The organism is Bacillus sp. MUM 116, from assembly GCF_001866655.1.
GTDB lineage: Bacteria > Bacillota > Bacilli > Bacillales > Cytobacillaceae > Neobacillus.
In genome coordinates this window covers 1-57,671 of record NZ_MLYR01000086.1, presented here as the reverse complement: position 1 = coordinate 57,671, position 57,671 = coordinate 1, and the positions used below count along the sequence as shown (strand labels likewise).

The 57,671-nt window shown below is 38.4% G+C and carries 58 protein-coding genes and 3 pseudogenes (1 of these 61 running past the window's edge); 46 read left to right on the top strand and 15 right to left on the bottom strand.

Annotated elements, in window-relative coordinates:
* The 3 genes from BIV60_RS19990 to BIV60_RS29245 all read left to right on the top strand — a co-directional run.
* Positions 1-714 carry the 3' portion of a beta-propeller fold lactonase family protein gene (locus BIV60_RS19990; protein ID WP_071357474.1) on the top strand. 252 nt of this gene lie to the left of the window's left edge, so 714 of the gene's 966 nt are visible here — the last part of the coding sequence; the start codon falls outside the window, past its left edge; it ends in the stop codon at positions 712-714.
* A 282-nt stretch (positions 715-996) separates the two neighbouring features.
* Entirely contained in the window at positions 997-1,410 is a 414-nt protein-coding gene (locus BIV60_RS19985; RefSeq protein WP_071357473.1) for a hypothetical protein, read from the top strand.
* A 309-nt stretch (positions 1,411-1,719) separates the two neighbouring features.
* On the top strand, positions 1,720-1,968 hold the full coding sequence (locus tag BIV60_RS29245) for a hypothetical protein (RefSeq protein ID WP_141770500.1): 249 nt from the start codon (positions 1,720-1,722) through the stop codon (positions 1,966-1,968).
* 181 nt (positions 1,969-2,149) lie between these two features.
* Here the strand turns inward: BIV60_RS29245 and arsC are convergent, their stop codons facing one another.
* From arsC to BIV60_RS28635, 5 genes and pseudogenes are all read right to left on the bottom strand, one after another.
* Positions 2,150-2,569: an arsenate reductase (thioredoxin) gene (arsC, locus tag BIV60_RS19975; protein WP_071357471.1), complete on the bottom strand. Its 420-nt coding sequence runs from the start codon at positions 2,567-2,569 to the stop codon at positions 2,150-2,152.
* A 12-nt stretch (positions 2,570-2,581) separates the two neighbouring features.
* On the bottom strand, positions 2,582-3,223 hold the full coding sequence (locus BIV60_RS19970) for an MIP/aquaporin family protein (protein ID WP_071357470.1): 642 nt from the start codon (positions 3,221-3,223) through the stop codon (positions 2,582-2,584).
* A 38-nt stretch (positions 3,224-3,261) separates the two neighbouring features.
* Positions 3,262-3,405 (bottom strand): annotated as a pseudogene (locus BIV60_RS28640) (VOC family protein); the annotation flags it as partial.
* Between the two features lie 61 nt (positions 3,406-3,466).
* Positions 3,467-3,772 carry an arsenical resistance operon transcriptional regulator ArsR gene (gene arsR, locus BIV60_RS19965; protein ID WP_071357469.1) on the bottom strand — a complete coding sequence of 102 codons (306 nt, stop codon included), beginning with the start codon at positions 3,770-3,772 and terminating at the stop codon, positions 3,467-3,469.
* Positions 3,773-4,041: 269 nt separating this feature from the next.
* Positions 4,042-4,149, bottom strand: a pseudogene (locus tag BIV60_RS28635) (TetR-like C-terminal domain-containing protein); the annotation flags it as partial.
* Positions 4,150-4,349: 200 nt separating this feature from the next.
* Here BIV60_RS28635 and BIV60_RS19960 point away from each other — a divergent pair.
* From BIV60_RS19960 to BIV60_RS19950, 3 genes are all read left to right on the top strand, one after another.
* Positions 4,350-5,096, top strand: coding sequence for an SDR family oxidoreductase (locus BIV60_RS19960; protein ID WP_071357468.1), 747 nt, complete (start codon positions 4,350-4,352; stop codon positions 5,094-5,096).
* A 333-nt stretch (positions 5,097-5,429) separates the two neighbouring features.
* Complete coding sequence (locus BIV60_RS19955; protein ID WP_071357467.1) at positions 5,430-6,599, top strand: MFS transporter; 1,170 nt, start codon at positions 5,430-5,432, stop codon at positions 6,597-6,599.
* A 231-nt stretch (positions 6,600-6,830) separates the two neighbouring features.
* Complete coding sequence (locus tag BIV60_RS19950; protein WP_071357466.1) at positions 6,831-7,298, top strand: DUF3291 domain-containing protein; 468 nt, start codon at positions 6,831-6,833, stop codon at positions 7,296-7,298.
* Positions 7,299-7,488: 190 nt separating this feature from the next.
* Here BIV60_RS19950 and BIV60_RS19945 read toward each other — a convergent pair whose 3' ends face one another.
* Both BIV60_RS19945 and BIV60_RS19940 read right to left on the bottom strand, forming a co-directional pair.
* Positions 7,489-8,445 carry a DMT family transporter gene (locus BIV60_RS19945; protein WP_071357465.1) on the bottom strand — a complete coding sequence of 319 codons (957 nt, stop codon included), beginning with the start codon at positions 8,443-8,445 and terminating at the stop codon, positions 7,489-7,491.
* Between the two features lie 216 nt (positions 8,446-8,661).
* Positions 8,662-9,174 carry a flavin reductase family protein gene (locus BIV60_RS19940; protein WP_071357464.1) on the bottom strand — a complete coding sequence of 171 codons (513 nt, stop codon included), beginning with the start codon at positions 9,172-9,174 and terminating at the stop codon, positions 8,662-8,664.
* 289 nt (positions 9,175-9,463) lie between these two features.
* On the opposite strand from BIV60_RS19940, the gene BIV60_RS19935 reads away from it, so the two are divergent.
* The 3 genes from BIV60_RS19935 (at position 9,464) to BIV60_RS19925 (ending at position 12,577) form a co-directional block, all read left to right on the top strand.
* Entirely contained in the window at positions 9,464-10,240 is a 777-nt protein-coding gene (locus tag BIV60_RS19935) for an IclR family transcriptional regulator (RefSeq protein WP_071357463.1), read from the top strand.
* 274 nt (positions 10,241-10,514) lie between these two features.
* Positions 10,515-12,011: a 4-hydroxyphenylacetate 3-hydroxylase family protein gene (locus tag BIV60_RS19930; RefSeq protein ID WP_071357462.1), complete on the top strand. Its 1,497-nt coding sequence runs from the start codon at positions 10,515-10,517 to the stop codon at positions 12,009-12,011.
* 38 nt (positions 12,012-12,049) lie between these two features.
* Positions 12,050-12,577 (top strand): FAD synthetase, encoded by a 528-nt coding sequence (locus tag BIV60_RS19925; protein WP_071357461.1) that lies wholly within the window; start codon positions 12,050-12,052, stop codon positions 12,575-12,577.
* A 144-nt stretch (positions 12,578-12,721) separates the two neighbouring features.
* Here the strand turns inward: BIV60_RS19925 and BIV60_RS19920 are convergent, their stop codons facing one another.
* Positions 12,722-12,907 carry a tautomerase family protein gene (locus BIV60_RS19920; protein WP_071357460.1) on the bottom strand — a complete coding sequence of 62 codons (186 nt, stop codon included), beginning with the start codon at positions 12,905-12,907 and terminating at the stop codon, positions 12,722-12,724.
* 470 nt (positions 12,908-13,377) lie between these two features.
* Between BIV60_RS19920 and BIV60_RS19915 the strand changes: the two genes are divergently transcribed.
* The 5 genes from BIV60_RS19915 (at position 13,378) to BIV60_RS19895 (ending at position 17,335) form a co-directional block, all read left to right on the top strand.
* Positions 13,378-14,157: a transporter substrate-binding domain-containing protein gene (locus BIV60_RS19915; RefSeq protein WP_071357459.1), complete on the top strand. Its 780-nt coding sequence runs from the start codon at positions 13,378-13,380 to the stop codon at positions 14,155-14,157.
* Positions 14,158-14,201: 44 nt separating this feature from the next.
* Positions 14,202-14,858, top strand: coding sequence for an amino acid ABC transporter permease (locus BIV60_RS19910; RefSeq protein WP_071357458.1), 657 nt, complete (start codon positions 14,202-14,204; stop codon positions 14,856-14,858).
* On the top strand, positions 14,855-15,577 hold the full coding sequence (locus tag BIV60_RS19905; protein WP_071357457.1) for an amino acid ABC transporter ATP-binding protein: 723 nt from the start codon (positions 14,855-14,857) through the stop codon (positions 15,575-15,577). The genes BIV60_RS19910 and BIV60_RS19905 overlap by 4 nt, the downstream gene beginning before the upstream one ends.
* Before the next feature lie 103 nt (positions 15,578-15,680).
* Positions 15,681-16,349, top strand: a complete 669-nt coding sequence (locus tag BIV60_RS19900) for a response regulator transcription factor (RefSeq protein ID WP_071357456.1) — start codon at positions 15,681-15,683, stop codon at positions 16,347-16,349.
* The gene (locus tag BIV60_RS19895) at positions 16,349-17,335 is read left to right on the top strand and encodes a sensor histidine kinase (RefSeq protein ID WP_071357455.1); all 987 of its coding nucleotides are present in this window, start codon (positions 16,349-16,351) and stop codon (positions 17,333-17,335) included. The genes BIV60_RS19900 and BIV60_RS19895 overlap by 1 nt, the downstream gene beginning before the upstream one ends.
* 93 nt (positions 17,336-17,428) lie before the next feature.
* On the opposite strand, the gene BIV60_RS19890 is transcribed toward BIV60_RS19895, so the two are convergent.
* A complete protein-coding gene (locus BIV60_RS19890) occupies positions 17,429-18,211 on the bottom strand; it encodes a gamma-glutamyl-gamma-aminobutyrate hydrolase family protein (RefSeq protein ID WP_071357454.1) in 783 nt (260 codons plus the stop codon).
* 107 nt (positions 18,212-18,318) lie between these two features.
* Positions 18,319-19,764 carry an alanine/glycine:cation symporter family protein gene (locus BIV60_RS19885; RefSeq protein WP_256218475.1) on the bottom strand — a complete coding sequence of 482 codons (1,446 nt, stop codon included), beginning with the start codon at positions 19,762-19,764 and terminating at the stop codon, positions 18,319-18,321.
* A gap of 399 nt (positions 19,765-20,163) precedes the next feature.
* On the opposite strand from BIV60_RS19885, the gene BIV60_RS19880 reads away from it, so the two are divergent.
* The 12 genes from BIV60_RS19880 to BIV60_RS19825 all read left to right on the top strand — a co-directional run bounded on the left by BIV60_RS19880 (position 20,164) and on the right by BIV60_RS19825 (position 30,446).
* Positions 20,164-20,910, top strand: a complete 747-nt coding sequence (locus BIV60_RS19880) for an IclR family transcriptional regulator (RefSeq protein ID WP_071357453.1) — start codon at positions 20,164-20,166, stop codon at positions 20,908-20,910.
* Between the two features lie 282 nt (positions 20,911-21,192).
* Positions 21,193-21,741 (top strand): 3-hydroxyanthranilate 3,4-dioxygenase, encoded by a 549-nt coding sequence (locus BIV60_RS19875; RefSeq protein ID WP_071357452.1) that lies wholly within the window; start codon positions 21,193-21,195, stop codon positions 21,739-21,741.
* On the top strand, positions 21,726-22,742 hold the full coding sequence (locus tag BIV60_RS19870) for an amidohydrolase family protein (RefSeq protein ID WP_071357451.1): 1,017 nt from the start codon (positions 21,726-21,728) through the stop codon (positions 22,740-22,742). The genes BIV60_RS19875 and BIV60_RS19870 overlap by 16 nt, the downstream gene beginning before the upstream one ends.
* Entirely contained in the window at positions 22,739-23,188 is a 450-nt protein-coding gene (locus BIV60_RS19865) for a RidA family protein (protein ID WP_071357450.1), read from the top strand. The genes BIV60_RS19870 and BIV60_RS19865 overlap by 4 nt, the downstream gene beginning before the upstream one ends.
* Positions 23,189-23,199: 11 nt before the next feature.
* Complete coding sequence (locus tag BIV60_RS19860) at positions 23,200-24,669, top strand: aldehyde dehydrogenase (protein WP_071357449.1); 1,470 nt, start codon at positions 23,200-23,202, stop codon at positions 24,667-24,669.
* A 66-nt stretch (positions 24,670-24,735) separates the two neighbouring features.
* Complete coding sequence (locus tag BIV60_RS19855; protein WP_071357448.1) at positions 24,736-25,515, top strand: 2-keto-4-pentenoate hydratase; 780 nt, start codon at positions 24,736-24,738, stop codon at positions 25,513-25,515.
* A gap of 110 nt (positions 25,516-25,625) precedes the next feature.
* Complete coding sequence (locus BIV60_RS19850; protein WP_071357447.1) at positions 25,626-26,417, top strand: 2-keto-4-pentenoate hydratase; 792 nt, start codon at positions 25,626-25,628, stop codon at positions 26,415-26,417.
* 89 nt (positions 26,418-26,506) lie between these two features.
* A complete protein-coding gene (locus tag BIV60_RS19845; protein ID WP_071357446.1) occupies positions 26,507-26,782 on the top strand; it encodes an iron-sulfur cluster biosynthesis in 276 nt (91 codons plus the stop codon).
* A gap of 79 nt (positions 26,783-26,861) precedes the next feature.
* Positions 26,862-27,749, top strand: coding sequence for an acetaldehyde dehydrogenase (acetylating) (locus tag BIV60_RS19840; RefSeq protein ID WP_071357445.1), 888 nt, complete (start codon positions 26,862-26,864; stop codon positions 27,747-27,749).
* 24 nt (positions 27,750-27,773) lie between these two features.
* On the top strand, positions 27,774-28,802 hold the full coding sequence (gene dmpG, locus BIV60_RS19835) for a 4-hydroxy-2-oxovalerate aldolase (protein WP_071357444.1): 1,029 nt from the start codon (positions 27,774-27,776) through the stop codon (positions 28,800-28,802).
* Between the two features lie 372 nt (positions 28,803-29,174).
* The gene (locus BIV60_RS19830; protein WP_071357443.1) at positions 29,175-29,804 is read left to right on the top strand and encodes a Crp/Fnr family transcriptional regulator; all 630 of its coding nucleotides are present in this window, start codon (positions 29,175-29,177) and stop codon (positions 29,802-29,804) included.
* A 36-nt stretch (positions 29,805-29,840) separates the two neighbouring features.
* Positions 29,841-30,446, top strand: coding sequence for a Crp/Fnr family transcriptional regulator (locus tag BIV60_RS19825; protein ID WP_256218474.1), 606 nt, complete (start codon positions 29,841-29,843; stop codon positions 30,444-30,446).
* Positions 30,447-30,556: 110 nt separating this feature from the next.
* On the opposite strand, the gene BIV60_RS19820 is transcribed toward BIV60_RS19825, so the two are convergent.
* Both BIV60_RS19820 and BIV60_RS19815 read right to left on the bottom strand, forming a co-directional pair.
* Positions 30,557-31,354: a cyclase family protein gene (locus BIV60_RS19820; protein WP_071357442.1), complete on the bottom strand. Its 798-nt coding sequence runs from the start codon at positions 31,352-31,354 to the stop codon at positions 30,557-30,559.
* Positions 31,354-33,108 carry a thiamine pyrophosphate-requiring protein gene (locus tag BIV60_RS19815; RefSeq protein WP_141770499.1) on the bottom strand — a complete coding sequence of 585 codons (1,755 nt, stop codon included), beginning with the start codon at positions 33,106-33,108 and terminating at the stop codon, positions 31,354-31,356. The genes BIV60_RS19820 and BIV60_RS19815 overlap by 1 nt, the downstream gene beginning before the upstream one ends.
* A 189-nt stretch (positions 33,109-33,297) precedes the next feature.
* Here BIV60_RS19815 and BIV60_RS19810 point away from each other — a divergent pair, with 189 nt between their 5' ends.
* From BIV60_RS19810 to BIV60_RS19780, 7 genes are all read left to right on the top strand, one after another.
* On the top strand, positions 33,298-33,579 hold the full coding sequence (locus BIV60_RS19810; protein WP_071357441.1) for a hypothetical protein: 282 nt from the start codon (positions 33,298-33,300) through the stop codon (positions 33,577-33,579).
* Between the two features lie 248 nt (positions 33,580-33,827).
* Positions 33,828-34,910, top strand: coding sequence for an LLM class flavin-dependent oxidoreductase (locus BIV60_RS19805; RefSeq protein ID WP_071357440.1), 1,083 nt, complete (start codon positions 33,828-33,830; stop codon positions 34,908-34,910).
* A gap of 119 nt (positions 34,911-35,029) precedes the next feature.
* Complete coding sequence (locus BIV60_RS19800; RefSeq protein WP_071357439.1) at positions 35,030-36,595, top strand: phytoene desaturase family protein; 1,566 nt, start codon at positions 35,030-35,032, stop codon at positions 36,593-36,595.
* Positions 36,596-36,614: 19 nt separating this feature from the next.
* On the top strand, positions 36,615-37,133 hold the full coding sequence (locus tag BIV60_RS19795) for a flavin reductase family protein (protein WP_071357438.1): 519 nt from the start codon (positions 36,615-36,617) through the stop codon (positions 37,131-37,133).
* Between the two features lie 271 nt (positions 37,134-37,404).
* The gene (locus BIV60_RS19790) at positions 37,405-38,901 is read left to right on the top strand and encodes an aldehyde dehydrogenase family protein (protein WP_071357437.1); all 1,497 of its coding nucleotides are present in this window, start codon (positions 37,405-37,407) and stop codon (positions 38,899-38,901) included.
* Between the two features lie 246 nt (positions 38,902-39,147).
* Complete coding sequence (locus BIV60_RS19785) at positions 39,148-40,560, top strand: purine-cytosine permease family protein (protein ID WP_071357436.1); 1,413 nt, start codon at positions 39,148-39,150, stop codon at positions 40,558-40,560.
* A gap of 314 nt (positions 40,561-40,874) precedes the next feature.
* Positions 40,875-41,300 carry a MaoC family dehydratase gene (locus BIV60_RS19780; RefSeq protein ID WP_071357435.1) on the top strand — a complete coding sequence of 142 codons (426 nt, stop codon included), beginning with the start codon at positions 40,875-40,877 and terminating at the stop codon, positions 41,298-41,300.
* 78 nt (positions 41,301-41,378) lie between these two features.
* Here BIV60_RS19780 and BIV60_RS19775 read toward each other — a convergent pair whose 3' ends face one another.
* Positions 41,379-42,119, bottom strand: coding sequence for an SDR family oxidoreductase (locus tag BIV60_RS19775; protein WP_071357434.1), 741 nt, complete (start codon positions 42,117-42,119; stop codon positions 41,379-41,381).
* A 968-nt stretch (positions 42,120-43,087) separates the two neighbouring features.
* On the opposite strand from BIV60_RS19775, the gene BIV60_RS19765 reads away from it, so the two are divergent.
* The 4 genes and pseudogenes from BIV60_RS19765 to BIV60_RS31035 form a co-directional block, all read left to right on the top strand.
* Positions 43,088-43,312, top strand: coding sequence for a hypothetical protein (locus BIV60_RS19765; RefSeq protein WP_071357432.1), 225 nt, complete (start codon positions 43,088-43,090; stop codon positions 43,310-43,312).
* 992 nt (positions 43,313-44,304) lie between these two features.
* On the top strand, positions 44,305-44,562 hold the full coding sequence (locus BIV60_RS19760; RefSeq protein ID WP_071357431.1) for a toxin-antitoxin system YwqK family antitoxin: 258 nt from the start codon (positions 44,305-44,307) through the stop codon (positions 44,560-44,562).
* A gap of 138 nt (positions 44,563-44,700) precedes the next feature.
* Positions 44,701-45,324 (top strand): TVP38/TMEM64 family protein, encoded by a 624-nt coding sequence (locus tag BIV60_RS19755; RefSeq protein WP_071357430.1) that lies wholly within the window; start codon positions 44,701-44,703, stop codon positions 45,322-45,324.
* Positions 45,325-45,949: 625 nt separating this feature from the next.
* Positions 45,950-46,108, top strand: a pseudogene (locus tag BIV60_RS31035) (CPBP family glutamic-type intramembrane protease); the annotation flags it as partial.
* Positions 46,109-46,470: 362 nt separating this feature from the next.
* On the opposite strand, the gene BIV60_RS29805 reads toward BIV60_RS31035, so the two are convergent.
* On the bottom strand, positions 46,471-46,638 hold the full coding sequence (locus BIV60_RS29805) for a hypothetical protein (protein WP_177177346.1): 168 nt from the start codon (positions 46,636-46,638) through the stop codon (positions 46,471-46,473).
* Between the two features lie 327 nt (positions 46,639-46,965).
* Between BIV60_RS29805 and BIV60_RS19750 the strand changes: the two genes are divergently transcribed.
* From BIV60_RS19750 to BIV60_RS19715, 8 genes are all read left to right on the top strand, one after another.
* Complete coding sequence (locus BIV60_RS19750; RefSeq protein ID WP_071357429.1) at positions 46,966-48,054, top strand: patatin-like phospholipase family protein; 1,089 nt, start codon at positions 46,966-46,968, stop codon at positions 48,052-48,054.
* Positions 48,055-48,404: 350 nt separating this feature from the next.
* Complete coding sequence (locus tag BIV60_RS19745) at positions 48,405-49,562, top strand: trans-sulfuration enzyme family protein (RefSeq protein WP_071357428.1); 1,158 nt, start codon at positions 48,405-48,407, stop codon at positions 49,560-49,562.
* Positions 49,563-49,643: 81 nt separating this feature from the next.
* On the top strand, positions 49,644-50,951 hold the full coding sequence (locus tag BIV60_RS19740; protein ID WP_071357427.1) for an aminotransferase class I/II-fold pyridoxal phosphate-dependent enzyme: 1,308 nt from the start codon (positions 49,644-49,646) through the stop codon (positions 50,949-50,951).
* Between the two features lie 82 nt (positions 50,952-51,033).
* Complete coding sequence (gene cuyA / locus BIV60_RS19735) at positions 51,034-52,029, top strand: D-cysteate sulfo-lyase (protein WP_071357426.1); 996 nt, start codon at positions 51,034-51,036, stop codon at positions 52,027-52,029.
* Positions 52,030-52,274: 245 nt separating this feature from the next.
* Positions 52,275-53,723, top strand: coding sequence for a sigma-54 interaction domain-containing protein (locus BIV60_RS19730; protein ID WP_071357425.1), 1,449 nt, complete (start codon positions 52,275-52,277; stop codon positions 53,721-53,723).
* Between the two features lie 383 nt (positions 53,724-54,106).
* Complete coding sequence (locus tag BIV60_RS19725) at positions 54,107-54,928, top strand: amino acid ABC transporter substrate-binding protein (protein ID WP_071357424.1); 822 nt, start codon at positions 54,107-54,109, stop codon at positions 54,926-54,928.
* A gap of 12 nt (positions 54,929-54,940) precedes the next feature.
* A complete protein-coding gene (locus tag BIV60_RS19720) occupies positions 54,941-55,624 on the top strand; it encodes an amino acid ABC transporter permease (RefSeq protein WP_071357423.1) in 684 nt (227 codons plus the stop codon).
* A 20-nt stretch (positions 55,625-55,644) separates the two neighbouring features.
* On the top strand, positions 55,645-56,388 hold the full coding sequence (locus tag BIV60_RS19715; RefSeq protein ID WP_071357422.1) for an amino acid ABC transporter ATP-binding protein: 744 nt from the start codon (positions 55,645-55,647) through the stop codon (positions 56,386-56,388).
* A 122-nt stretch (positions 56,389-56,510) separates the two neighbouring features.
* Here the strand turns inward: BIV60_RS19715 and BIV60_RS19710 are convergent, their stop codons facing one another.
* Entirely contained in the window at positions 56,511-57,224 is a 714-nt protein-coding gene (locus tag BIV60_RS19710) for a helix-turn-helix transcriptional regulator (RefSeq protein ID WP_071357421.1), read from the bottom strand.
* A gap of 336 nt (positions 57,225-57,560) precedes the next feature.
* On the opposite strand from BIV60_RS19710, the gene BIV60_RS19705 reads away from it, so the two are divergent.
* Positions 57,561-57,671: Rid family hydrolase (locus BIV60_RS19705; RefSeq protein ID WP_256218479.1), on the top strand; the 111-nt coding region annotated here is incomplete at its 3' end.

Sequence of the window (57,671 nt, the reverse complement as noted above, 5' to 3'; positions counted from 1 at the left end):
ACCAATACGGTCATCGGACCGCCAATCCATGTGGGAAACCAACCTTCTAGTATTGCGATTACACCAGATAGAACTCGTGCTTATGTTGTTAATTCTTTTGTTCCCTTTAGTGTATCGGTTATTAACACTTCAACCGACGAAGTCATCACAACGATACCTGTGAAAGACTTTCCTAGAGGTATAGCGATTACACCAGATGGAACTCGTGCTTATGTTACGATTAACGAAGACGATACTTTATCAGTCATTGACACCATAACCAACAAAGTCATCGGAGCACCTATCCCTGTGGGACACGGTCCTCAAGGTATAGCCATTACACCAAATGGAACTCGCGCATATGTTACCAATGCATTTGCCAATACGGTATCAGTGATTAACACCATAACCAACAAAGTCATCGGAGCGCCTATCCCTGTGGGAAACAACCCTTTTGGTATAACGATTACACCAGATGGAACTCGCGCATATGTTACCAATTCATTAGCCAATACTGTATCCGTCATTAACACCTCAACCAATAAAGTCATCGGAGCTCCTATCCGTGTGGGGAATTTTCCTCGAGGTATCGCCATTACCCCAGGTGGAACTCGTGCATATGTTGCCAATTCATATGACCACACTGTATCCGTCATTAACATTTCATCCAATACAATTTTCGGTACTATCCCTGTGGGGCGTTATCCCTATGGTATCGCGATTGTAACCCTCTAATACACTATTAATTCCACCGATCTCCTTAATATTTCCACCCAATATGGTGTGCTTTCAATTTATTAGTTATTGCGTTTATGTTTACTAATTGGAGAAAGTGAAGATATGTGCAAGCATAGAACCAGATGTTGAACCTATTAAGAGTGGCTGAAAAGCCGCTCTTTTTGTATGAAAAGAATAATTTATTAGTTTTAAAAAATAGATTGGACAAGTGTATAAACAATCTTAATTTTTCTTGAATAACAATATTACAAGCACAATAGAAAGGAGTGATTGATTCATTTGAGAACATACGAACAATACTTGCGTAATCGTGAAAATCGATTAAGAAACTTCAACCAAGAGAATTGTACCTGTAATGTCGCCGTTCCACCAAACGAAGGTTGCTGCTATTGGTCTGATCTAAGAGATCCAGGCATTAAAAGAATTAGAGATGGAGTTTATTATGCTGATGCAAATCTCCAGTGTGGCAGTGGTTGTAGAGGTTTTGACACTGACACTATTTATGAGTGGGATTTAATTGCGATTACAGGAAATCCAAGCATTGCAGGAGATCGAAGAAGAGTAGGTAACGACAGAGTAGAAGTGGCTGGATCTGGACGATTTCTTTTAAGTGTTAGAGTTACGTTTCGTTGCAGATCTGGAGACAGTTTTATTGATTGTCTTAGACAAACTGGAGAAGTATTCACTCAGTAAAGCACGTAAATAGAGTTAAGGAATTCAAAAAGTGGCAATTGTAAGGATAATTTAATCGTTTTAAAAAATAGATTGGATAAGCGTATAAGCAATCTTATTTATCCTGTATAACACTATTAAAAGCAAAATAGAAGGGAGTGAAATAATAATTTGCGCAATGGTCAAAATCGATTAAGAAATCATAATCAAGGAAATTGTAACTGTGACTTTCCTGGAGAAAATACACCTTGTTCGTGCTTCCTATCACGTTTTAGAGATGAAGGCATTAAAAGAATTAGAGATGGGTTATATTTTGCTGATGTAAATCTCGTGTGTGTTGGTCCTGGTGGGTGTCATGGTATTGATGCTTTAATTATTTATGAGTGGTCATTAATTCCGATTTCAGGAAATCCAAGCATTGTAGGAGATCGAACAAAAGTAGGTAACGACAGAGTAGAAGTGGCTGGATCTGGACGATTTGTTTTAAGTGTAGTAGTTACGTTTCGTTGTGTGCGTGAAGAAGAGTTTACGGATTGTCGTAAACGAACTGCAGTAGCATTCACCCAGTCAAACCCGTAAAATTAGTATAGATAAATTTTAATACTCAAATAATTAAGCCCTGCTTACACTATACTGCTTCTTAGTTCAGTAAAAAATAGCTGCCAATATGGCAGCTGGACCTTAAACTCTTGCACCCGTTAGCAATCCATGAATCGGGTAGTGTAAGTAGATTTTTTCACAATCTTCTTATTTAGAATCCTTATTTTCCAGTTTCACCAAAAAGCTTAATTCTTTCACCAATTTCATCCCGTACACGTTGGAAGAATGCCCATTTTTCTTCATCTGTTCCTTCTGCTTTTGCCGGGTCATCAAAGCCCCAGTGAACCCGTTTCACATGTGGAGGAGTTACAGGGCAGTGTTCTGCTGCGTGTCCGCATAGTGTAACAACTAAATCAGCATTATTAAGGATTTCCGGATCGATTACATCAGATGTTTGGTTTGAGATACCGATTCCTACTTCATTCATTGCTTTTACAGCATTAGGATTTAAACCATGAGCTTCAAGCCCAGCACTTTTTACTTCCCACTCATCACCTAAATGCTTTTTCGCCCAGCCTTCTGCCATTTGGCTACGACAAGAGTTACCCGTACATAAAAAATAGATTGTTTTTCTAGCCATGATGTTTTCTCCTTATTTTTCGTGTAGTATTTTATAAATGATTGCTGCACAACTTGCACCCAATATGGTTGCTAGGATGTACACCCATAAATATTGAGTTGTTCCTGATACAATTGCCGGTCCAATTGACCTAGCTGGATTCATTGATGCACCACAAATTGGACCTGCAAACATGGCTTCTAAGCCGACAGTTGCACCTATTGCAATTCCTGCAAAGGATTTAACGGCTTTTCCATGTATCGCAGAACCGAAAATAACCATCATCAAGAAAAACGTAAGAATAAACTCCAAAATAAAAGATTGCCCCCATGAACCTCTTGGTAGGGTAGCCCCTAATGAAGCAACGTTATCGAATAAACATAATAACGTGGTACTGGCAGCAACTCCTGCAATTAGTTGTGTAATAATGTAATTTGTTGCTTCCCTCTGGCTTATATCCCCATGGATTAAAAAACCTATGGTAACAGCTGGATTAAAATGTGCACCAGATATATGCCCGAAAGTGTATATTAAAGCCATAACCACAAGCCCAAATGTTAAGGCAATCCCGACATGCGTCAGACTTTTTGTAACATTATCAATTACAACAGCACCTGTACCAGCAAAGACTAAGAAGTATGTTCCTAAAAATTCTGCAATTAGTTTCTTTTTCATTTGTACCAACCTATTCGATTTTTACCTTAGCAACATTTAGTGAAGTTAAGCCCAGGGGTTTCCAATAAAAATTTAGCATAATCATCTTTTACTTTTACTGGTGATACACCAAAAACTTTTTCATAAAAGGTAATTGATTTCTTTAAATTTGTTACATTGATTCCCACATGAGCGTATTGGATATACGTTCCCTCCTTAAATGATTTATTAAATCAAAAAAATTTGATGTATAATCCAAAAAAATTAGCAACAACTTCCCTTACCGGTTTTTCTGAAAATACAACATAGTTCTTCTGACAGTAAATTGTTTACTGTTACATCATTCAAATCATAATAATTCCATGTACCCTTTGTTTCTTTGACAATAAGACCTGCATCCAACAAAATTTTTAAATGGTAGGATAACTTAGATTGTGGCATTTCGAATATCTCCGTTAAGTCGCATACACATGTTTGACCTCTTTGGCAAAGTTCGTACATGATTTCCAGGCGCTTTTGATCAGCTAATGCTTTAAATTTCTTTTCATATTCATGAAACTGTTGTGTCATTGTGTTTAGCTGTTTTCCTTTCATCAATTTTTTTTGATGTTTTAATTATATGGTTGATTTTATATTCAATGCAATATTTAAATCAAAAAAATTGATATAGTCATGAGAGTTCTTGTTCAACTCAAGTGGTAGTCGAAGAAGAAAAGAACTCAAAAAAGGCTAACCTAGAGTTTAACCATTTTCTTTTGAATTTTTGGAACATAAATGTTAGGCTTTTCAGGAAAATAGGATGTTACTCTTCATTCGCTAACTTATTTCTTTCAACTGATTTATACAATCCTCTCTAACAAATCCCCGACTTGTTTTGCCATGACTCGAGATGGATAAGGCATTCCATTCTTTAACCACCATTCCACAACACCAACGTATGCATGTGCATCTACTTTGGACATAGTAGGTCACCAAACTTTCTTAAAGATATTCAACAATTTTAATTAATTTGTTGGATAAACAACGAATTGCGTTTATTTAACCATTGTGTGCATGCTGTTTCTCTTTATAATAATAAACAGATGTTGTATAAGCAATCGATGATGTTTTTTATTTTCAAACAATATTTAGAAAGGGCGTTTTAATTATGTCTAATATTCAAGATAAAGTTGTCATTATTATGGGTGCATCAAGTGGGATTGGTGAAGCAACTACCAAGAAACTTGCACAAGAAGGAGCAAAATTAGTGATTGCTGCTCGTCGAGAGGATCGCTTAAAATCTCTTGTTGAATCATTACCAAACACTGAAATCTCATACGCGGTTGCCGACGTATCGAATAAAGCGGAAGTTCAAGCAGTTGTAGATTTGGCGATTGAAAAATATGGTCGGGTAGATGTGCTCTACAACAACGCTGGAGTGATGCCAACTGCGCCACTTTCAGATACTCGCTTTGATGAATGGCGTCAAATGTTAGATATTAACATTATGGGTGTTTTAAATGGAATTGCCGCTGTATTGCCTATTATGAAGCAACAACAGTCCGGTCACATTATTTCAACTGATTCCGTAGCTGGACATGTTGTTTATCCAGGGTCTGCTGTATACTGTGGGACTAAGTTTGCAGTTAGAGCGATTATGGAGGGATTGCGCCAGGAAGAAAGAGAAAATAATATTCGTTCAACTATTGTTTCACCAGGTGCTGTCAGTACTGAACTTTATACAACCATTAATACTCCTGAAGATCGAGAATGGGTAAAAAATCTTATGGATTCAGGAGAGGGTTTTTCTTTGAAACCAAGCGATATCGCAGATGCAGTAGCTTATGCGATTAGCACGCCTGAAACTGTTGCGGTAAGCGAAATCTTGATTCGTCCAACAAAACAAGTTATCTAATGGAAGTTGCCATTAACGCAAGGATTAAAAAGTTACCTCCTGGCTTGTTGGAGGCAATTTTTTTAAGGAATAAGAAAGAAAATTTTCGACTTCGAGAATGGTCTAGCTCTAGGCGCCATCGGCTCTAGGTCACAAGTCAATCCGTCCAAAAGGTTAAAAAGCAACCTTTCGGCCGGCTTGTGCTTGTCGCCGATAGGCGGGCGCCTTGCGCTTTTCTTACTAATGTCGGTTTCGTGATAATCCCCATTCATTGATATTATGCTTCAAGCAATTATGAGTTAAATCAGTTAGTAATCTCGACTCGGTGTAAAGATCATTTTAAGGAGGCAGGGTATGGCTAAAGGAAATAATTTGCTTATATTTATTTTAACCTTAGGAGTCTTCGGCATCTTGAATACCGAAATGGGGGTTATTGGGATACTGCCTTCCATTGGTGAACACTTTCATGTCAGTGTATCAAAAGCAGGATGGCTGGTAAGTTTTTTTGCCCTTGTTGTTGCAGTATCTGGTCCAACGATGCCTTTATTGTTTTCAGGGATAAATCGCAAGAAGGTCATGTTACTTGTACTAGGTGTTTTCGTTTTGGGGAACTTTGTCTCCATATTTACATCTAACTTTACCATTGCATTAGTTGCCCGTGTAATTCCAGCCTTTTTTCATCCAATTTATTGTTCATTGGCTTTTACAGTAGCTGCTGCCTCAGTAAGTAAAGAAGAAGCTCCAAAAGCTGTCTCTAAAGTGTTTATAGGAGTATCTGCCGGTATGGTAGTCGGTGTACCAATCGCAAGTTTTATTGCTAGTGCAACTTCTTTACAATTGGCGATGGTATTCTTTGTTATTGTAAATACTATGGCATTCATTGCTACATTACTATTTGTACCATCTATGCCTGTTAAAGAAAGACTTTCTTACGGAGCACAATTATCTGTATTAAAAAAATCACTTACATGGCTTTCCATTGTGACTGTCATTTTATTAAATTCAGCCGTATTTGGGGTTTATAGTTATCTTGCTGAGTATCTGAAAACTGTTACGAATATGTCTACGAACACAATTAGCTTAATTTTATTCGTTTATGGTGGAGCCAATATTATTGGAAATATTGTAGCAGGGAAATTATTAACTAAAAATGCGGCGCAATTTGTCGCATCCTTTCCTTTTGTATTAGGGATGGTTTATATCCTATTATTCTTATTTGGACAGTTTACCCTACCTATGGCGTTCATTACTTTAATTTGGGGAATCTTAGGTGGAGTTGGAGGTAATATTAACCAATATTGGATTGCGTCTTCAGCTCCCGAAGCGCCTGATTTTGCCAATGGATTATTTATATCATCCTGTAACGTAGGAACAACATTTGGTGCAGCTGTTGGCGGGTTATTTATATCAGAAATGGGTACACAATACGTCGTATTGGTGGGAATACTATCATTGATACTAAGTTTGGTAACTATTTTTCTAAGAATCTACATGTTTACCCCTACACAACAACTTTCTAGATAAGGTATTCATTCAACAATCTATAACAGTTTCCTAATCATTATTGATTTATCATCCCTGTCTAATTATGACTTAATTCTTTAATATGTCCTTCTCTTGTTATAAAAGCTGGAGCAGATTCTAGCGGGAATTATACTATATTCAGTTTTAATCAAGTAGCAATTTTATTCAAAAGGAATTAGTCTGGTCCTTCTTGAATATATGTAGGTAAAACATGGAAAAGGGGGAGATATTATGGCTTTTGTTGCGATCTATACGGTTGGCAGGCTAAAGCATCCGTATGAACATCCTGCCTCTCAGGAGTTTTTTGAAGTGGGATATAAAATCATGCGACAGGCATCTTTATCAGGGCAGCTTATAGAGGAGTTTTCACCCTATGGAGTGCCATTCCCTGAAGAAGCTATCAAAGGGGAGGGGGCGCCTATTCTTACTTTAACGGTATGGAATAGTCTTCAATCTTTATATAGCTTTACTTATTCAGGCCGACATAAGCAAGCCCTGCAAGACAGGAACAAGTGGATTGAACCTCATCAAGAGAAACAGCCTACATATGTGGTGTGGTGGACGGAGGCGGTGATGGATGTATCCTGGGAGGAGGCTTTCAAGAGATACAACTATTTTATTCAGCATGGCTCAACTCCTTACGCGTTTGACTATAAGCATGCATTTGATGAATCAGGGGAGACGTTCTCGTTTAAATAGCAGTGGGCTGTTCTCTTTGTATATGGGCACATTATTTCAGATCAAGGATTTTACATAAATCCTGTATTAAATCTGAAATAATGTGCTATTTTTTTTTACCATATTTTAGATTAGCCAATCAAACGTTTGATTGGATTGTCTATTGTAAGAGCCGGTCAAAAGTTTGTTATTTTTTTATCTTACTCAGGAATTAAAGATTTTTCACATTGCCACTATAAAATGTTTTCTTCTTCTGCCTGGACTGGTGACGGAATTCTTCCAGAGCCCCTGACCCAAATAAAACCCCGAATAAGATAAAGAGAAAACCGAAGATTTGTGGGGCTGATATTTTTTCACCAAGGAACAGCACGGCACCGACCAGGGAGAAGAAGGGATTCAAATTGATAAAAATAGCCGATTCCGTCACGCCCACTTTTCCAATCGCGCTGTTGTATATCATATGTCCAATCGCGGTGGCAATTACAGCTGAAGCAAGGAAGATCATCCACACCCCCAAGGAACCGTGTGAAATTTCCCTTAAGCCGCCGGGTTCCGCAAATAAACTGATGAAAAATAAGACAATGGAGCCAACTAAAAGCATATACCCCGTCATTAGGCGTGGATCCAAGGTATCGGAGATTTTTTTGATCAGAACGAAACTATACGATTGGGTTAAAATCGATAAAAAGACGAACAAATCTCCATTTGAAATCCCATTTAGGGACAAGCCGCCGTTTCCTGATACCACGATAAAGGCAACACCCGAAAAGCCCAAAACGATGCCCAAAACCTTAGGAACCGTCACCCTATTTTTTAAAAACAGAAATGCAACAATGGTTGATAGCAGCGGTCCAAGTCCTAAAATAAGCCCTCCGTTAGAAGCCGTGGTTTTCACAAGTCCCATCGATAAAAAGAAATGGTGGCATACGACATTAAAAAAGCCGGCGGCAAGAATATAACGTAACTCCTTTTTGTTCGGTAGTCTGAGCATTTTAAAAAAAGAAAGGATTAGAAAGACGCTAATAGCAGCGGTGAAAACTCTTAGGGAAGTAATGGTCAATGTAGGAAAGGTTGTGACAATGATCTTTGTTGCGATGACATTAAACCCCCAAGCGGCCATAACAAAAACTAAAAGCAAGTAAATTATATATTTTTGCGCATTAGGCATAATACCACTTCTTTCCTTTTCACTTTAACGAACATTATACAACAATCGCAGGCAGTTTTGGGGGTGTGTTTTTCGATTCGCGAAACAAATTATTATAGGGATGTATATTCCCGTGCTTCAAGAGCACGCAGGGGAGATTGCACGAATAGATTTGGACTAATGGGCGAAAACAGTCTTATGAAAAAACTGCTCCTAGGAGCAGTTTTTTACTTCAATCTACACAGTTTGCTTTGGTTGATAAAACTCTTTAGGAATAGGGCCAAAATTTCTACGGTGATACAGCATTGGATCTTTCCCTTTATTGATCTGAAGATCTGTCACTTCCCCAATGAATACTGTATGATCTCCCGCTTCAATGTCTTTAAATGTTTTACATTCAAATACTCCAAGAGCTCCATCAATAATAGGCAATCCATTGCTCGATAGCTTCCAATCACAAGTACTGAAACGGTCATCATGTTTCGTCGCAAACGTTTTACAAAGTTCAACCTGTTCTTCTGCTAATACATGAACAGCAAATTTCCCGCCTTCTTTAAAATCCTTAAGTAAGGACGATCTGTGATCAATAGACCAAAGAACCATTAGTGGCTCGAGCGATACAGAAGCAAATGAATTGACTGTCAGCCCCACTGGTGTTCCATCCTCCTTTGTTGTGGTAACGATTGTTACACCGGTCGGGTAGTCTCCCATAATTTGTTTGAATAAATCCTGATTCGTTTCTTTTTGCATATCTCTTTCTCCTTTAAAAATAAGTGAATTCCATTTTGACTTTATATTATTATAATCTGAATATTATGAAGTATAGATCCTTACGTTTAACATAGTGAAATGTAATGAAATTCTTTTATGAACGTTTTATGCGGTAGTGAAAAGCAATTTATAAGTTGCTAATAGAAGTTAACCTATTTTATATTAATATTATGCGTGTATTTTGAATTTTCCGAGATATGGATTTGATTTTCACTTATTTATTTTTATTTGAAAGAAGGTTTAAATTAAAATGGGAGAGTGAGTCATTTTGATTAATTCAGTAAGCAGGGCATGCCAAATTTTAAGTTGTTTTACTCAAGACGATCCTGTGTTGGGAAATGCGGAGATTGCAGAAAAGCTGGGATTAAGCATAAGTACTACACATCACCTTATCAAAACCCTTTGCAAGGAGGGGGTTTTAATGAGAGATGAAGACAAAAAGTATAGACTTGGTTGGAAAATTTTTGAATGGAATAATCAGGTGATGTTTCAGCAGGATTTTTATGATAAAGCGATGCCTTTAGTGAAGGAATTAATAGAAAGATTTAAAGGGACAGCACACGTCTCCATGTTTGATCAGGGTGATGTAATCCATGTTTTAAGACTTTCTTCAAAAGATTTAGATTCAGTTCCAACTTATCTCGGGGCAAGAAATCCCGCCTATTGTACTAGTGCAGGAAAAACATTGCTTGCATACAATAAATCTTACCTTCAAAAGACAATCGAAAAAGGATTAACAAGACAAGGTCTGAATACCATTACGGATGTCAAGATGCTTGAAACGGATTTGAAATCTATTCGAGAACAAGGTTATGCCATAAGCGATAATGAAAATGATACGAGCACCTATGCCATAGCTGCTCCCATTTTTTCCTATTCGGGGGAAACAATTGCTTCCGTTAATTTAGTGGGTCCAATAAGCTATATGAAGGGGCTTCATCGCGCCCACATTATTCAAAGCGTTGTTCATACTGCTAAAGCCATTTCCCGCGAGTTAGGCTATATTGAGTTGAAAAGGGATAATAGGAAATATATCAAAGGATGAAATTCCTTTAAAAGTTTTAACGAGTAAAAAAAATTCCCCGAATTTTCATAATGTTTCACTATTTTAAATCACTCAATCGAAGTGTATTGAACTTTTTTGTATAGTGATAAACAAGTGATAGAGATTGGTGGATTGAAAGATTAATAAATGGCAGTTTTGTAAACGTTGCCATTTATTTTAATCGTTATGAATGTGCTGTTTCCCCTGTAATAGAGGGAGCAGGCCAATCTGTCAATTTATAGCTGAAACTTATAAAATTTGGAGGGAATTAAGAATGGGTATTAGAACAGGAGAACAATATATTAAAGCATTGGAATCTCGCACTCCGGAGGTATGGCTTCGTGGTGAAAGGGTCACAGATTTGGTCAACCATCCAGTATTCAAACAGCCAATCCAGGAGATTGCCAAGTTGTACGATATGCAGCATGACCCTGAATATCAAGATAAAATCACACATATTTGTGAGGAGACTGGTGAACGTGTGAATAACGGTTTCCTCATTCCAAGAAATGGTGATGATCTTAAGGCACGCAGACAGCTTTTTGAAGTATGGGCTGAGGCTACTTTTGGATTGATGGGAAGAACACCAGATTTTTTAAATATTGTCGTGACATCGATGGCAACAAACGATTGGTTTTTCCGGCAGTATGGTGAACAATATGGCGATAACATTGTTAACTATTACCGATATATAAGGGATCATGATTTATTTCTTACTCATGCCATCGTAAATCCTCAGAATGATCGCAGCAAGGCTTCATTTGAGCAAAATGATGAGTTTACTCACCTGGGTGTCGTAAAAGAGACGGAAGATGGATTAATTGTACGCGGTGCTAAAATGTTAGCAACACTTTCACCTATTACAGATGAGGTAATTGTTTACTCTTATCCAGGCTTTAAGCCAGGAGATGATAAATATGCCATCTCATTTGCCCTTCCACTTGATACTCCAGGACTTAGGATCTATTGCCGAGAGGAAACTCAGGATGGGAAACGGTCGACTTGGGATCATCCATTGGCGTCACGATTTGAAGAAATGGATGCCATTTTAGTATTTCATGATGTTCTCGTACCATGGGAACGGGTATTTATTAACCAAAATGTAGAGGCAGGAAATTTACTCTATCCTAAAACGGGTGCAAACCTTCAGCCTGCCCATCAGTCTGCCGTGAGAGGATTATGCAAGCTTTCATTTGTAACGGATGTGGCATGTTCTGTAGCTGATGCGATTGGTGTAGACGGATTTTTAAATGTTCAAAATCAATTATCCGAGCTGATTCAAGGCGTTGAGACCATCAGGGCGTTGGCGCTAATTGCTGAGTATGAATATACGATTACAGACCAAGGAGAAGCATTGCCAAACATTGTGCCGTTTGAAACCATCAGAGGATTGCTTCCAAAAATGTACCCTAAGGCCATTGAAGTATTACAGACAATTGGTGCAGGCGGCCTCTTAATGTCACCAACTGGTGCAGACTTTGTAAATCCGGAACTAGCTCTAGACATGGAGAAATATTATGTCGGCCGTCAGGGTGTTTCTTCGGAAAAACGAGTCCGTTTATTCAAGTTAGCCTGGGATTTATGCGGAGAGGCATTTGGTCAAAGACTGCTGCAATATGAGCGTTATTATTCCGGTGACCCAGTACGTAAAGCGGGAATGTTCTACAATGTCCATAAGAGAAACAATCCTTCCTATCCGCGTGTGGAACGGGCATTGGAAGAATCTCTGCTTTTGTCGGAGGAATATAAGGCGAAAATGCAAAATGTGTAAGTGACACTATAATCATTCGAGCGTGAGGAGGTTTTTGAATGAAAATCCATCAGACTGAAGGGCTAAAGTTAAATGGCTCGGTCATTGCGATAGGTGCATTCGATGGAGTACATCGCGGCCATCAGTCCGTCCTCCGGGAGATGGTAAAAGCCAGCCAAGTGGAAGGGTTGCCAAGTGTCGTTTATACATTTTATCCGCCCCCGCGTTCTTATTTTCAAGGTGCGAAAGTATTGACTCACCCGGAGAAAAAGATGCAACTAATAAAAAGTTTAGGGGTAGAGCATACCGTGCTTGCACAGTTTAATGAAAAATACCTTCAGCGGACAGCCGATGATTTTCTTGAAGAGTTATCGTTACTGAACCCTGTAAAAATTTTCGTTGGGGATGATTTTCGATTCGGCCATAAACGTGCGGGAGATGTTCAATTATTAAAAGAACATTTCCCGGTCCAACCTATCAACCCAATTTGCAGCACAGATGGGGAAAGGATATCTTCTACTAGAATTAGAGAACTTATTTTACAGGGAAAACAGGAGCAGGCGGTCCCGCTTCTTGGATGGACGTAAGGGGAGAGTTCATCCTTTGCATGGGGAAAAGCAGGCAATTGGAAATTTGAATGCTAAAAGGCACAGCTAGCGAAAATATAAGCTAAGCTGTGCCTTTTTAGCATTTCAAGGTTGGTTTAAAGGTCATTGGAGAAAAAAAGGAGTTTACTTCTCACTTTTTAGCTTGGTGCCGACTGCAAAATAGTTTGCAGGAACTTCATTTACTATTACTCGAACCGAATCGATAGGGGCATTCAGGCTCTCTGAAACTGTCAGGGCAACATTTTTGATACAGGTTTCAATCATTTCACTTTCACGGCCCTTTACTAGTGTAATTTGAACAACTGGCATTTTTTCACCTTCAATCCTTCTCTGTCATACCGAATGCTATTTTAGTAAATTTAATTCATTATAAAATGAAAACAACAGGTAAAGTCAAATGATTTTTAGTCAACTTTAAAGATTAACAGGATCATAAAAGGGGCAGAGGTAAGGAGAAAATTGTGGAAGCCAAGCCGGTTTTCTTTTTTACCTTTTTTCTTTTCATCTAATCTCAATGTTTTAAAATATGGTTATATTCCCCATGCTGATTAGATGTATCCAAAAATTCACAAGAACTTTAAAGAAAATTGGTTTCCCGATACGCTTAATCCCATATCCACGGACTAGTTAAAATTACCCTAAATTTATCAAAAGTTGGGATGGGGAAGGAAACATAATATTCACAAAATTTCACATCTTTCTTTGATATTGTTCTTAAATTATTTTTTTAATATTTATATTAATCGGAAAAATACTTTGATAGGAAAGGAGTTTTTATAATGATTCTAAAAAAATTGGTATTTTTGCTTATTACGAGTTTGGTGGTTATTGGTTCTGCGGGCTGTGCCTCAAAGGAGACGAATGGCTCCAAAGGGGGGAGTAACAATAAAACCGTAGTGTTTGCAACTGCTCCGGACGGTGGTGCTTTTAGTGCTAAAGATAATGGAAAATTAACAGGGTTTGATGTTGAAATTGTGGAAGCGCTTGCGAAAAAGGAACATTTAAAGGTTGAGTGGAAAGAGATGAAGTTTAGCGGTATTATTCCTGCGCTTCAATCTAAACAAATTGATGGTGCTGCTGCTGCAATTACGATCCGGGATGACCGCAAAGCAGTCACGGATTTTACGGATCCTTATTTTAAATCCGGACTGGTGCTTGTTGTAAAAAAGGACAGCCCCATCAAGGGATTACAGGATTTGAAAGGTAAAACCATTGTTGCGAAGCAAGGGACATCTGGTCTTGAAAAGGCAAATCAATTGGCTAAAGAGTATGGAGCAAAAGTGAAAATTTTGGAGGATGAACCGACCCTTTATATGGATGTAGAAACAGGTGGGTCTGATGCCCTCATCAATGATTTCCCATTTGTATTAGAGAAAATTAATTCGGGTACTGCCGGGAACTTGAAGATTATCGGCGATAAATTAACCGGTGAAGACTATGGAATCGCTATCACCAAAGGCAATGATGAACTACTTAAGGGATTCAATAAGAGCTTGAAAGAAATGAAAAAAGACGGTGAATATCAAACCATTTATGATAAATATTTTGGTAAAAAGTAAAAACAACTTCCTGACCCCATTTTACTAGAAAAGGAACTATAAAAATGGAAACTTTAAAATTAATTGAGGAATCGATGCCAATCCTTCTGCGTGGAGCTCTGGAAACCATCGAACTAGCTTTTTTATCCCTATTGTTAGCGACCATCCTTGGTCTTATATTTGGAATCATGCGTGTATCACGAATAAAATACTTGCAAGTTTTGGCTAAAGTTTATGTCAGTATTATAAGAGGTACTCCTCTTTATGTGCAAATCATTTTCTTCTATTTTGGCTTGTTCCCGATTCTCTTTGGTCGGGCAACAAGTCCCATCACGGCTGGGGTTTTTGTGCTCAGTCTTCATGCGGGTGCCTATCTGGTTGAAATATTCCGTGCCGGAATTGAATCGATTGACAGAGGACAATCAGAGGCTGGGAGGGCTCTTGGTTTTACGCATGGACAAACAATGAGTTATATCATTTTGCCACAAGCGGTCAAACGGATGATCCCTACTTTTGTCAATCAGTTTATCATAAGTATTAAAGATACCTCACTTCTAGCTACTATTGGTATAGCAGAGCTTACGTATTCGGCTCAAACAATCTATGCAGTTAATTTCAAGGCATTTGAATTTTTAGCTGTTGTCGGAGTAATGTATTGGATTGTCATCAATTTGCTTACCTGGTTTTCACATTGGCTGGAAGGGCGGTTGTCTACAGGATGATTAAAGTGAACCGTTTATCGAAATCGTTTGGAAGTTTAGAAGTTCTTAAAAGTATTAATATCGAGATTAACAAACAAGAGGTTGTCTGCATTATTGGGCCTTCTGGTTCTGGGAAATCTACTTTTTTACGTTGTTTAAATAGGCTAGAAGAACCGACTGCAGGGGAAATATGGATTGACAGTAAAAACATCATGGATAAGCAAACAGACATAAACAAGATTCGGCAAAACGTCGGGATGGTATTTCAGCACTTTAACTTATTCCCCCATAAAACAGCACTTGAAAATATTACGATGGCCCTTTTAAAAATAAAAAAATATAGCAAAGGGAAAGCAGAAGAACATGGAATGAAACTGCTGGGAAAAGTAGGCTTATCCGAAAAAGCCCACCAATATCCCCGCAGTCTTTCCGGAGGACAGCAGCAAAGAGTCGCCATCGCAAGATCCTTGGCTATGGAACCCAAGGTCATACTTTTCGATGAACCCACATCCGCTCTCGATCCGGAAATGGTGGGAGAGGTTTTACAAGTCATGAAGGATTTAGCCAGGGAAGGAATGACAATGATTATCGTAACACATGAAATGGGTTTTGCCAGGGAAGTTGCAGACCGTATTTTATTTATGGATCACGGGACCATTTTGGAAGAAGGCAGGCCCGATGAATTGTTTTTGCACGCAAAACAAAAAAGAACACAAGAGTTTTTGAAGATGGTTTTGTAAATAGCTTCTCTACTCATTCCCTCTGAATTCTGAGAATTCAGAGGATTTTTTACATCATTTTCTTGTATAATAAAAAATCATGTAGTACGAAGGAGCGGTAAACATGCCTTATACGATTAATTTAGTTGAGGATAATGAGGATTTAAACTCAATTTTGAAGAAATATTTAGAAAATGAAGGCTATCTCGTAGAAGGATTTCTTGATGGACAATCCGCCCAGCACAAACTCCTTTCTACTCCTGACTTATGGATCCTAGATATTATGCTGCCAGATACGAATGGTTATACGCTGTTTAAAGAGATTAAAAATGTACATCCGCATATTCCAATCATATTCATTTCTGCCAAAAATCAAGAGATTGATCGGGTGGTAGGCCTTGAGCTGGGATGTGACGACTATATTTCAAAACCGTTTCTCCCTAGAGAATTGGTCATTAAAACAAATAAATTAATCGAACTAACTTACGGTGCGAAGCACACGTATCATAAGATCATTAAAATTAATAACTACATCATAAACCGTGAAAATCATACGATTTCCAATGATGATGTTTCTTTATCATTATCTAGTAAGGAATTTGAATTATTGTTGTTTTTTATAGACAATTCAAATCAGATTTTTACAAGAGAACAAATTCTTAATCGACTCTGGGACAAGAATTATTTCGGCTCAGACCGTGTCGTTGATGACACCATACGCCGCTTACGGAAAAAAGCACCGAATCTTCCCATTGAAACCGTTTACGGTTATGGATATCGGTTGGTGAAATAATGAAAGATAAACCCTTTGGATTGCAAATTTGGGTAATAATGACAGCCTTTCTTGTCACTATTACCATCATCATCACTCTTGTGCTCGTTAACTATTTATCTATTGATTTGGTGAAAAATTTAATTCGATTTCTTATTATTTTATCAATCCTAAATATTTGCATTGCTAAAGTCATCTCGAATAAAATCACGGAGCCTTTACGTTATTTAGAAAAAAGGGTAAAGAAAATCGCAAACAAAGAATGGGGTGAACCGATCCATTTAGATCGGGGAGATGAATTTGGTAGATTAGCATCATCCATTAATATGATGCAAGAATCGCTAAAAAAAATGGAAATGGAAGAAGAAATCTTTTTACAGAGTGTTTCGCATGATCTTAAAACACCAATCATGGTTATTAGAAGCTATGCACAGGCTTTGCAGGATAAAGTTTATCTCCATAATTCATTTGAAGATACGGTTTCCGTAATCATAAAAGAAGCTGCAAATCTAGAAAATAAAGTGGAAAAACTATTGTACCTAAATAGTCTTGACTATATTTTGCCAAGAAAAAACGACTTCAAACAAATCAACCTCAGTTCTACATTAAAAGATATTATCCTGAGGTTCTCGCTTAATCAAAATCGTATAAAGTTCAGTACTACATTACGGGATGTAGAGATTTTTGGGGATGAAGAGGAATTGATCGTTGCTTTTGAAAACATCCTTGAAAACAATGTTCGATATGCTTCATCAACCATTTGGCTATCAACAAACATCGTTAAACATAAAGATAAGGAATTTGTAGAAATCTCATTTCAAAATGATGGTCCTCCAATTGAGAGTGAAACTTTGAAGCAATTATTTAATCATTTTCACAAAGGGAAAAATGGTAAATTTGGCCTTGGATTATTCATTACGAAGAAAATTATTCAGTTTCATAACGGAGATGTACATGTTGAAAATGCAGGTTCGGTGGTCGTTTTTAATGTACTTCTCCCCATATAAATAAAGGGGTTCCCAAAATAATGGTGAGCCTCTTTTTCTTACAAGCCAAAAAAAGAGGCCCTTTTCTATTGAAATTAGGGCCTCTTCCGTTATTTACACGATCAAATTTTCTTTCTGTTTGTTGGGTTTTTCATGATCTTTAATGTGGTTTACAAACATTTCAAAGACTTTTAACTGCTCCAAATGTACTTCAAACATCATCTCGGGATGCCACTGTACAGCAGCGATAAAAGGATAATCTTTATGAACGATTCCTTCAATCATACCGTCTTCAGATATCGCCGCAATTTCAAGTCCATCGCCAAGAACGTCAACCACTTGGTGATGGATACTGTTTACCTCCAGTTGATCCTTTCCGAAACAACGATAAAAAATGGAATCTTTGGGGAAGCTCACCTTGTGTGCAATGCTTGATTTTGGTGACGTATAGCCTGATCCCGAATGGTTGATGTCTGTTTGGCAGTACAGATCCATATCTTGGATTAACGTTCCTCCAAAATAGACGTTAAGGAGTTGAAGCCCACGGCAAATTCCCAAAATCGGCAGCTGCTTGCGTATGGCTTTGTCAATCAACTTCATTTCGAATTGATCCCTGATCAGAACAATTCTTCCAAGCCCTTTTTTAAATGGTTGTCCAAAGAAGTGCGGACTCAAGTCACTTCCCCCCGTGAGCAAAAGACCGTCTACAGTATCTAGGATCGAATCGATATACTCCTCATCATCGATAACAGGAATGGCAATCGGAATACCACCTGATTTTTGGATACTAAGAGGATCATCAAGGGCTGACATGAAATGATCTTGAGGGACATCAAACTTTATTTGCTTATCTTCCGTACTGACATAATAAGTTGTAAATCCAATGAGAGGTTTCATTGTTTTATTCCTCCTTCATCACCCAATCTTTTACCGGCTATTGTAGGTGAAAAATTCGGGAGAAAAATCAAAGAAATATGTGAAATTAACCGTAATTTAAATGATTGTCACATGGGTTCCCTTTTCTTTTCGTAAAAAAGATCCTCTTCATCGGTTTTCCCAATTTTCAAATATCTCATTTTGTAGTCTGACAATAACTTTTTAAACTTATTACTCAAAATTAACAGTGCAAAGATATTTATAATGGTAGGAATGGCAACGGTTATTTCTGTCATGAACCAAACATATTTATCAGGCAAATGAAAGGTTGTTACATAAACGACAAAAAGGAATTCGGGAAACGCGTAAAAAACTTTTAGGTATTTTAATATAGTATTTTTTAAATTAGGTTTCTTTTTCAATAAATTTCTTATGATAATTTCGCTATAAGAATACCAACCAGTTGATGTAGTGAGAGCGAAGAAAAAAAGTATAATGGTAATGATGTATTTACCTGAAATCCCAAGTATGGATTCAAAGGACTGCAAGGCTAAATCTATCCCTGAGCCTACAGAAGTCCATTTCCCAGATAAAAGGATTACAAATGCAGTAATACTGCAAATGACGATGGTTGTTAAAAAGACTTCTACTCCTCCCCATAGTCCCTGTTTAACGGGATGATTTACCTTTGCTGTAGAGTGGATCATTGGCGAAGTCCCCCAACCAAATTCGCTGCTGTAAACAGCTTGAGAAACACCCGCTGTAATGGCGTGAGATATGGTTGCTCCCGCAAATCCGCCTAGAGCTGAAGTCCCTAAAAAGGCATTTTTTACAATATATTCGAACAAAGGTATAATTTGATCAATATTAATGGATAGAATGATGAGTCCTAAAACGATATAAGATAGTGTCATAATAGGGACGATTATTTTTGATATCTTACCTAAAAAGGTAATGCCATACCTGGTCATGAAAAATACCAATATTGCATAGGTCAATGAAACAGCGAATATGTTTTGCTTAAACGTTATACTAATCGCGTTGGAAGCAATATAGTTCTGGATGGAAATGAAGATCGTTGATATAAGGCATATCCCAAATAAAACTGCGGGAAAAGCCCACCACTTGAAGTTCATCTCTTCACCGATTCCTTTTTCAATATACTGGATGGGCCCTCCATACACATTCCCTTCCTCATCCGAATCTCGATAATAAATTGCTAGCGTAATTTCCGCTGTCTTAATGATCATCCCAACAAACGCTGCGATCCACATCCAAAAAACAGCTCCTGGGCCGCCGATGGCTATAGCTGTGGCGACCCCTCCTATGCTTCCAATTCCAACCGTACTTCCAATGGCTATATTCGCAGCTTCGAAGGAAAAAAGTGATCCTTTCGAGTCTTTATCCTTTTTAACCATTATGCTTTCTAAGATTTTACGGAAAAGGTGTCTAGGATATCTTATCTGAAAAAATCTGTTTTCAATTGTAAAGTAAAATCCTGTTAAGAGAATGGCAAAAATTAAGGGTGCATCCCATAAAACCTGCATGATCGATTCTATTATTTTCTCTTGCAAGAGTGCCTCTCCTTTCTACTTATTCTGCTCTAACCAAGGAAAATTGGAAAAATAATCACTAAATGTTGGTTTAAGTTATTATTATTATCACATATGACTTAAATTTAGAAAAAGGGTTTTTTAAGAGCTGGTATAAGATTGTTTATAACTTGTCAATTTGTAAGAAACAGAAGTTTTTCTGAGTATTTCCATATTAGACGGTGGCGAAGTAAAGCGTTAACAAACCTTGGTTAGTAGTTTTTTATACTCATATCGTCGCCGGGAGTGCAGCGTTTGTTCTCTTTTCGAGGGACCACAGACCGTCCCCTTGCTTCCTCTATAAGACTCAACTATAATAAATCCGAAGATAATTTTCGAATTATTTCGTTAATTATTCTCTTATTGAGGGAGGTTTCTTCTATGATTGAGTCTGTAAGAAAGGCTTGTCAAATTATTAGTTGTTTTTCCAATGAGGAGCCTGCCCAAGGGATTGGCATGATTGCTGACAAACTGGGGATCAATGTTAGTACCACCCATCACATTGTCACCACATTATGTAATGAAGGTGTACTTATGAAGGATAGTAGTAAAAAATATCGGCTAGGCTGGAGAGTGCTAGAATGGAATAATCACGTGATGTTTCAGCAGGATGTTTACGAAAAGGCGATGCCCTTAGTGAAGGAATTGATTCAAAAATTCAGAGGAACCGTCCATATTGCGATGTTTGATAAAGGGACTGTAGTATTTGTATTAAGGGTGTCTTCTGAGGAATCAACACCGATTCAAACGTATGTCGGATCAAGGAAACCAGCCTATGCTACCAGCTCGGGAAAAGTGCTGCTGGCTTATAATTTAGCTTATTTGCAAGAGACAATCGATAGAGGATTGTCATATGAGGCTCCTAATACGATTACCGATATAAATCGATTGAAAGAAGAGTTAGCGGAGATTCGCAAAAATGGCTATTCGATCAGCAATCATGAAAATTCTGATGGAATGTACGGGATTGCGGCACCGATTTTTTCCTATTCAGGTGAAATTATCGCAGCGGTAAATATAGTCGGATATCCATCCTATATGCAAAGCGGTAATCGTGACATGATGATTCGAAGTGTAAAGAGCACAGCCCAATCTATTTCAAAGGAATTAGGTTATATTGAGATTTAATCAATCTTAATTAAAGATAAAGCGAAAGTTTCAATCTTACAAATGAGTCCTTTTACTGGTCTGAAAAGGAATTGTCCTTACAGTCCGTTAAAAGGGCTTTTTATTTTAGCTGGATTTTAAAATCAAAATAAAAATAATTTTTAAAAAATTAAACCAATTTCACATTATGAAAAAACTCGATTTCACCAAAAGCGGCTTTTTACTATATTGGTAGTACAAATCAAGTAAGCCCCTAGAGTTATAGCTATCCAAAATAAATGAAAAATTGGAGGAAATGTAAAAATGACAAAATCTACTATGACAAATTTGAAAGCGTTTAACCTATTGAAATGGATTGGGGAAAATAAGGATCAGCTTAAGCCGCCGGTAAACAATAAGGTGCTTTGGGAAGACTCCGAATTTATTTGTATGATTCTTGGCGGACCGAACAAACGCCGCGATTTCCATGTTGATCCTTCAGATGAGTTCTTTTATCAGATCAAAGGCGATTGCTTTGTAGAAGTCATTAACAATGGAAAACGTGAAGTGGTAACAGTGAAAGAAGGGGAAGTTTTCATGCTGCCTGCGAATGTTCCGCATTCCCCACACCGTGTTGCGGATACCTATGGCCTAGTTATCGAACGGAAGCGTGATCTAGGAGAACTGGAGGATTTTGTTTGGTTCTGTGACAGCTGTGACAATGAAATGCACCGGAAGACCGTGCAATTATCAGATATTGAAACGCAGGTGAAAGGAGCAATTGAAGAATTCAATGACAGCCTTGATCTTCGTACATGTGAAAAATGCGGGCACATCATGTCTGAGGAAGTAGGGTTATGGAAATGCGAGTAGATTTTCATACACACATCATTCCAGAACATATTCCCAACTTCGCAGAAAAATTTGGCGGCGAACGCTGGCCGACCCTCGAGAAAACATGTTCCTGCGGGGCAAATATTATGGTGGCCGGAAAGGTGTTCCGCGAAGTAACGGATCAGGTATGGGATCCTGAAAAGAGAATCAAGGATATGGATGAAGAAGGTGTCGATATCCAGGTATTGTCACCGATTCCGGTTACATTCTCTTACTGGGCCGACCCGAAGGCTGCAGAAGAAATGTCAAAAATCCAGAATGATTTTATCGCGGAAACTGTAAAACAGTATCCTGACCGTTTTGTCGGTTTGGGTACGGTTCCAATGCAGGATGTGGAAGCTTCTATTCGCGAAATGGATCGATGCATTCATGAGCTTGGCTTAAAGGGAATCGAAATTGGGACAAATGTGAATGGGAAAAACTTAGATGATCCAGACTTTACGAAGTTCTTCGAAATGGCGGAAAAATGGGAAGTTCCGTTGTTTGTACACCCATGGGAAACATTAGGCAGAGAGCGGATGCCGCGCCATAATTTCATGTACACCGTCGGCATGCCGAGTGAAACAGCTCTTGCTGCTGCTAGTTTAATCTGCGGCGGTGTGATTGAGAAGTATCCTAGACTAAAAGTTTGTTTCGCCCATGGAGGCGGGTCATTCCCTTATATCTTACCGCGCCTTGATCAAGGATGGAAGGTATGGCCGCATTTAAGAGTCATAAGCAAGCCGCCAAGCCACTATGCGAAAAACTTTTATTTTGATTCGTTGAATTATGATCCATTGAACATTAAATATTTGGCCGACCGTTTTGGCCATGAAAAAATTGTCATGGGATCTGATTATCCGTTTTTATTAAGGGAGATCCCGCCTGGAGAAGTTGTTGATCAAACTGTGGAGCTTACAGAAGAGCAAAAACAGGATATTTTAGGCAGAAATGCACTTGCCTTTCTAAATATTGAAATAAAGGAAGAGGTTAAAGCATGAGTACACCAGAAGAAAAGCTGGCAGAATTAGGGTTGGAATTGCCGCCATTACGACCTGCACATGGGGATTATGTGGGTTGTGTCAGAACGGGGAATCTGCTGTTTACCGCAGGGCAAGGTGTGGATCAATACCACGGCAAACTGGGAAGAGATTTAACAATAGAAGAAGGCTATTTAGCTGCACAACAATCGATGCTGAACCTTTTAAGTGTTGTGAAAAACGAAATTGGTGAATTAAGCAAGGTAAAGCAGTTCGTTAAAGTACTCGGGATGGTCAATAGTACGGAAGAGTTTACAGACCAGCCGAAAGTCATGAACGGTGCATCAGATCTGATCATGAAGGTTTTTGGAGAAAAAGGGAAGCATGGGCGCTCAGCGGTGGGAATGGCCCAATTGCCGAATAATACAGCAATAGAAATTGAAATGATTCTTGAGATTCAGGAGTAGGGGGAATAGATGTGGCAAAGGGGTTAGTTGTTGAGAATACCATCATTCAAGATGCGAAACTGTTTATCAATGGAGAGTATCGGGATGCTCTCTCGGGGGAAACGTTTGATTCCCTTAACCCAGCGACAAATCAGAAGCATGCTTCCGTCGCAAATGGCGGGCAAGAGGATGCAAAGCTTGCCATCGAGACAGCCCATCGTACATTTGCAAGCGGCGTTTGGAGTAATATGCCTGTAGAAGAAAGATCAAAGATCCTCTGCAGGATGGCAGATTTAATCATGGAAAATGTCGATCGGCTGGCAATGATCGAAACATTGGACGTAGGGAAACCGATTAAGGAAAGCCGCGGGTTTGATATTCCTCGCGCCGCTCAGAACTTCCGCTTCTTCGCTGAAATGGCGAAATACATGGTACACGAGCATTTTGATATGAGTGGCCATATGTCATATGTTCAGTATGCGCCTGCAGGAGTCACTAGCTTAATCATCCCGTGGAACCTGCCGTTTATGCAAATGACTTGGAAAGCATCTGCCGCTTTGGCGGCGGGAAACACTGTTGTGGTTAAACCGGCTTCTTATACACCATTAAGTGCAGTTTTACTTGGTGAGATTGCGAATGAAGCTGGATTACCGCCTGGTGTCCTGAATATCATTACTGGTCCAGGGGGATCAGTTGGTAATGTGATGGCGTCCCATCCATTCGTTCGGAGAATTTCTTTTGTCGGTGAGTCGAATACAGGGAAAACCGTCATGCGTAATGCAGCTGAAAACCTAATTCCTGTTTCACTTGAACTTGGAGGCAAATCGGCAAATATTGTCTTTGAAGATGCTGATTTAGACGAAGCAGTTGCCGGTTCGATGGAAGCAATTTTCCGTAACCAAGGAGAAATTTGTTTAGCCGGCTCCCGAATCCTTGTTCAAGAAAGTGTTTACGATCAGTTCTTAGATAAGTTCGTTGCAGCAGTTAAGAAAATAAAAGTTGGGGATCCAACTGATGAGTCGACAGATATGGGAGCGCTCGTGTCTGAGGGTCATTTACAATCAGTTGATGAATACGTGCAAATTGGGTTATCTGAGGGTGCAAAACTTGCAACCGGCGGTAAGAGAGTCTCGAATCTTTTGGAAGGAAACTTCTATGAACCGACTGTTCTTTATGATGTGAATAATAAAATGCGGGTTGCGCAGGAAGAAATCTTTGGTCCTGTCCCAGTGATCATTCCATTTAAGACAGAAGAAGAAGCAATCCAAATTGCCAATGATTCCATCTACGGTTTGGCCGGGGTTGTTTGGACAAATGATTTAAGGCGCGCTCATCGCGTGACATCTCAAGTCTTCTCCGGATTATTATGGGTGAATTGCTGGTATGTCCGTGACTTGCGCACACCATTTGGCGGTGCAAAAGCGAGCGGCATCGGCCGAGAAGGCGGCCGTCACAGTTTCGACTTCTATACGGAAGCGAAAACAATCACAATGAAAAAATAAAGAAGATAAACGAAAGGTGGCACCTTGTTCGCCTTTTGTTCATTGCTTCTTAAGGAGGTTTTTCGAGTGGCAGTACGAACGATTGATTTTGCCCATGAACTGTTAAAAGCGGAGGAAACAAGGGTAGCGGTCCCTGCCTTGACTGAACGCGATGAGCATTTAACGGTGGAGGATGCCTATCAGATTCAGCTGGAGGCCGTAAATGTAAAGCTTGCACAAGGGAAAAAGATTATTGGGAAAAAGGTAGGATTAACAAGTACGGCGATGCAAAAAATGCTGAATGTGAATGAACCGGATTACGGTCATTTGCTGGATGATATGCGTGTGGAGAATGGGGAAGCCGTAAAGGTTGATTCGTTGATTTCGCCAAAGATTGAAGCCGAGATCGGTTTTGTGCTGGCGGAGGATTTAGTAGGACCCAATATTACTTTTTTAGACGTGATCATGGCGACAAAATATGTTGTCCCGACGATTGAAATCATTGACAGCCGTGTGAAGGATTGGAAGATTAAATTAATCGATACAGTAGCAGATAATGGCTCATCCGCAAAAGTTGTGGTGGGTGACAAATTCACCGAACTTGATGGTGTGGACCTGCGTGCAGCCGGCATGTCGCTATTTAAGAATGAGGAGCTTGTGGCAACAGGCGCGGGTGCGGCCGCACTTGGACATCCGGCACATGCGATTGCCTGGCTTGCCAACAAATTACATGAATTCGGAATTTCCTTGAAAAAAGATGAAATCATTTTGCCAGGAGCTTTATCCGGAGCTGTACCAGTTGAAGCTGGAGACACCATTAAGGCCGATTTTGGTGGGCTGGGATCCGTAATGGTTCATTTTGAATAATGGGGTTAAACGGGGTTCTTTGTTTGAAAATGCAGGCTGCTGCAGACTAAAGAGATGAGCCATAGGCAGGGGCCGAATGGGTGAAAATAAATAAAGTGAGGGCATAAATTATGACTCTACTAGTGGATAAACATAAAGAAATTATTGAGTATTTATATACTGCAGAGCGTGATGCACGGGAAGTTATTAAAGTGACAGACGACTATCCTGAGTTGACGGTAAAGGAAGCATATGAACTGCAAGATGGCTTGCTTGTCCGCAGACTAGCGGAAACCGGAAAGAAAACAGTTGGTCTGAAGTTAGGCTTAACAAGTAAAGCCAAACAAGTCATGATGGGTGTGAATGAAGCAATTTACGGTTACCTGCATCATGATATGCTCGGCTTTGAGTGGGAGGGGATTTCCTATTCGGGTCTGATCCATCCAAAGGTAGAACCGGAAATTGCCTTTATGCTAGATAAGGATTTACAAGGTGAAAACATAACGGAGGAAGACGTGTTAGCGGCAACCAAATATGTGGCACCTGCTCTTGAAGTGATTGACAGCCGGTATAAGGATTTTCGCTTTACATTAGTTGATGTCATTGCGGACAATTGTTCTTCGGCTAAATTTGTAGTCGGAAGTAAATGGGTAGCGCCTGGGGCGATTGATTTAGGAAACATCGGCATGGTGATGTCCAAAAACGGTGAAGTGGCGCAAACAGGTTCGAGCGCTGCGGTATTAGGGCATCCGGCAACAGCCATCGCCTGGGCGGTAAATGAACTAGGGGCCCGCGGGAGAGGACTTAAAAAAGGAGATATCATCCTCAGCGGAGCCATGTCGGAAGCCATCGCATTTAAACCAGGAGACTCAGTCATTGCCAATTTCGAAGGTTTAGGCAGTGTTTCAATGTATTGCAAGTAATGAAGCATGGGGACTGTTCTTTTTAAGGAAGCAGAAAGAACCGTCCCTTTGCTTTATGATTCCGGAGTTGTTTCTATAAGGGTGATTACATGTTTAGGGTAACGAATGCAGCAAAAACAGAACTGCAAAATAGATTGAATTCTTCTGATAAAAACTCATTGATGATCCGCTTACAGATGCGGAAAAGTTGTTTCTTGAAAGTAAAATTAACGCTGGAAGATTTGATTCAGCCTAATGATACAGAAGTGATTTTGGATGGTCTGCATTTTATCATTGATCAAGGTGAATGCCATTATTTTAATCATAAAACATTAGATTTTTTACCAGACACAACTGGTTATAAACAATTTGAGGTATTAAATTAGTTCGGATTTATTTTTTTATCTGTTTAGGCTATAAAGTTATCAATCTCTAGAAGATTTTTTATATAGGAGGAAAAATAGCATGGAAAAAGTAAAAGTTGCGATCCTTGGCTCAGGGAACATCGGAACAGATTTAATGATCAAATTAGCACGCTCTGAATTTTTAGAGCTGACTGCTGTAATCGGAATTGATCCGCAATCAGACGGTTTACGCCGTGCAAGAGAATTAGGGTATGCAGGGGTTGATACAGGGATTGATGGATTTTTGGCAGACCCGGAATTAAAAGCAGACATCGTCTTTGATGCCACTTCCGCAAAAGCACATCTCTATAATGCAAAAGTGTTAAAAGAAGCGGGAATAAAGGTTATTGATATGACTCCAGCAGCCGTAGGACCTTTAGTCTGCGCCGCCGTAAACATTGAAGAGCATTTAGATAAGGATAATATCAACCTTATTACTTGTGGAGGTCAGGCAACGATCCCAATGGTCCATGCCGTAAACCGAGTAGCCCCTGTCGAATATGCTGAAATCGTTGCGACGATTGCAAGTAAGAGTGCGGGGCCAGGAACTCGTGCCAATATCGATGAATTTACAGAAACAACTTCAAATGCGATTGAAGTAGTTGGTGGTGCTAAAAAAGGGAAAGCGATTATTATCCTAAACCCTGCCGAACCGCCAATCCTCATGCGTGATACCGTTTACACGCTAGTAGAGGAAGGGAAAATGGATGAAGAAGCGATTCGGAAATCCATCAGCGATATGGAAAAAGTGGTTCAATCATATGTCCCGGGTTATCGCGTGCGCACCGAACCAATTTTTGACGGAAATAAAGTAACTATCTTTCTTGAGGTAGAAGGAGCTGGTGACTACCTGCCTGTATATGCAGGTAACCTTGATATCATGACATCAGCTGGTGTGAAAATTGCAGAGGCGTTTGCGAAAAAGTTATTAACGAAGGAAACAGTTTAAGCTGTAGAAAGGGGCAAATAAACCATGACAATTGAAAGAGATATTCTCATTACCGAAGTAGCGCTGCGAGACGGAAGCCACGCCATTAATCATCAATATACGGTTGATCAAGTACTTAAGATAACAAAAGCATTGAATGATGCAAATGTTCCTTTTATCGAGGTCTCTCATGGTGACGGTTTAGCTGGATCTTCGTTACAATATGGTTTTTCGCGGACAAATGAAATGGAATTAATAGAAGCGGCGGTTTCTGTTGCGGACAAGTCAAAAATTGCTGTTCTTCTATTACCAGGCATCGGTACACTGCATGAATTAAAAGAAGCCGCCAATTTAGGTGCAAAAATGGCCCGTATTGCTACACATGTAACTGAAGCAGACGTGGCACCGCAGCATATTGCCTATGCAAAAGAATTAGGAATGGAAACAGTCGGTTTCTTAATGATGAACCACATGGCCCCAGTAGACAAACTTGTTGAACAGGCAAAATTAATGGAAAGCTATGGAGCTGACACCGTATATGTTGTCGATTCAGCAGGCTATCTGCTTCCAGACCAGGTTCGTGAACGTATTCGCGCTCTTAAGCAATCTGTAGGGATTCATGTCGGCTTCCATGGCCATAACAACCTGTCGCTTGCCATGGCCAACACACTTGTGGCAATTGAAGAGGGTGCGACTCGCATTGATGGCAGTGTACGCTGTTTAGGAGCAGGTGCCGGGAATACTCAAACAGAAGTATTGGTTGCCGTTTGTGAACGAATGGGAATTAAAACAGGAGTAGACTTATATAAAATGATGGATTTGGCGGAAGAGATTGTTGCACCCATTTTGCAAGTGCCGCAAGAAATTACGAGAGATAGCTTAACTCTTGGATTTGCGGGTGTGTACTCGAGTTTTGCCCTTCATGCAAAACGGGCAGCTGCTAAATTTGGCGTTGATTCCCGTGATGTTTTAGTAGAATTAGGCAAGCGTAAAGTAGTGGGCGGTCAAGAAGATATGATTGTCGATGTAGCTACAGAGATTGCCAAAGAAAAGAATAAGGTTGTTTTAGGTTAAAAGGGCAAATTAAATTGCTAATAATTCAATAAAGCAACCATTTATATTGATTAAAATGTCGTTTTTTCAAGGGCTTGCTTTAGTTTTAATGAAATGGGAATTTAATTGAAAAAGGCGGCCAATGCTCTTTTAACATTGGCCGTTTTGCTTTAGTTTAATATGACAATATTAGTAACTATTTTTTGAATATGTTAATTAGTTAACGTAATTTTGTTCTTTATTCGTTTAGAATCCATTTTAACTGATGGTACCCAATGCTAATATAGATAGAGAAAATAGAAAATTTACAGTACAATTTGGTATAGACTTATCGCTCATCAATGAATTTCTTCTTAATTTCAAGAATTTTTTAAATATTCAGGAGGAGAAAATGTGAGATATCTATGGGAACCTTATACGATCTATAGTAATAAAAAGGCTTTAGCTAAAGGTGATGTTTTATTTTCACAAGGTAGGGAAAGTTCAGGCTTTTACTACTTAGCAGAAGGAAGGCTGAATATTCAACTGCTTTCTAAAGATGGTAAAGAACGAATAGTTGACTACTTAGCAGATGGTTTTTTACTGGGAGAACAAGGGGTATTGGGACAGCCTTATTCGAGTACAGCGGTGTGTGATACAGATACTATTGTTTATTACTTTTCAACCGAAACATTTAAAAAAATATGTAAAGAGCACCCAGAAGCAAACAAAATTTTTATGAATTCACTTATTAGTAAAATCAGATTACTTGTTGATACCATTGGAATGATCAATAAGCCTTATGAGCAGCAAATGGCACACTACTTTCTTCAACTCTATCAAAAGAATAATAAAAATCCCTTTTCGATTTCACAAATCTCCCTTGCAAAATATATTGGAACCTCAAGAGTAACAGTCTATAAGATTATGCAGAAATGGTTAGTAGAGGGGATAATTTCAAGAAGGGGCCACAAGATTCACATATTAGACCCCAACAAATTGAAAACGCTTTACGGCTGCTATAAAGCAGAAATTGCACTCTAAGATCTATTTAATGTGATAAGGAAAGGGGACATACAGTTGATTACTTTAAAACAATCTTGGACAGATTATTTAAAATACGGCAGGAGACTCTTTTTCAAAAAAAAATCATACATTTTCCAACAAGGTCACATAGGAACTGGATTTTATTATATTTATAAAGGAATAGTAAAAATTATCTCTGACACTCCCGGGGGAGGGAAAAGGATTTTAGATTTTGTTGGTCCAGGAGTTTTAGCGGGTGAAATTGATCATCTGCCATACTTTTGTTCAGCCGTTTGTCATGAAGATTGTGTTGTATACTATTTCTCGGAACAAGATTATCATAACCTCATTCAAATACACCCAGAAGTAACGATTTTATTTGCTGAATCCCTTATTCTTAAAGAAAAGCTCCTTTTAAATAATATCAATGTAACAAGTACCAGCACGGAATCCCAAATCGCCCAATCGCTCCTATATTTGATGAATTCTCTTGAAAGCAAAGAAATCAATTTAACCCAGCAGGAGCTATCGTTCTATACTGGTTTAACAAGAATCACAATCTATAAATTTCTAAAAATATGGGCCTCCGAAGGTATTGTTTTAATTAGTAATAGAAGGATTTACATAGTAGACCCTAAAGCACTTAAGGAGATAAAATAAATTTATCTTAGCCCTTAAATCCTTTTTTTCAATTATGCATTTTCATGAATCATGCTAAAAAAATGAAAGGTGAAGAAGTCCACCTTTCATTTTTTTATTTCCATTTTCTTTTAATCCTGGTCCTTTTCTACCAAGGCAATAACCCTAACAGGACTTCCACTGCCTTTTTCTATTTTTAACGGAGTAGCGATGAGAACAGCTCCTTTTGCAGGAAGTTTTTCTAAAGCGGTCAATTGGGCGAGGCCATATTTATTCGCGCCATGCATGAAATGATGATTAGGGAATGGAGGGTCAAATGAACCGGCAATCCCTGCATCTGTTCCAACGGTTTCTACACCAACTCCCAATATATCTCGTTCCTCTGCAAGAAAAATAGAAGCCTCTTTACTAATCCCAGGTGTATGGGGCTGTCCATCGTCACCAATATTATAAAATAGTTCGTGATCATGTGCATATTGCGCCCATCCGGATTGAATCAATACCCAAGAATGTTTCTTAATTCTTCCATATTGCTCTTCAAATTCAAGAATATCCTCCACTGTTACACAATAATCCGGATTCAGCTCTGCTTTTTCTCTAATATCAATCACATATGCTTCTCCCACCATGTTCATCGTTGGAATTGTGTCAACACTATCATGCTCTCTACCACTAATCCAGTGAATAGGTGCATCAAAGTGCGTACCACAATGTTCGCCTGCAGTAAAATCATTCCAGTAAGAAGTTGGCCCTTTCTCATCATACATTGACAACTGTTTTAATTTAAATCCCCCTGTTCTTGCTAAAGGCTCTGGCAATTGAATAACTGGGGTGTTTTCATTCAGGGTTTGTGACAGATCGATAACTTCTATTTTTCCAGTTGCAATCTTATTGATAAGGGACTCTAAGATATTTACTTTTACAATCATTAGACTGTCTCCTTTGCGTAGGTAGTGGTATTTTCCGCGGTATAAACATGTGGGATATAAACGTCAATAACAGCGGATCTCCCTTGTTTCACGAACTGCAATCCTTCTTTAAGCGCATTTTTCAGATCTGAACGGTTTTTCACCATAATTGGGTGCGCTTCTCCAGCTGCTGCAGCAATTTTCGATAAATCTGCCGGCGGGTCAAAATGGACAAAGAATTCTTCCGTTTGTTTGGCGATACCGTGCGGGTGGACACCAAGCGTTGACTGTTTTGGTGCCTTCCAACCAGAGTTGTTATAAATAACTGTTAAGAATGGGGTATTGTATCTTTTTGCCATCCAATGAACAGTGGAGGGAATACTGAATAGGAAGGATCCATCTCCGGTGAGACTGATGACCGTCTTATCCGGATTAGCTAATTTCATACCTATTGCGGCTCCGCCGTTCCATCCAAGTGAACCTGCAGGACTTCCATAATAAGACCCTGGAATAGTTGCCCCTATATGGTTGGATATTACCTCATGACTAGTAATTCCTTCATTCAATACGATTGTATTTTCGTCTGTTATTTCCCTTATACAGGCGGTAAGAAATTCAGGGGTAATAACATCGCTTTCTGCTTTTTCGATCATATATTTTTCTTCTGCCTGAAGATTATGGTATTCGGAGTGTTTTTCCCAGCGCTGGGAAACCGCCCCTTGATCGATATCACTATTTTTATCCAGGTAATCATTAATTTGCTGAAGTGCTGTGTATGCATCAGCTTTAAAAAATCGTTTTGATGGGATATACCATAAAGGCATTTGTTCTTTCAACGGATCAACATCAATGTAATAAATAGTTGCATTGTTAGACGGTTTGTTTCTTACAGGAATCCATGGAACATCGCTGTCTAATACAAGTATAAAATCGGCCTCATCAAGAACTTTAATCTGCTTTTCAGTATTCCAATAGGAACCGCAGTGCATTGGATTATTACTTGGAAAATTCATATAACTTGGTATGGATTCAATGACAGGAATGGCCAATCGTTCACATAAACGCACTAGTTCTTCAACCGCTTCTTTTTTCCTTCCTAAATAAGAGGTAACAACAAGCGGATTTTTAGCTGACAGCAAATCATTCGTTAATTCTTTAATCTTTTGTGGAGAAATTGCTCCCGGGGAAATCGGCTCCCATAGCTCCTTTTGAATCTCTACAGGCATGGCCGGCTCTTCCATCACTTCTCTTGGTCCCATTAGATAAACTGGACCCTTAGGATCACTTTTAGCAATTTGTAATGCACGATGTACAAGCTGCTTGACATTCGCTCCGGTTCGAATTTCATTATCATATTTCGTATATCCGCGCATAATGCCGCGTTGGTCAAAAACATCCTGAATCCAATGAATAAACTCATTTCGGCTTCCAGCTAATTCATTTTCTTGGGTATAAGGTGACGCGCCGGCAAAAACTAATACAGGAACCCTGCTTTTGTATGCATTATGAATGGCACCGCCTAAATTTTGTGTTCCGCATTCTACATGAACGATTACTGCCTGCGGCTCACCTGTTGCCTGTGCATACCCTTGCGCAGCAGTCAATGCCACAAATTCATGGGGGCAGGTAATGATTTCTGGTAATTCCTTATTTTCCTTTTTGGCTATCGCCAAATTTTCAATAATCGCCGGGTGATCACTTCCTAAATTAGCAAAAATATAGGAAACACCCGCTTCTTGCAAAGCTTCTAAAAATGCTGATCCTGTGTTATACAATGAAATTCCTCCTTGCATGTTATTTGATAAACTTTTACTAACTTTATAATACTGCACTGGTATTTTCCTTCCGTTAATCCATTAACAATTATCTCGGAATTTTTAAAAGATTCATAAAAAAGTATTAATAGTTTAACAACGATTAATGCTTTTATTTTGTAAAGTAATAAATAGAAAGGGGGGGATTCGATGACATTTGCTGAACAAAAAACGGTTATAAATCTTCCTGACCTGCTGTTCTCTAGGTATTGTAAAGAAACATTTGGTTTAAACAGGGGAGTATATAACACAATCGATGAATGGTTCTATAATAATTCTGCTGAAAGTATAGAGGTTCGCCGGAAAAAAATATTAGACTTCCTTCTTTTTTATATTAGTTCATTAAAAGATATAGAAAAATGCAAAATCAAGTTTGGAAAAGGAAATCTTGTCAACCTATTGACCGAATATATGAAAATTGCTGCAAAGTAAAAACTCCCAAGTAGAAACTTGTTTACTAAGTGAACAAAACTTCTACAATAGGAGTTTTCTTATTTTCAGTTATCAACATTATTTTAATGTTAATTGGTTAACATCTTGGTTATTTTTGATTGTTATTCGAAATTTTTGACTTTTTAGAAAATGATTTATCAATAATGTTAATGAGTTAGCAGAAGGGAAGGGAGCTTTAAATATACAATTCGATTAGGCAAAAAAATAATATTAGGGAGATGAATTAAATGAAATTTGGACTTTATTCTGAAATGCAATTACCTCCAGGGAAAACGGAAAAGCAAGTATATGATGAAGTAATAGAACAAATTATTCATGCTGACAAAGCCGGTTTTGATGTTTATTCTCTTATTGATCATCATCATTTTTCGAAATTTTCTATTTCAGCAAACCCATTAGCGGTGTATTCAGCTGTAGCGAGCCAGACAAATAATATTCGCTTTAGAACGGCACTTCATATCCTGCCAGTTCAAAATCCGCTGCGTTTGGCGGGTGAAATTGCTGCCGCTGATCTTATAACGAATGGACGTATAGAAGCAGGTGTCGGTCGCGGTCACGCATGGGTTTATCCAAACGAAGGAATTATCCCAATTGAGGAAGCCAAACCTCGTTTTGAGGAGGCACTTGCCATACTTGAGCAGGCACTTCGAGGAGAGAAAGTATCCTACTTTGGTAAATACTATACAGTTGATAATGTAGAAGTTGTTCCTCATCCTCTTCAGAAAAAGATCCCATTTACTACCGGAGGAACAAGTGAACATACCTACCGACAAGCCGGGGAAAAGGGCTGGGGAATTTTTGTTCCTCCTTTACTGCCCCTTGCAACTTTGCTAGATAAATTTGATATATATCGAAAGGCTTGTTGGGAAAATGGGCACGAGCCTAACATTATCTGGCTGCGTTCCGTCTATATGAGCGATGGGGATGAAAAACAGATTAGACAGGAAGCAGAAGAACATTTCTATAATTTTCTTTTAGGAAATGCTGCTCCTACAGCTGGGTTACCCGATGTTGAAAGAATGAAGGACGCTGGATTCCATTTCTATACAAAGGGTATCTTACAAGGTCTCCCAAAAATGAGCTACGAAGAACTAATAGAGAAAAATGTTGTTTGGGCCGGAACACCTGAAGAAATTTGTGAAAAGATTGATAAAATCAAGCAAGAAGTTGAAGGATTGGTTGAAATTGACTTCTTAGCAAATTATGGCGGTATGGATCAGTGGAAAGTGTTAAAACAGCAGGAACTTTTAAGTAAACGGGTTATGCCAAACTTTAAAAATACAAAAGAATCACAATTAAATCGCGTCTAATCCTTTTAATGGGGAATGTTCTTCGTTCTACATTCCCCTTCACATTGATATTAGCCTAAATGGCGAAATGTATTTACGGCTTTAGCGATTATAAAAATTAGCTTATTGGAGGAGCGGTAATGAAATATTTTGATACCGTAATTATTGGAAGTGGTATTAATTCATTAACTGCGGCAGCCTATTTATCTAAAAAAGGGCATAAAGTATTGGTATTGGAAAAGAATGATTGGATTGGCGGTTGTATTAAGACAAGCGAAATTACAGCCCCGGGCTTTAAGACAGATGTCTTTTCGGGCTGGCATCCTAATTTTGTTACGGGTCCAGCCTATGCGGGGCTGAAGAAGGACCTGGAGGAAAATGGGCTTGAATACCTCAATACGGAAGTTCCAGCCGGGGTTATTTTGCCTAATAATGAAAGTGCAGTTTTATATGCAAACCGTGAAAAAAATATTCATTCTTTTAATCAGATTACACACGGCGATGGTGATCGCTATCGAGAATTAATGAAGCAATTCGAAGATAATTCTGAATTAGTATTTCATTTATTATCAAATGAGCCTCTTACATGGTCTTCTGTTCGAAAATTGCTAAAACTTGTAAGGGAAAAGGGGGTTCAAGAATTAAAGAGGGAAGCGGGAACTATGCTGAAATCTGCAGCACAGTTACTAGACCAAACTTTTGAAAGCAATGTAATTAAAGCGCTTCTTGCTCCTTGGATTTTGCATACAGGTCTTGGTCCAAATGATGCAGCAGGCAATATTATGCTCCAGGTTCTCGTATTTTCTCTTGAGGCTGCCGGCATGCCCATTCCTAAAGGGGGCGGTGATCAACTGGTAAAAGCGTTAATGAAAATAGTTGAAAGAAACGGCGGCGAATTTATCATCAATGAGAACGTTTATAAAATTCTAGTTGAAAATAGAAAAGTAAAAGGGGTCCAGACCCAAAACGAGAATTATTTTGCTAATTATGTTCTTGCTAATGTTACTCCCCACCAATTATATGAGAATTTATTGACAGAAATACCTATTCCTGAGTCCGTTCAAAAAGATGTCAGGAACTATAAATACGGTAACGCCTCCATGCAAATCCATTATGCTTTGGATGCACCTTTAGATTGGGAAAATCCAGAACTAAGAAAAGCAGCGATGATCAATATAACAAACGGGGTTGAAGCGGTAAGTCAATCGGTCAATGAAGTTTCGAATGGACTGCTGCCAAAACAAGCCACCATCGCCGTAGGGCAGCATACGGCTTTCGATCCAAGCCGTGCCCCGGAAGGAAAACATACACTTTGGGTCCAGCTGCTAGAGATGCCTAGAGTTTTGAAAGGGGATGCCTTGGGGGAAATTGATACCTCTGAAGGTTATAGCCAAAAGGTTATAGAAGCCTACGTAGAACGGATTGAAAATCGTATTTGCAGACATGCCCCAAATTTCAAAGATAATATAATAAGCAGGAAAATTCTTTCTCCGAAAGATTTAGAATCATCTAACGTAAATTTAGTTGGCGGTGACCCCTATTCTGGTGTTGCATCGATTGATCAATTAATGTTATGGAGACCAACCTCCAAATACAAAAAACATGATACACCAGTTAAAAATTTGTTTCATATCGGGGCTTCAACCCACCCAGGCCCAGGTCTTGGCGGAACTTCAGGTTATCTTACAGCAAAGCAAATTAAATAAATAAAGGAGAAGAAAAAACATGAAGAAAGAAGATAGCCAAGGAATATTTAAACAAATTATGGGGGATTACCCGACTGGAGTAACCATTGTTACCACTACGAAAGAAGATGGAACACCGGTTGGACTTACAGTCAATTCATTTGCATCTGTATCACTTGATCCCTTAATGCTTCTTTGGTCGATTGATCACAGAGTATCTTCACTTAAGGAATTTACGGATCGTGGAAAATTCGCTGTTCATGTTTTGGCGGAAGAACAAAAAGAACTCTGTCAAACTTTTGCAAGTAAGCATGAAGACCGCTTCAGTACTTGTAATTGGGAACTTTCCAGCAATGGATTGCCAATCATTGAAGGCGCTTTAGGTGTATTTGAGTGTAAAACATTTAAGGCTATTGAAGCGGGTGATCATACTGTATTAATTGGAGAAGTTTTGGATCTTAAAGTAAATAAAGAAAAAGACCCAATGCTTTATCACAGAAGAGTATTTGGTGCAATTCCTAAAGAATTTTACAATCAAAAACAATCCGTGCCTAATTAAGTTCTTATTTTGCAACTTTTTGACTTTAGGGAAACTAGGCCCTTTAATGAACCCAGCTCTTAGATAATGCAAATATATGTTATTTGTTCATGTGTTTTGGTATTTTCGTTGTTTAACATATATTTAATTTCAGAAATAGGGAGGTGGAAATTAGCAGGGTTACAATTAACTGAATATTCGAATATATAAGCGCGTCTAAATGAAATTATTTTTGTTTGACAAATATGGTAACAGATTCAACATTAAATTTATTCTATGGAGTGGATATTAAATGGAAACTACGGTCCAAATTAATCCTAACAGTATCAAATTTGATGAAAATTATGGTCCAATTATAAATGGTGAAATGGTAGAACCGGTATATGGTTATATTGATGCAGTGAACGCATCTACAGGAGAAGTGCTTTCAAAAGTTGGACGCTGCGGAAAAGAGGAGATTAATCAAGCTGTAAAAGCAGCGAGAGCAGCGTTTCCTGTCTGGTCGAACACGTCAATTGAGGAACGATCCATTCTATTAAACAAAATTGCTGATGTGCTAGAGGAAAATCAAGAACGCTTAAAAATGATAGAAAGCATGGATACAGGCAGGGCTATTCATGAGTTTGATGCAGATTACAGTATTGCTATTCAACAATTTCGATATTTTGCGTCTGCAATTTTCACCTATTATGAAGGCGCTTCCCGGCCGGTTCAAAATGGTTATTTAATTACAAAGAAAGAGCCGCTTGGAGTGTGTGCTCAAATAATTCCTTGGAACGTTCCGATGATTATGACAGCATTCAAACTGGCGCCAGCTCTTGCAGCTGGTAACACAATTGTATTAAAGCCCGCGGAAGACGCATGTTTATCGGTTTTAGAATTTGCAAAACTTGTAGTGGGAATTCTCCCCAAAGGTGTACTCAACGTAGTTCCGGGTTACGGAAAGGAAGCGGGACAGGCTTTAATTGATCATCCGGATACAGATAAGCTTGCCTTTACGGGTAGTACTGAAGTAGGACGCTTAGTGGGCAAAACGGCGGGAGAGAGAATTATTCCTGTTACACTCGAACTTGGCGGTAAATCACCGCACATTGTTTTTCCAGATGTGGATATCGATCAAGCAGTGGAAAATGCCACTTTTGGGTATACAAGCTTTAATGGACAAAGTTGCATTCTTGGATCACGGCTTTTCATTCATGATGATATTTATGATGAATTTGTAAAAAAATTAATTGAAAGGGCAAAACAAGTTAAAATTGGTCCGCCAACGGATCGCTCTACACGAATAGCTTCAATCATTAACGAAAAACAAGGAAAACGTGTTTTAAAATACTTCGATATTGCCAAAAAAGAAGGGGCAAAAATTCTTTATGGGGGTAATCGTGTTACGGTTCCAGGTCATGAACATGGCTATTTTATTGAGCCAACAATTATAGAAGCCGAGTCCGGTATGAGAATTTCACAAGAAGAAATTTTCGGGCCAGCTGTTACAGTAACACGATGGAAGGATGTTAATGAAGTTATAAAAATGGCTAACAGTGTAGATTATGGGCTTGCGGCCGGCATTATGACAGGCAACCTTGAACAAGCTTTGGGTACCGCCAATAAACTTGAAGCAGGAAGTGTATGGATAAATTCTTATTTTAATTTCCAAACTGGTGCCCCATTTGGAGGTTACAAAAACAGCGGAGTTGGAAGGGAATATAGCAAAGAGGCACTAGATGCCTATAGCCAGTCCAAGACAATTGTGGCAGCATACCAGCTTCCTCCGGCAGGTTTCTTTAAATAAGGCTCAAGATAAAGAATGGCTAAAGGGAACATAAACCAATTTCTATTCTAAGAAAAGGATTTCACCCCCAAAAGAATAACAAAGAGAAAACATCCCAAAAGTTGTATACAGGTTTTTTTGCCTAACTGTAACTTGGGGATGTTTTTCATTAAGAAGATCAAGCTCAAAGCGACTGTTAGGAGGTCGCCCTAAATGTAACCGCCGTATTCAAAATTAAATGATAATGAACCAAATGGAGGGGAAAAAATGGCTTTTATTCTTAATTTGAAAGAAAAGATGGACGACCACGCTTTAGAAAGTATTCCTGAGAATGAACGTAAATCTTGGCTGCAATTATCCAATAACACAATGGGGGTTTGTTCTTCCGTTGCCATTATGATGTTTGGTGCATTAGCGACTTTTTCTGCCGGGATGAAATTAGGATTACTAGCAGGTGTTATCACAATCATAATTGGGACAACTATTGGGTACCTTCTTGGTGACATTGCTCGAAAGGAAGGTCTTTCTAGTACAGTCATTACCCGATACTATGGGTTTGGAGTGAAAGGTTCATTAGTAACTGCTATTGTTTTTGGCTTTATGGTTCTTGGCTTTTTAGCTTTGGAAAATGTTTTACTCTATAACGGAGTACTGTTTTTCTTTGATATGAAACCAACCCTGTTAAATGCTATTGTCATCTACGGTATTTTTACTTTAGCTTGGGTTTTCTTGGCCTTATTTGGCATCAAACTAGTATACAGGGTAGCAGGGGTTACATTATTAGTTCTTACGATTGTCTTACTATACATGATCATTAATTCGATGGGTTTCAGTGGAATCAGTTTAGGTGAGATCATGTCCTTTGGTCGTCAATTTGGTCCATCGCAAGGCATTATGGATTTTGTTTTTGCGGTAAATATTTTAATCGGATCTAGTGGGGCTTTAGCACTAACAGCGGCAGATTCTTGTCGATATGCACGTACAGGTAAAGATGTATTTTTGGCCAATCTTACAGGAATGCTAGTAATGAATATTGGCATGGTTATTGCTGGCGGTACCATTGCGTATGTTGGGATGGGAAAGGTAGTCAACCATTATGTAGCAACAAGAGGGTTAACTCCAGAGGCGGCTTCAGCGGTTGCTTTAAATGATATGGCATCGTTTTTCATTATCCTCGCAGGAGTCATTGGGTTTATTGTCTTATTCCTTGCTAATGGGAAAGCGCAAATATTAAATACGTATAGTGGCTCCTTAGCTCTGACGAATGTTTTTTCGGCCTTTGGTTGGAGAGGAAACCGTGCTCTATTCGTTGTCCTTTGTAATATTATTGCTTTAATTATGATTTCCATGAATATCTTGGGTTTAGTAGAGAAATGGTTAAATATGTTAGGAGTATTAACTACCTGCGTGGCTACCATCGTTATCATCGATCACTATTGGGTAAAGAAAATTACACATAGGGAGGTTGGTGCCCATGTATGCGATACAGTTAATATAGCCGGGGTCCTTACACTCATCATCGCTTCTGTTTCGGCCTTAACAATAAACTTCATTCCAATACCTTTTGTAACTTCTACGATTATTAGTATTATTCTATATCCAATCTTGCGTTTATATATTTTTAAACCCAAACTTCCTTCTAGTCAACACGATCCTACTGTTACCCAATTAAATACTTAGATACCGGTATGAGAAACATGTTCTAGAAAACAAGAAAACCGCACTATGCCGTCGTAAGCAAAGGGTGGTTCTCACAAATAATCTACTTTGATAACCACCACCCTGACGGTAGCAGTTGCAATGAGAAGTGTTAGCAGCACTTCTCTTTTTTATATTTTCTTATTAAACATGAAATAAACCTTTCAATAAACCATAATTTCAGTGCAACAAAACCAAGGGGACGGTTCCGTCGGCTTTTTGGGTCCAAGAAATGATAAAATAGACTAAGAGAAACGTCTCTGTGGACACAACAATTACAGAATAGAGGTGTACGAGTGAAATTAGATGAGTTTACAATTGGACAGGTGTTTAAATCGAAATCATTTATAGTAACGAAAGAAGATATTATGAGGTTTGCAGGTGAATTTGACCCTCAATATATGCATTTGGATGAGGAAAGGGCCAATAAAGGTAGGTTTCAGGGCATCATTGCCTCCGGTATCCATACGCTCGCCCTTTCATTTAAGCTTTTGGTGGAAGAAGGAATCTATGGGGATGAGATCATTGCTGGAACACGAATGAATCATCTTAAATTTATGAAGCCCGTGTATCCTGGAGATGTATTGCAGGTCATTGGTGAAGTTATTGATATAAAAGCAATGAAAAATCAAACGGGGATCCTTACGATATTGTTAACTACCTTAAATGATAAAGAAGAAAAAGTTTTTGAAGGTGAGATGTCCGCATTGATCGAGAGATGAAGAGGTAGTATTTTGCCTTCGTCTATAAAAATGACGTGGAAAATTTCCACGTCATTTATCGGAAACCACGTACCCTGATTACAACTTTTCATGTGTAGGGCGAATCATCATCTCACTTACGGCTACTTCAGGCGGCTGTTCAATGGCGAAGCAAATCGCACGGGCAATGTTTTCGGCTTCAATTGCATCTTTGTAAAGCTCATCAAATGCCGCTTTTAGTTTCGTATCCGTAATCGTTTCCGTTAATTCGGTACTAATTGCTCCCGGCGAGATAATGGTTGTACGAATGTTGTTGCGGGCCTCTTCTTTACGGAGACCTTCCGTAATCGCGCGTACGGCGTATTTTGTCGCACTATAAACCGAACTCGCAGGCCATACTCCATAGCCGGCAACGGAAGAAAGAGTAATAATATGACCTGATTTTCGTTCTCTCATGGATGGAAGGACAGCCGTAATGCCATAAAGGACGCCTTTAATATTGACATCAATCATCGTATTCCATTCTTCAATTTTTTTCTTATACAGGAACGATTGAGGCATGACGCCTGCATTATTCACTAAAACATCGATTTTCCCAAACTCTTTCAGAGCATACTCCGCTAACTCCTCCATTTGTTCATGCGAAGTCACATCGGTCACTTTGTAAATAGCTTGTCCGCCATTCTTTTGAATCTCTTCTTGCAGTTTCTGTAAACGTTCTTCACGGCGGGCTGCCAGTACCACCTTCGCCCCTTTAGTTGCAAGGTCTTTTGCGGTTGCTTCCCCAATCCCGCTGGAGGCACCTGTAATGATAACTACTCGATCTTGAATAGTAGACATTCTGGGTAACATCCTTTCTGATCTTATTTTTTGTCAACCAAACAAATCACCTGTTTTATGACCCTTTTCGGCTATTATCAGTTTAACATTTCCAAGCGTGAACATGAGGACGGATCCTGTTATTTGAACCAGGAGAATCGACTCTATAGTGTCCATTAGCGGTGAGGATTGTCAGTTTTTCCATAAAATTTGGAGCACTTTTCGTAGTAATTATTCAAGGCAAACCAAAAAATAAATAATGATATAATTCCTAATCCGATACTAATTATTCTACTGATATTGGTTATAACCATCATGACATCAATAGACAATGAAATAGTTACGAGTGAGATTGTTATTGCATTCCTTAGTACTCTAAATGATGAGAATTTCTTTTTGAACTTATCAATTATTGGCAGCGGGTTCAAATGATGATTTTCCATCCTATTCATCTCCATTCGAGTATTTTTAAAAAGATTAAGAACGTATAAGTTTTAGACTTCGAGAATTGTCTAGCGCAAGCAGCCTAGCCCCTCGAGGTCGTAAGCCGATCCGCCAAGAAGGTTAAAGCGCAACCTTCTCGTCGGCTCGTCTTACGCTATGCCTGAGGCTGATCAAGGCGCTTGCGCTTTTCTAAAAATTATACAAATAAATAATTACAGTTACTATCTAATAGGAGAAATGTTTACATTATTAATAAAAAGTTAACAAAAGAAGAACCAAGGAGACCATGAGGATGAACATTGGGGAGGGTCCCTGCGGCTTTATGCTGATAGAGAAAAAAGTGCCAGATATCTTCTTTGGTGGAAGGTACCTGGCACTTTTTATAGAAGGGGTTTGATTAAGCTGTTGCTATTGGGATTGGAAATTCCTATGGACTCAGCCGAAAATTTCTAGCATTTTGGACAAGCTCATGATGTTTGCCCTTGCAAGAATGCATATCTATCATACTTTATAATAAGTCCACATTTTGAAAGGAGGGACTTTTAGTGCAATTAAATTATGAAAACGCACAGCGTTTAGTAGGCGAATTGGTTCGTTTTAGAAAAGAAGACGGAGAATGGGCGTTAGGCAAGGTCGTAGAAGTTAGACAAGATGGAATGGAAATTGTTGAATTCAATCCTTCTTATAAAAATGAAGGTTATGGATATGGTTTTTGGGGATCCTGTTTCATTCCATTTTGCTGGCCGATTTTTCCATTTTGTTGGTGGTAATCTCTTTTTGAGGTGACTCAAGAGGTCGTTGAATGACAATCTTTTGGGCCAGTTTTTTTATTGTATGGGTACAGCAGAAGCATACTCTACTTTTAGATAACATCCCGTGAAAGGATTTTCTATCCAAGTTTTCGACAATTATCTTACATCTTTTCTTGAATAAATCTATATATTAGAAGGGCTTGCTCAATTTCTAATCAAACGTTTGTGTGGAAGCCCGGTTTGTCGGAACTAATATAATTTTAAGACATAAAGTCATTTTTGATAGTTTGGGAGATTAATCGGGAAAAGGCTAAATAAAATTATCGACAAAAAATTTCCCCGGAAACTAGACTATGTTCGTTTTTCATATGGGCTTGTCGTGGTTTTAATCAAAGGTTTGATTGGAAGGAAGGTGTTAGGATGCTGTCGATTTTTAATATATTTAGAAAAAAAATAGTACCCATTAGAGTACTGTTTTCGGTTATATCAGAATAAAAGTTAACCGATACAAGTCACTTGAACGGCTTGTCCGGCTCTTAAGTGAAAGGTAGGAACCCGAACATTGAACTGGTTTCCGCATCCAATTCTGATGATAATGGGGCCTGATGTACAAGTGATATCGACAAATTGACCCCTTTGCAAACAAAGGTGAAGACTTGGTTATTTCGAATCTGCATTCTCGTGTTTCTATCTAGTAAGGGTGCAGGTCCCGTCTCAAGCAAAAGGGTGGTTCACCTAGTTAGTGGAAGAAGCTAAAACAAGGTACATAAGGTAAAAAATAAAAAGGAAAATAACCACAATATGTTAAATTAATATTATTATGAGTTTATTTACTACTTTTCTTAAAATGATATTTGTTTCAAGTGGAGAGATAGTTTATGGTAACCGTTGAATATGGAACAGAGGTGATAGTATGCTTCCCAATAAAATAGTAATTTTATCATAAATAAAAAGTGGTATTCTTATTTAAGAAGTCTGTTAATAAAAGTATGACAGGGTAGGGTGATTTTGTGAGAACTTTTTTTGCAATCTTTATTATATGTATCTTGGCATTAACTGGGTGCCAAAAGGATGAAAAGCAATATGAAAAAGGCAAATTAATTTACGAAGGCACTGTGAATAGCAGAGGAGAAAGAGATGGTTCGGGGAAACTTTATGACCCTGAGACAGGTAAAGTGATTTTTGATGGTATGTTTAGAAACGGTTTAAAGTTAAAAGGGACAATGTATGACAAGAATGGTAGAAATCCACATCCATATGAAGAATAAAAACTTACAAATATATGAAGAAGCATCAAGGTATGTTGAGTCTAAATTTACTTTTCACTCTTTGTAGTATAACAATTCTTCATACTGTAAATAATTTACATTTATATAAATAATGAAGAATTCCTTTCGGGGGTCGAAATGATAAAAAAATTCATTCTTGTATTTTTGTTAGTTGTTATTATAGGTATAGGAATTACAGAAAAAAACACGCTTTTTCTAATGATTATTCAGGGAGGGCCCCACGCAGTCGTGTTCAGCCTGCTGTTACTGTCTTTATGCGTGTTTTTTCCAATCATCCCGTTCCCCGTAACATCGGGTACCATAGGAGCGGTTTTTGGCCCGCTGAAGGGAAGTATCATTACCCTTACAGGATCCATGATTGGAACCATCTTACTCTTTTTCCTTACAAGGTATGGATTTAGAAATTGGGCTCAACAAAAGTTGAAAAGATATCCTAAAGCACAAGCATATGAAAAACAGCTTAAAGACAAGGCGTTTATGACAATTTTTATTGCCCGATTAATTCCGATTATACCTGCACCAGTCGTGAATATTGGATGCAGCTTAAGTACGGTTAATTGGAGAGTCTTTGTTATAGCTTCTATAATAGGAAAAATCCCCAATATATTATTTTTGTGTTATGCAGGAGCAAACTTCCAGCAAAATATGTTGTTTTCTGTTTCCATGTATGGTTTTTACTTTGTTATTATTTTAGTCATTAACATTGTTTTGTTTTATCGGAAGTTACCTAAAACGAAGTAGCATTTAAATTCTAAAGAATATTTCACCAGAAATTACTGCTATTATGATTAGAATATCTATAATAATTAGTACGATTACAAGATGTTTCATATAATAAACATCCTTTCGTCCTTTTTTTAATTTAGGCTGTTTTCGTAAAGTTTGTTGTTAATGAACAAAGTGGTTGATTGGAACGTAGGGATGCTCGCTTTCCGCGGGGCGGGCGGTGAGCCTCCTCGGAGCAACGCTCCTCTGTGGTCTCACCTGTCCCGCTGCTCCCGCAGGAGTCTCGCACCTTCCGTTCCAATCAACTTCTTGATTAACATTTTGCCCTTTCAAAACCTACTACAAAAACAACAATCCTTGAGAAAAGAGCCTTAATTTTAATACTTATTATAAATTAAATGATGAACCATGTGGAAGGTTCTCATGGCTTTTTTGGTCCACGAAATTAAAAATAGACCAAGAGGACCGTCCCCGTGGTTCTCCTAAAAAAGAGAAATATAGTATAATATTCCCATAAATAACTAAAAGGTAGTGTGATAAGCACTGGTATTAGCAGGTGGCGGTTGAAGGAGTTTGGTGTAGATTAAATATCAAAGCTGTTTCGGGTTAGTTTTAGCTTTTTTTTTGGGGGGGGTGGAAAGGGTTTATTTTGACAACCTTAATAGGTTTTGTTTTAGCAAGAGCTTACAGCATAACCGGATCTTTACTTTTTCCAATCATTCTTCACATCATCATCGATTTACGATCATTCCTATCCTCTAAAAAGATTCCAAAAGGAAATGATGTGGATATAACTTAAACAACAAATTGATTATTTATGACATAGTTATACAAAAGTGCCGGGTATCTCCTTTGACGGAAGGTACCTGGCACTTTTTTAGAAGGGGTTTGGTTAAGCTATTGCTTTGTCCTAGCAAATTTATTTTAGATCAAACAGATTAACAAATTATGAACAAAACATTACTATCGTATTAAAAATAAATACCAATTAAAAATCTAATTGGAAATTCCCCTTTTATTGGGGGAAGGGGTCGTTTTGCATAATATCAACAAATTTTAGGTGGATATTAACACAATTTTTGATTATATCAACACTTTTGACCGGATATCGACATATCAAGGCTCTTGACGACCGAAGAGCTTTTTTTAGAAATGCGTTATTTAAAAAGTCTGTGGAAGTATTGCACTCTTAAGCGTTTTTAGTTCTTTTAACCTTTCTTGGATGAACTCAACTTGATCTTGGGTGATAATAAAATCGTTAAGACGATCCTCAAAATGAGCAATTCGACTATCTAACTCCTCTATCGTAATGCTATCAGGATTCTTCATAAACCTAACCACTCCTTTTATTTTCATGTATAAATTTAAATACCGCCATTACATATAAATATGTTCATAAATTTTAGTTGATAAATTTCGTGAATTGCTTAAATTAATAATTTTCAATAGCATGTAAACTATATAAATATTACTATAAATTTTATGTATAAAGAATTGATAAAATTCCAAAAAATTCGACATTATGGTTGATGATGTCGAAAACTAAAAATTATAAAATAAAGGTGTTAACATGTGTAATAACTTACAATTAAAAGGGAAAGAGCAAGGGCCTTTATAAATAAGTGAATCCAATTATTTTAAGGAGAAGAAAAAAATATGGAAAAAAAGAAGATTCTCTTAGCCTTACAGGGCGGAGGGGCGCATGGAGCTTTTACATGGGGAGTTCTCGATCGATTGCTTGAAGAAGAAAGCTTGGAAGTTGCGGCTGTATCGGGCACGAGTGCGGGGGCGGTTAACGCAACTGTATTGGCCTATGGATTGACGATTGGAAACAGGCAAACAGCGCAGGAGATGCTTGACTTATTTTGGCGTAAAAACGCTGAATCGGGAATGTTTTCTCCTTTTCAACCGACATGGTTAGATCGTATGGTGAGTCCTGGTAACATGGATTTCAACCCAATCTATCAATCATGGGGAATCATCACTTCATTCCTCTCCCCTTATCAGCTTAATCCTTTCGATTTTAACCCGCTTAAGAATACACTGAATGAAATGATTGATTTTGAGAAGGTACGTAACAATCAGAAGATAAAGCTTTTCTTATCGGCAACGAATGTAAGGACCTCACAAGTTAAAGTGTTTGATACTGATGAAATTACAGTCGATTCCGTCCTAGCCTCAGCGTGCTTGCCGCAAATCTTTAAAGCGGTTGAAATCGATGGAGAGCATTACTGGGACGGTGGTTATGTAGGGAATCCTGCTCTCTATCCTCTGTTATGGGAGCATGATTGTAATGATTTAATGGTTGTTCAAATTAACCCGACCAATTACCCCAAGCTCCCGACAACTGCTCATGACATCGTTGATCGTGCAACCGACATCGGTTTTAACTCTAGTTTAATGCGTGAAATACGCTTCATTAATGGGTTAAATCGACTTGTCGATCATGGATTTGATTACGATGGTCAATTGGAGAAGGTCAATATTCATTTTATTAATACGGGTGAAGGGTTGAACCATTTAAATGGTTCTAGCAAATTGAATGTTTCGTGGGATTATCTCACTTACCTGCATGACTTCGGCCGAAAAAATGCTGATTCATGGATCAAGGAAAATTACGATAAAATTGGCGTGGAGTCCACATTTGATGTTGAAAAGTTTTTTGGTTCGGATTCCCCTGAAGCCCTAACGTCAAAATTTCCTGGCAGGAAAAAAGTCCGGCCATTTGATTGCTTTTTCCAATGAGTGGACCATGCTGATATTTGAGCATGGTTCCTTTTCTTAGGTAGTGCAGGGGAAGGAACATTGACTTGTCTGCAAAATGAAATAACAAGAAGTTAGAACGGTAGCTAAATTCCTTCTAACTTTGGGAAAATATTATCAATATTGCCAAAGTGGTAAGTTGAATAATCACTATGTTTTACAGCGTACCTTGGCAAAAATGAAAATAAATAAAGAATTTTAATATTAAAAATGTAGATTTTATAAGGTTTACAGAATTGGCATAATTTTTGCATATAAAGATTTGTATACCACTAATAGGAAGAGATAAAAACGGCAGCATTTCAGATTAACTTAAATTTGGAGGCGTATTAATGAACTATTCATCAAAACTAGTAAAAGTAAATAAAGATCCGGGGCATGGCTCACACATCTCTCCTGTTTATATGACTTCAACATTTGTTTTTGATAATGCAGAAGTAGGAGCACAACGCTTCGCAGGAGAAGATCCAGGATTTATGTATTCACGCCTGGGAAATCCAAATGTCAGAGAACTGGAAGAGAAGGTAGCGGAATTGGAATTTGGTGAAGGCTGTTTGGCTTTCTCATCTGGAATGGCTGCCATAACTGGTTGCCTTTTTGGTGTTTTGCAGGCAGGAGATCACGTTGTTGCACACACAGCGTTGTATGGGGCAACGCACGCATTTCTAAGCAAAACGGTAAAGAAATTTGGAATTGATGTAACATTTGTACCGTTTAAGACAGGGGAAGAGCTTGAATCACACATTACAGATAGAACGAAAGTGGTCTACTTTGAAACCCCCTCTAATCCTACGCTTTCCTTAGTAGATATGAAGAGTGTAGCGGCGATCGCTAAGCAAAAGGGGATCTTGACTGTTGTTGATAATACGTTTTTGTCCCCATATTTACAAAATCCTATTTTATGCGGCATTGATATTGTCGTCCACAGTGCAACAAAATATTTGTCTGGTCATGGGAATCTTATTGGCGGACTAGTGATTTCAAGCAAGGAAATTATTGATCCGATGAGAAAAGAAGTGCAGAAGACTATGGGAGCAAATTTGGCCCCTATGGATGCCTGGCTTCTCTGTCAAGGGATACGTACATTGCATATTCGCATGGATCGCTCACAAGAAAATGCACAAATTTTGGCTGAACGCTTGGAAAAACATAAGGCTATAGAGGAGGTTTATTTTCCAGGGCTGGCAAGTTTTGAAGATAAAAATATCATGGAGAAACAAATGAAAGGTCCTGGAGCAATGATTTCTTTTGTCTTGAAGGGGGGATACGAGGCAGGTGTTAAACTTATGAATTCAGTAAAACTGAGTACTTTAGCAGTTTCACTAGGGGATGTAGGTACATTAATTCAACATCCAGCTTCGATGACACATGCAATCATCCCTAAAGAAGAAAGAGAAAAGGCAGGTCTCTATGATGGACTCGTTCGTTTTTCGGTTGGAATTGAAGATGTGGATGATATTTGGAAGGATCTCGAAATGGCATTACAATAACGGTGCGGCTTGAGGAATTTGGTGAGTGTTAAGGTTAAATATGATTTGGAAAAATCTAACTAAATAAAGAGGGTGTATAAAATGCTAAACCCATTGGCATTAGAATTAAATCATATCATTGAAGAACAGAATAAACCAGTTTATGAGATGTTTTCATTGTTGGGAAAATCTTTGTATTTCCCAAAAGGGATTGTCAGCCAAGCAGGAGAAGCAAGGGGGAAAGCGGACCGATTCAATGCAACAATCGGGATGGCTACGGAGGAGGGACAACCCATTTATATAGATGTGATTCATAAAAACCTCTCCGCCTACGATCCGAAAGATCTGTATCCCTATGCACCACCTGCAGGAAAACCGGAACTACGTGAGGTTTGGAGAAAAAAGCTTTTAAAGGATAATCCTTCGCTTGAAGGAAAGGAATTTGGCACCCCGATTGTGACGAGCGGGCTGACACATGGCTTGAGCATCGTAGCCGACCTGTTTGTGGAAAAAGGCGATTCGATTATATTGCCGGATAAATATTGGGATAATTATCAGATCCTCTTCAACGTCCGTCACGGCAGCGAGACCCTAACCTATCCTTTATTTACGAAAGCAAACGAATTTAATGTAGAAGGGTTACTTGAGGCCCTTTTATCCTGCAAGAATGGAAAAGCGATTCTGGTGCTTAATTTTCCGCATAATCCTACTGGGTATACTCCTACGGAGAAAGAGGCAGAAGGAATTCTTGAGACAATCAAACAGGCGGCGGATCAAGGGATTAACATTGTTGCTGTTATGGATGATGCTTATTTTGGATTATATTATGAAGATTCAATCAAGGAATCTCTATTTGCCCGTTTAGTGGGATTACACCCGCGTGTCCTCCCGATTAAAATCGATGGGGCAACGAAAGAAGAGTATGCCTGGGGTTTTCGTGTTGGGTTTCTCACATTTGGAATTGGAGACCCTCTGGTTTTAGAAGCTTTGGAGAAGAAGGCGATGGGCTCCATTCGAAGTACCATCTCATGCAGTCCGCATCTTTCCCAAACGATCATTTTGGATGCCTTGTTAAATCCAGAATTTGAAATGCAACGTAACGAGAGAAATAAAATAATGGAAGACAGGGCCAAACGAGTCAAAGAGATCTTAGCAGACAGGAAATATGCGGATGAATTCGAACCCTATCCCTTCAACTCAGGATATTTCATATCACTTCAAATTAAGAATGTCGATGCCGAAACACTAAGGGGCCATTTGCTTAATCAGTATGGAGTGGGAACGATCTCCCTTGCTGAGACGGACCTTCGGATTGCCTTTTCCTGTGTTGAATTAAACGATCTGGATCGCCTTTTTGAACTGATCTATCAGTCTTGTAAAGAATTGAATCAATGTTATATAAATCTATGACATTTCAGAAAGTTTTCCATCACTCTTTTCTTTCATTTATATATAACTAGCCTTAAACTGAGGCTACAGGGGGCGATTTTATATGAATCTAGCACAATTTCCTAGAAAGCGATATACACCAACCTATACACCTATTGAAAAATTACCACATTTATCTAAAGTTCTTGGGGGCCCTTCCATCTATATGAAACGGGATGATTTACTTGGGTTGACGGCTGGCGGAAATAAAACGAGAAAACTAGAGTTCCTTGTTGCAGATGCTGTGGAAAAAGGCGCGGATACATTAATTACCTGCGGAGGCATTCAATCCAATCATTGCCGTTTAACGCTGGCTGCTGCTGTTAAAGAGAATATGAAGTGCATTCTTGTATTGGAAGAGGGGCTTTTAACCAATTCTGAACCGGATTTTAACGGGAATTATTTCTTGTATCATTTGCTGGGCGCTGAAAAAGTCAAGGTTGTGCCGAATGGGACGGACTTGATGAAAGAAATGCAGCAAGTATCGAAAGAGGTTACAGAAGAAGGACATACACCCTATATCATTCCGGTCGGGGGATCGAATCGTATTGGGGCAACAGGATATGCTGCTTGCGCTCAGGAGATTTTGGCACAGTCCTTTGATCAAGGAGTCTCGATAAAGACGGTCGTTTGTGTAAGCGGAAGCGGTGGAATGCATGCAGGTTTGGTGACGGGCTTTTATGGAAGTCAAAGTAATATACCGGTAATTGGAATCAATGTAAGCAGGAGTAAGGAGGAACAAGAAGAGAAGGTTTTTCAGCTTGTTAAAGAAGCTTCAGCACATATTGGCATCACAAGTTCAATCCCCCGCGCGCAGGTTACCTGTTTTGATGAGTATGTCGGACCAGGCTATGCTATACCCACGCCTGAAATGGTTGAGGCGGTCAAGCTTATGGCAAGAACAGAAGGGATTTTGCTGGATCCAGTCTATACTGGTAAAGCTGCAGCGGGACTGATTGATTTAATTCAAAAAGGCTTTTTTCATCCGGAAGATAATATTTTATTTGTGCATTCTGGCGGCTCCTCGGCGTTATTTGCCCATACTTCGCTCTTTCAATGAGTTTTTGTCACTCAAACATCTGAAAATTTTATCAACTTTCGGAAAAATATTCTCATTATTGAGAAATCTAGTATAATCATTTATAACGTATATAAAGGGAAAACAGAAAAAATGGCAAAACAATGGGGGTTTTGCTTTTTTTCGTACATAGTTTTTTGAAAATTAAAAGTTGGCTTGAAAATTGCAAAGAGATATAGAACAGTGAAAATATTAAAAGCATTCTGAGTTCATAGGAGGGAGAAAACATGAGGGGTATCACTCAAAATGAGGAATTTATTCAACTATTTTCAGAGAACCTTACTGCGGTACTTGGTTTTGATATCACCATACTTGATCGAAACGGTAATCGGGTCAGTGGAACAGGAACTTATCAACAACAAATTGGCAGCCCCGCACCTGATGGCTCCTTGTTGCGGGCTGTAATGAAGACCGGCAGACCCGATATGACCTATGATGTCATAAAAAATGAATCCCATTGTATGGGCTGTAAATTTTTTAAGGAATGCAAAGAGACAGCAACCATTGGTTATCCGATAGTCAAGGGAAGTGAAACATTAGGAGCAATAGGTCTAATGGGCTTTTCAACGGAACAAAAAGAAAAGATGATCGAAAATGCAGAATCACTCAAGGAATTTCTCCAACATCTAAGTCTTGTAGTAGAATCCCAGTTAATCTCACAGAATAAAAGATTCCAAGCACAATGCAATTTATATGAAGATACATTAAATTCTAATAAAGTCATTACGTTTGATAGTTTCATCAGCAATAATGAGGATATGAAAGATGTGATCCGTAAAGCGAAGCGTATCGTAAATAGCACAGCAAATGTTTTAATTAGAGGCGCAACGGGAACCGGGAAAGAGGTATTGGCAAAGGCGATTCATTATGAAGGGAATCGGAAAAACCACCCCTTTATTGCGGTTAATTGTGCCGCTATACCGGAGAGTTTACTAGAAAGTGAATTGTTTGGCTATGCGGGCGGGGCTTTTACCGGGGCAAACCGGGAAGGAAAAGCAGGGAAGTTTGAGCTGGCGAATAATGGAACCCTCTTTCTTGATGAGATAGGGGATCTCCCTCTTTCCCTGCAGCCAAAACTTCTTAGGGTATTACAGGAAAGACAGATTGAAAGAGTGGGAGGAAACAAATCACTGCCTGTAAATGTTCGAGTGATAACAGCAACACATCGCAATTTAGAAGAAATGGTTCAAAACGGTTCGTTCCGCGAGGATTTATATTATCGAATCAATGTGATACCCCTCCATACAAAGTTATTGAAGGAGAGGAGGGATGACATTCCCTTCTTTCTCCAATACTTTATTTGTAAGTATTGTTCAATCTTAAACCGTCCGTATATGACAGCAGATCCACAATTAGAACAATGGCTGCTCCAATATGATTGGCCCGGGAATATTCGGCAGTTAGAAAATGTTGTGGAGTATATGGTGAATATGGCAGAATCGGATGTGCTTGGCCTTCATGATCTTCCGGATTATTTGTACCAATGGCAGGCACCAATTCATACCGGGGGCTTAAGTTTAGATGAGATGGTGGCCGAATATGAAAAATCTATTATCCAAAGTTTCTTCCTGTGTGGTCAGGCTCGAAAAGATAAAGAAAAAGTAGCGGAAGAATTGAAAATTAGTTTATCGACCCTTTATCGTAAGCTAGAACGATACAATCTAAAAGTTTTATAACTTCACTCTAAGATTGCAAATTTCATTTGCAATCTTTTTTTGTCTTTATAGATGGTGGTAAGGGTTGTTTTTTGAAAAATTAAAAAAATATTTTCGAATTTGAGAAACGAAGAACAGTACGTAACGGTAGGTTTTTACTAAAATCATCGCGGAAATGATAATTTCGCATCTTATTTGGAAGTAGGGAATGTTGAATTAACAAGGATTTTATTTTGGCACAACTCTTGCATAATAAATAATCGAAAAGGAGGAGGTGGAGTCAATTTGAAAAGGGTAGGTATTGAAGTGAAGTTAATTTACTGAATATTAGGATGATATAGAAAAATCAAACTAGTAATCTGCAAATCATCCATTTTTTTAAACATATAGGGGGGAAACTATTTATGAAAAAGAGTTTTATCATTATCGCTTTCTCGATACTCGTAGCATTTGTATTATCTGCATGCGGAAATGCCGAAAAGCAGACATCCAGTCAACAAGGCAAACAGGCAGATGAGAGTAAGAATTTGCTAGAGCAAATTAAATCGAGCGGAACCATTAAAATTGGAACAGAAGGAACCTTTGCACCTTTTAGCTACCATGATTCTTCAGGAAAGTTAACCGGTTTTGATATTGAAATCGCGGGGGAAATAGCAAAAAGACTTGGTGTAAAACCAGAATTCGTTGAAACCCAATGGGACGGTATGTTCGCAGGACTCGATTCAAAACGGTTCGATATGATTGCCAATAATGTAGGGATTACTCCTGACCGCCAGAAAAAATACGATTTTTCAGTGCCGTATATTTTGTCAAAACCTTTCTTAATTGTTCTCAAGGACAATCATACGATTAAATCATTTGAAGATTTGAAAGGAAAAAAATCAGCTCAGACATTAACTAGTAACTATAAAGATATAGCAGCATCTTATGGTGCTGAGATCGTTGGAGTAGAAGGTTTTAATCAATCTATGGATTTATTACTTTCTAAACGTGCGGATGCGGTGGTAAATGACGGACTCTCCTTCCTGGATTTCAAAAAGCAAAGACCTGATGCACCGGTTAAAGCAGTAGCAGAACTTGATAAGCCGGCAATAATGGGAATCATGATGAGAAAAGGGAATACAGAATTGGTAGAGTCCATAAATAATGCGCTTTCCGGCATGATGAAGGATGGTAAATATTTAAGTATTTCAAAAAAATACTTTGGAAAAGATGTTTCAAAATAAGGAGGGGTCTACATGTTTGCTGATGAAAGAATGGACCGAATGGTTGACATCATTGTAAATTCCTTTTTCCCGATGTTAAAAGCTGGGGTTGCATTTACAGTTCCCTTGACATTAGTATCCTTTTTTCTGGGACTCCTACTTGCTTTACTTACGGCATTAGCCCGAATCTCCGGAATTAAACTTCTAGACGGTATTGCAAGATTTTATGTGTGGGTGGTTAGAGGAACACCTCTGCTTGTTCAGTTGTTTATCATTTTTTATGGCCTTCCGAGTATAGGAATCACGATTAGCCCCCTTCCTGCAGCGATTATCGGTTTTACGATTAGTGTTGGCGCCTATAATTCAGAGATTATTCGTGCGGCTATACTCTCCATTCCCAAAGGTCAATGGGAGGCAGCTTATTCTATTGGGATGAGCTATCCGCAGGCATTAAAAAGAATTATTCTCCCTCAGGCAACAAGAGTATCTGTACCCCCTTTGGCAAACAGTTTTATTAGCTTGGTAAAGGATACATCGTTGGCTGCTACCATTACGGTGACTGAAATGTTTAGAGTTGCTCAGCAAATTACTGCAACAACCTATGAACCATTGCTACTCTATTGTCTAGCAGGATTTATTTATTTGATTTTCAGTACAGTTCTATCTAACGCTCAAGGACGTATGGAAAAACGGCTTGATCGTTATGTGGCGGGCTAATTTGATAGGGGGAAATATAAATGATTGAAATAAAGAACCTGCATAAACAATTTGGACAAACAGAGGTTTTAAAGGGAATCGATCTAAAAATTGAGGAAGGCAATACAGTATGCATTATTGGGCCATCGGGTTCAGGGAAAACAACCATGTTACGTTGTCTGAATTTATTGGAAACGCCTACAAAAGGGACCGTTAAGCTTGGAAAGTTTTCTTTGGATTTTCAAGAAAAAAAACCAGTTCCAAAAGATCAAGTGATTAAGTTCCGTCAACAAACAGGTATGGTTTTCCAAGGTTACAATTTGTTCCCTCATATGACTGCACTTGAAAATGTTATGGAAGGTCTTGTATACGTTCGTAAACAAGACAAGGAAGCCTCTCGTAAGAAGGCTCTTCAATTGCTGGAAAAGGTAGGGTTATCGGAACGGGCGAACCACTATCCATCCCAGCTATCCGGCGGACAACAGCAACGTGTAGGAATCGCACGGGCGATGGCAATGGAACCTGAAGTGCTTCTTTTTGATGAACCTACTTCCGCGTTAGACCCTGAGTTAGTAGGTGAGGTTCTAAAGGTCATGAAAGAACTTGCTAAAGAAGGAATGACCATGGTTGTAGTGACACATGAAATGAATTTCGCGCGTGAAGCAGCGGATAAAGTAGTATTCATTGATAAAGGTGTAATCGTTGAAGAAGGAACACCACAACAAATTTTTGAACATACAGGGCATGAACGGACATTACAATTTCTAAATAAACTTTGTTCATAGGAAAGGCTAAAGATTGCAATTCTGAATTGCAATCTTTTTTGAATTATTAAGCCATACTTCTGGAGAGTTCTATAAAGTGTATAAAGCCAATGCACATGTAATACCCATAATCATTTACTTATTTACCTTTTATCCTTATCAATCATTTTTAAGTATCTGTATACACTAGGTTCAGATATATTCAATAACTCAGCGACTTCGGATACGGCACCTTTTAATTGGAATATTCCTTTCTTGGATAACTGTTTTATGATCTCTATTTTTTGCTCCTGCTTTAGGGCAATGTTCGGATTTAAAAAAGATGGGTCGACGATTGAGTGTACAACCTCTTTAATAGAATCTGAAAAATATTCGATAATTTCATGATCATGGAGTTCTTCTTTTTCTGCTTTATTTGAAATAGCCGTTTCATCTACTATTGGGCTAATCATGTTTAGTTGAATTTGAACTAAATCTAGAATATCATTGGTAATTTTCTTATGCTTACTAGAATCAAAATTGATACAAAGCATTCCAATTAATTCATTATTTTCATCTTTAATAAAATAAGTAGAACCTCGAATTTCTGCACCTAATTTTGTAAAGCCTTTATAATTTGTTACATAGTCCTTATCTAGATATGTTTTGTCTTTCATCATTTTAAGTGCAAGTCCTGTTAATGGCGCATTGACTGTTCGGCCGCTAATATGATTATTAGCGATGGCCCCAACATAAGAATTGCCTTTCTCAATAATGTGTAAAATCACTTCATAGTTTTCTCCAAGGACTTTACCCAAAAATTCCACAAGTTTTTTATAGTGATCTATAATTTCCTTTTTCTTAACTTTTTTATTCATTTTATTACTCCTTATTAACAATAATAGATTTGTATAATTGCCTTAAAAAAATCAAAAGGAAACAGATATGAAGATTCAATCTATTCATTATAAAAGCTTAACAATATTTGAATAAATTTTCCAGATGATGAATGATATTCAACGAAATAATACCAAGGATTCATATATGAATAATAGTATAACTTCGGGGTTTTAGCTATATTTTCTACAAATCTTTTAAGATATAATTATAATTTAAAAAAATTTCTCAACATTATAAAATTTTATTGCAATCGATTTATCTGAATAATATAATATTATCATAATAATAAAAAATTATTAAGGGATGTGTTTATAATGGAAAAATATCCAAAGGCAATTGGACCTTATTCTGTATACCGTAAAACAGGTAATTTGATTTATACGTCTGGGCAGCTTCCAATTGACCCGGAAAGAAACGAATTTCCC

Bases quoted from the DNA above. Each gene is read 5' to 3' on its own strand.
- arsC (WP_071357471.1), bottom strand. From the start codon at position 2,569: ATGGCTAGAAAAACAATCTATTTTTTATGTACGGGTAACTCTTGTCGT.
- BIV60_RS19970 (WP_071357470.1), bottom strand. From the start codon at position 3,223: ATGAAAAAGAAACTAATTGCAGAATTTTTAGGAACATACTTCTTAGTC.
- arsR (WP_071357469.1), bottom strand. From the start codon at position 3,772: ATGACACAACAGTTTCATGAATATGAAAAGAAATTTAAAGCATTAGCT.
- BIV60_RS19960 (WP_071357468.1), top strand. From the start codon at position 4,350: ATGTCTAATATTCAAGATAAAGTTGTCATTATTATGGGTGCATCAAGT.
- BIV60_RS19955 (WP_071357467.1), top strand. From the start codon at position 5,430: ATGGCTAAAGGAAATAATTTGCTTATATTTATTTTAACCTTAGGAGTC.
- BIV60_RS19950 (WP_071357466.1), top strand. From the start codon at position 6,831: ATGGCTTTTGTTGCGATCTATACGGTTGGCAGGCTAAAGCATCCGTAT.
- BIV60_RS19945 (WP_071357465.1), bottom strand. From the start codon at position 8,445: ATGCCTAATGCGCAAAAATATATAATTTACTTGCTTTTAGTTTTTGTT.
- BIV60_RS19940 (WP_071357464.1), bottom strand. From the start codon at position 9,174: ATGCAAAAAGAAACGAATCAGGATTTATTCAAACAAATTATGGGAGAC.
- BIV60_RS19930 (WP_071357462.1), top strand. From the start codon at position 10,515: ATGGGTATTAGAACAGGAGAACAATATATTAAAGCATTGGAATCTCGC.
- BIV60_RS19925 (WP_071357461.1), top strand. From the start codon at position 12,050: ATGAAAATCCATCAGACTGAAGGGCTAAAGTTAAATGGCTCGGTCATT.
- BIV60_RS19920 (WP_071357460.1), bottom strand. From the start codon at position 12,907: ATGCCAGTTGTTCAAATTACACTAGTAAAGGGCCGTGAAAGTGAAATG.
- BIV60_RS19915 (WP_071357459.1), top strand. From the start codon at position 13,378: ATGATTCTAAAAAAATTGGTATTTTTGCTTATTACGAGTTTGGTGGTT.
- BIV60_RS19910 (WP_071357458.1), top strand. From the start codon at position 14,202: ATGGAAACTTTAAAATTAATTGAGGAATCGATGCCAATCCTTCTGCGT.
- BIV60_RS19905 (WP_071357457.1), top strand. From the start codon at position 14,855: ATGATTAAAGTGAACCGTTTATCGAAATCGTTTGGAAGTTTAGAAGTT.
- BIV60_RS19900 (WP_071357456.1), top strand. From the start codon at position 15,681: ATGCCTTATACGATTAATTTAGTTGAGGATAATGAGGATTTAAACTCA.
- BIV60_RS19895 (WP_071357455.1), top strand. From the start codon at position 16,349: ATGAAAGATAAACCCTTTGGATTGCAAATTTGGGTAATAATGACAGCC.
- BIV60_RS19890 (WP_071357454.1), bottom strand. From the start codon at position 18,211: ATGAAACCTCTCATTGGATTTACAACTTATTATGTCAGTACGGAAGAT.
- BIV60_RS19880 (WP_071357453.1), top strand. From the start codon at position 20,164: ATGATTGAGTCTGTAAGAAAGGCTTGTCAAATTATTAGTTGTTTTTCC.
- BIV60_RS19875 (WP_071357452.1), top strand. From the start codon at position 21,193: ATGACAAAATCTACTATGACAAATTTGAAAGCGTTTAACCTATTGAAA.
- BIV60_RS19870 (WP_071357451.1), top strand. From the start codon at position 21,726: ATGGAAATGCGAGTAGATTTTCATACACACATCATTCCAGAACATATT.
- BIV60_RS19865 (WP_071357450.1), top strand. From the start codon at position 22,739: ATGAGTACACCAGAAGAAAAGCTGGCAGAATTAGGGTTGGAATTGCCG.
- BIV60_RS19850 (WP_071357447.1), top strand. From the start codon at position 25,626: ATGACTCTACTAGTGGATAAACATAAAGAAATTATTGAGTATTTATAT.
- BIV60_RS19845 (WP_071357446.1), top strand. From the start codon at position 26,507: ATGTTTAGGGTAACGAATGCAGCAAAAACAGAACTGCAAAATAGATTG.
- BIV60_RS19840 (WP_071357445.1), top strand. From the start codon at position 26,862: ATGGAAAAAGTAAAAGTTGCGATCCTTGGCTCAGGGAACATCGGAACA.
- dmpG (WP_071357444.1), top strand. From the start codon at position 27,774: ATGACAATTGAAAGAGATATTCTCATTACCGAAGTAGCGCTGCGAGAC.
- BIV60_RS19820 (WP_071357442.1), bottom strand. From the start codon at position 31,354: ATGATTGTAAAAGTAAATATCTTAGAGTCCCTTATCAATAAGATTGCA.
- BIV60_RS19810 (WP_071357441.1), top strand. From the start codon at position 33,298: ATGACATTTGCTGAACAAAAAACGGTTATAAATCTTCCTGACCTGCTG.
- BIV60_RS19805 (WP_071357440.1), top strand. From the start codon at position 33,828: ATGAAATTTGGACTTTATTCTGAAATGCAATTACCTCCAGGGAAAACG.
- BIV60_RS19800 (WP_071357439.1), top strand. From the start codon at position 35,030: ATGAAATATTTTGATACCGTAATTATTGGAAGTGGTATTAATTCATTA.
- BIV60_RS19795 (WP_071357438.1), top strand. From the start codon at position 36,615: ATGAAGAAAGAAGATAGCCAAGGAATATTTAAACAAATTATGGGGGAT.
- BIV60_RS19790 (WP_071357437.1), top strand. From the start codon at position 37,405: ATGGAAACTACGGTCCAAATTAATCCTAACAGTATCAAATTTGATGAA.
- BIV60_RS19785 (WP_071357436.1), top strand. From the start codon at position 39,148: ATGGCTTTTATTCTTAATTTGAAAGAAAAGATGGACGACCACGCTTTA.
- BIV60_RS19775 (WP_071357434.1), bottom strand. From the start codon at position 42,119: ATGTCTACTATTCAAGATCGAGTAGTTATCATTACAGGTGCCTCCAGC.
- BIV60_RS19755 (WP_071357430.1), top strand. From the start codon at position 44,701: ATGATAAAAAAATTCATTCTTGTATTTTTGTTAGTTGTTATTATAGGT.
- BIV60_RS29805 (WP_177177346.1), bottom strand. From the start codon at position 46,638: ATGAAGAATCCTGATAGCATTACGATAGAGGAGTTAGATAGTCGAATT.
- BIV60_RS19750 (WP_071357429.1), top strand. From the start codon at position 46,966: ATGGAAAAAAAGAAGATTCTCTTAGCCTTACAGGGCGGAGGGGCGCAT.
- BIV60_RS19745 (WP_071357428.1), top strand. From the start codon at position 48,405: ATGAACTATTCATCAAAACTAGTAAAAGTAAATAAAGATCCGGGGCAT.
- BIV60_RS19740 (WP_071357427.1), top strand. From the start codon at position 49,644: ATGCTAAACCCATTGGCATTAGAATTAAATCATATCATTGAAGAACAG.
- cuyA (WP_071357426.1), top strand. From the start codon at position 51,034: ATGAATCTAGCACAATTTCCTAGAAAGCGATATACACCAACCTATACA.
- BIV60_RS19730 (WP_071357425.1), top strand. From the start codon at position 52,275: ATGAGGGGTATCACTCAAAATGAGGAATTTATTCAACTATTTTCAGAG.
- BIV60_RS19725 (WP_071357424.1), top strand. From the start codon at position 54,107: ATGAAAAAGAGTTTTATCATTATCGCTTTCTCGATACTCGTAGCATTT.
- BIV60_RS19720 (WP_071357423.1), top strand. From the start codon at position 54,941: ATGTTTGCTGATGAAAGAATGGACCGAATGGTTGACATCATTGTAAAT.
- BIV60_RS19715 (WP_071357422.1), top strand. From the start codon at position 55,645: ATGATTGAAATAAAGAACCTGCATAAACAATTTGGACAAACAGAGGTT.
- BIV60_RS19710 (WP_071357421.1), bottom strand. From the start codon at position 57,224: ATGAATAAAAAAGTTAAGAAAAAGGAAATTATAGATCACTATAAAAAA.